The 56595-nt window shown below is 72.1% G+C and carries 44 protein-coding genes (1 of these 44 only partly in view); 22 read left to right on the top strand and 22 right to left on the bottom strand.

The window, feature by feature from the left end; all coding sequences use genetic code 11:
• Positions 1 to 278 carry the 5' portion of a glycosyltransferase gene (locus BUB97_RS18680; RefSeq protein WP_073137560.1) on the bottom strand. The gene continues 763 nt to the left of window position 1, outside the view, so 278 of the gene's 1041 nt are visible here — the first part of the coding sequence; its start codon is at positions 276 to 278; its stop codon lies beyond the left edge, outside the window.
• A gap of 113 nt (positions 279 to 391) precedes the next feature.
• Between BUB97_RS18680 and BUB97_RS18675 the strand changes: the two genes are divergently transcribed.
• Both BUB97_RS18675 and BUB97_RS18670 read left to right on the top strand, forming a co-directional pair.
• Positions 392 to 1372: a glycosyltransferase family 2 protein gene (locus tag BUB97_RS18675; RefSeq protein ID WP_073137558.1), complete on the top strand. Its 981-nt coding sequence runs from the start codon at positions 392 to 394 to the stop codon at positions 1370 to 1372.
• 66 nt (positions 1373 to 1438) lie between these two features.
• A complete protein-coding gene (locus tag BUB97_RS18670) occupies positions 1439 to 2350 on the top strand; it encodes a glycosyltransferase family 2 protein (protein ID WP_073137556.1) in 912 nt (303 codons plus the stop codon).
• Between the two features lie 17 nt (positions 2351 to 2367).
• Here the strand turns inward: BUB97_RS18670 and BUB97_RS18665 are convergent, their stop codons facing one another.
• The 4 genes from BUB97_RS18665 to BUB97_RS18650 form a co-directional block, all read right to left on the bottom strand.
• The gene (locus tag BUB97_RS18665; protein ID WP_073137554.1) at positions 2368 to 3495 is read right to left on the bottom strand and encodes a glycosyltransferase; all 1128 of its coding nucleotides are present in this window, start codon (positions 3493 to 3495) and stop codon (positions 2368 to 2370) included.
• On the bottom strand, positions 3492 to 4652 hold the full coding sequence (locus BUB97_RS18660) for a glycosyltransferase family 4 protein (protein WP_073137552.1): 1161 nt from the start codon (positions 4650 to 4652) through the stop codon (positions 3492 to 3494). Before BUB97_RS18660 ends, BUB97_RS18665 begins: the two co-directional genes overlap by 4 nt.
• A complete protein-coding gene (locus BUB97_RS18655) occupies positions 4649 to 5854 on the bottom strand; it encodes a GNAT family N-acetyltransferase (protein ID WP_073137551.1) in 1206 nt (401 codons plus the stop codon). The genes BUB97_RS18660 and BUB97_RS18655 overlap by 4 nt, the downstream gene beginning before the upstream one ends.
• Before the next feature lie 168 nt (positions 5855 to 6022).
• A complete protein-coding gene (locus BUB97_RS18650) occupies positions 6023 to 6820 on the bottom strand; it encodes a YdcF family protein (RefSeq protein ID WP_086062341.1) in 798 nt (265 codons plus the stop codon).
• Positions 6821 to 6955: 135 nt separating this feature from the next.
• Here BUB97_RS18650 and BUB97_RS18645 point away from each other — a divergent pair, with 135 nt between their 5' ends.
• The 3 genes from BUB97_RS18645 to BUB97_RS18635 all read left to right on the top strand — a co-directional run bounded on the left by BUB97_RS18645 (position 6956) and on the right by BUB97_RS18635 (position 13807).
• A complete protein-coding gene (locus tag BUB97_RS18645) occupies positions 6956 to 8026 on the top strand; it encodes a GNAT family N-acetyltransferase (RefSeq protein WP_139281389.1) in 1071 nt (356 codons plus the stop codon).
• Between the two features lie 316 nt (positions 8027 to 8342).
• Positions 8343 to 13037 carry a beta strand repeat-containing protein gene (locus BUB97_RS26325; protein WP_073137547.1) on the top strand — a complete coding sequence of 1565 codons (4695 nt, stop codon included), beginning with the start codon at positions 8343 to 8345 and terminating at the stop codon, positions 13035 to 13037.
• 194 nt (positions 13038 to 13231) lie between these two features.
• Complete coding sequence (locus BUB97_RS18635) at positions 13232 to 13807, top strand: PEP-CTERM sorting domain-containing protein (protein ID WP_073137545.1); 576 nt, start codon at positions 13232 to 13234, stop codon at positions 13805 to 13807.
• Positions 13808 to 13888: 81 nt separating this feature from the next.
• Here the strand turns inward: BUB97_RS18635 and xrtA are convergent, their stop codons facing one another.
• From xrtA to BUB97_RS18590, 9 genes are read right to left on the bottom strand one after another with little or no spacing between them, the layout of a single operon-like run.
• On the bottom strand, positions 13889 to 15385 hold the full coding sequence (gene xrtA / locus BUB97_RS18630; protein ID WP_073137543.1) for an exosortase A: 1497 nt from the start codon (positions 15383 to 15385) through the stop codon (positions 13889 to 13891).
• A 3-nt stretch (positions 15386 to 15388) separates the two neighbouring features.
• Complete coding sequence (locus BUB97_RS18625) at positions 15389 to 16693, bottom strand: TIGR03087 family PEP-CTERM/XrtA system glycosyltransferase (protein WP_073137541.1); 1305 nt, start codon at positions 16691 to 16693, stop codon at positions 15389 to 15391.
• 5 nt (positions 16694 to 16698) lie between these two features.
• A complete protein-coding gene (locus BUB97_RS18620; protein ID WP_073137539.1) occupies positions 16699 to 17742 on the bottom strand; it encodes a FemAB family XrtA/PEP-CTERM system-associated protein in 1044 nt (347 codons plus the stop codon).
• The gene (locus BUB97_RS18615; RefSeq protein WP_073137537.1) at positions 17739 to 18647 is read right to left on the bottom strand and encodes an XrtA system polysaccharide deacetylase; all 909 of its coding nucleotides are present in this window, start codon (positions 18645 to 18647) and stop codon (positions 17739 to 17741) included. Before BUB97_RS18615 ends, BUB97_RS18620 begins: the two co-directional genes overlap by 4 nt.
• Positions 18647 to 19651: an AAA family ATPase gene (locus tag BUB97_RS18610; protein ID WP_073137535.1), complete on the bottom strand. Its 1005-nt coding sequence runs from the start codon at positions 19649 to 19651 to the stop codon at positions 18647 to 18649. The genes BUB97_RS18615 and BUB97_RS18610 overlap by 1 nt, the downstream gene beginning before the upstream one ends.
• Positions 19652 to 19701: 50 nt before the next feature.
• The gene (locus BUB97_RS18605; protein ID WP_073137533.1) at positions 19702 to 21435 is read right to left on the bottom strand and encodes a TIGR03016 family PEP-CTERM system-associated outer membrane protein; all 1734 of its coding nucleotides are present in this window, start codon (positions 21433 to 21435) and stop codon (positions 19702 to 19704) included.
• Positions 21419 to 22339 carry a P-loop NTPase family protein gene (locus tag BUB97_RS18600; RefSeq protein ID WP_073137531.1) on the bottom strand — a complete coding sequence of 307 codons (921 nt, stop codon included), beginning with the start codon at positions 22337 to 22339 and terminating at the stop codon, positions 21419 to 21421. Before BUB97_RS18600 ends, BUB97_RS18605 begins: the two co-directional genes overlap by 17 nt.
• Positions 22336 to 23853, bottom strand: a complete 1518-nt coding sequence (locus BUB97_RS18595) for an XrtA system polysaccharide chain length determinant (protein WP_073137529.1) — start codon at positions 23851 to 23853, stop codon at positions 22336 to 22338. Before BUB97_RS18595 ends, BUB97_RS18600 begins: the two co-directional genes overlap by 4 nt.
• Positions 23854 to 23857: 4 nt before the next feature.
• Positions 23858 to 24400, bottom strand: coding sequence for an XrtA/PEP-CTERM system exopolysaccharide export protein (locus BUB97_RS18590; protein WP_086062340.1), 543 nt, complete (start codon positions 24398 to 24400; stop codon positions 23858 to 23860).
• Positions 24401 to 24899: 499 nt separating this feature from the next.
• On the opposite strand from BUB97_RS18590, the gene BUB97_RS18585 reads away from it, so the two are divergent.
• The 7 genes from BUB97_RS18585 to BUB97_RS18555 all read left to right on the top strand — a co-directional run bounded on the left by BUB97_RS18585 (position 24900) and on the right by BUB97_RS18555 (position 37555).
• Positions 24900 to 26243, top strand: coding sequence for an exopolysaccharide biosynthesis polyprenyl glycosylphosphotransferase (locus BUB97_RS18585; protein ID WP_086062339.1), 1344 nt, complete (start codon positions 24900 to 24902; stop codon positions 26241 to 26243).
• 34 nt (positions 26244 to 26277) lie between these two features.
• Positions 26278 to 28413, top strand: coding sequence for an XrtA/PEP-CTERM system histidine kinase PrsK (prsK, locus tag BUB97_RS18580; protein ID WP_073137523.1), 2136 nt, complete (start codon positions 26278 to 26280; stop codon positions 28411 to 28413).
• Entirely contained in the window at positions 28410 to 29819 is a 1410-nt protein-coding gene (gene prsR, locus BUB97_RS18575) for a PEP-CTERM-box response regulator transcription factor (RefSeq protein WP_073137521.1), read from the top strand. The genes prsK and prsR overlap by 4 nt, the downstream gene beginning before the upstream one ends.
• Before the next feature lie 5 nt (positions 29820 to 29824).
• Positions 29825 to 32620 (top strand): XrtA/PEP-CTERM system TPR-repeat protein PrsT, encoded by a 2796-nt coding sequence (prsT, locus tag BUB97_RS18570; protein WP_073137519.1) that lies wholly within the window; start codon positions 29825 to 29827, stop codon positions 32618 to 32620.
• Positions 32621 to 32631: 11 nt separating this feature from the next.
• Complete coding sequence (locus BUB97_RS18565; protein ID WP_073137517.1) at positions 32632 to 33978, top strand: putative O-glycosylation ligase, exosortase A system-associated; 1347 nt, start codon at positions 32632 to 32634, stop codon at positions 33976 to 33978.
• 239 nt (positions 33979 to 34217) lie between these two features.
• The gene (locus tag BUB97_RS18560; RefSeq protein WP_073137515.1) at positions 34218 to 35384 is read left to right on the top strand and encodes a glycosyltransferase family 4 protein; all 1167 of its coding nucleotides are present in this window, start codon (positions 34218 to 34220) and stop codon (positions 35382 to 35384) included.
• The gene (locus tag BUB97_RS18555) at positions 35381 to 37555 is read left to right on the top strand and encodes a hypothetical protein (RefSeq protein WP_073137513.1); all 2175 of its coding nucleotides are present in this window, start codon (positions 35381 to 35383) and stop codon (positions 37553 to 37555) included. Before BUB97_RS18560 ends, BUB97_RS18555 begins: the two co-directional genes overlap by 4 nt.
• Before the next feature lie 21 nt (positions 37556 to 37576).
• Here the strand turns inward: BUB97_RS18555 and BUB97_RS18550 are convergent, their stop codons facing one another.
• Positions 37577 to 38446: an FkbM family methyltransferase gene (locus BUB97_RS18550; RefSeq protein ID WP_073137511.1), complete on the bottom strand. Its 870-nt coding sequence runs from the start codon at positions 38444 to 38446 to the stop codon at positions 37577 to 37579.
• 125 nt (positions 38447 to 38571) lie between these two features.
• On the opposite strand from BUB97_RS18550, the gene BUB97_RS18545 reads away from it, so the two are divergent.
• Positions 38572 to 39537: an NAD-dependent epimerase/dehydratase family protein gene (locus tag BUB97_RS18545; protein WP_073137509.1), complete on the top strand. Its 966-nt coding sequence runs from the start codon at positions 38572 to 38574 to the stop codon at positions 39535 to 39537.
• Here BUB97_RS18545 and BUB97_RS26320 read toward each other — a convergent pair.
• Positions 39518 to 39682, bottom strand: coding sequence for a hypothetical protein (locus BUB97_RS26320; RefSeq protein ID WP_175562681.1), 165 nt, complete (start codon positions 39680 to 39682; stop codon positions 39518 to 39520). The genes BUB97_RS18545 and BUB97_RS26320 overlap by 20 nt on opposite strands.
• 276 nt (positions 39683 to 39958) lie before the next feature.
• On the opposite strand from BUB97_RS26320, the gene asnB reads away from it, so the two are divergent.
• From asnB to BUB97_RS18530, 3 genes are read left to right on the top strand one after another with little or no spacing between them, the layout of a single operon-like run.
• Complete coding sequence (asnB, locus tag BUB97_RS18540) at positions 39959 to 41896, top strand: asparagine synthase (glutamine-hydrolyzing) (protein WP_073137507.1); 1938 nt, start codon at positions 39959 to 39961, stop codon at positions 41894 to 41896.
• A 4-nt stretch (positions 41897 to 41900) separates the two neighbouring features.
• Entirely contained in the window at positions 41901 to 43475 is a 1575-nt protein-coding gene (locus BUB97_RS18535; RefSeq protein WP_175562680.1) for an oligosaccharide flippase family protein, read from the top strand.
• A gap of 20 nt (positions 43476 to 43495) precedes the next feature.
• On the top strand, positions 43496 to 44461 hold the full coding sequence (locus tag BUB97_RS18530; RefSeq protein ID WP_139281388.1) for a hypothetical protein: 966 nt from the start codon (positions 43496 to 43498) through the stop codon (positions 44459 to 44461).
• Between the two features lie 40 nt (positions 44462 to 44501).
• Here the strand turns inward: BUB97_RS18530 and BUB97_RS18525 are convergent, their stop codons facing one another.
• The 3 genes from BUB97_RS18525 to BUB97_RS18515 form a co-directional block, all read right to left on the bottom strand.
• Positions 44502 to 44978: a helix-turn-helix domain-containing protein gene (locus BUB97_RS18525; protein WP_073137501.1), complete on the bottom strand. Its 477-nt coding sequence runs from the start codon at positions 44976 to 44978 to the stop codon at positions 44502 to 44504.
• A 286-nt stretch (positions 44979 to 45264) separates the two neighbouring features.
• Complete coding sequence (locus BUB97_RS18520) at positions 45265 to 45909, bottom strand: DNA-3-methyladenine glycosylase family protein (RefSeq protein ID WP_073137499.1); 645 nt, start codon at positions 45907 to 45909, stop codon at positions 45265 to 45267.
• 9 nt (positions 45910 to 45918) lie between these two features.
• Positions 45919 to 47322, bottom strand: coding sequence for an L-lactate permease (locus BUB97_RS18515; protein ID WP_073137497.1), 1404 nt, complete (start codon positions 47320 to 47322; stop codon positions 45919 to 45921).
• Positions 47323 to 47461: 139 nt separating this feature from the next.
• Between BUB97_RS18515 and BUB97_RS18510 the strand changes: the two genes are divergently transcribed.
• The 3 genes from BUB97_RS18510 to BUB97_RS18500 are packed head-to-tail and all read left to right on the top strand — an operon-like array spanning position 47462 to position 51650.
• Complete coding sequence (locus BUB97_RS18510) at positions 47462 to 49006, top strand: OpgD/OpgG family glucan biosynthesis protein (protein WP_073137495.1); 1545 nt, start codon at positions 47462 to 47464, stop codon at positions 49004 to 49006.
• Positions 48982 to 51144 (top strand): glucans biosynthesis glucosyltransferase MdoH, encoded by a 2163-nt coding sequence (mdoH, locus tag BUB97_RS18505; RefSeq protein ID WP_073137493.1) that lies wholly within the window; start codon positions 48982 to 48984, stop codon positions 51142 to 51144. Before BUB97_RS18510 ends, mdoH begins: the two co-directional genes overlap by 25 nt.
• Complete coding sequence (locus BUB97_RS18500) at positions 51141 to 51650, top strand: 2'-5' RNA ligase family protein (RefSeq protein WP_073137491.1); 510 nt, start codon at positions 51141 to 51143, stop codon at positions 51648 to 51650. The genes mdoH and BUB97_RS18500 overlap by 4 nt, the downstream gene beginning before the upstream one ends.
• Before the next feature lie 5 nt (positions 51651 to 51655).
• Here the strand turns inward: BUB97_RS18500 and BUB97_RS18495 are convergent, their stop codons facing one another.
• Together BUB97_RS18495 and BUB97_RS18490 are read right to left on the bottom strand one after the other, a co-directional pair.
• Positions 51656 to 51952 (bottom strand): hypothetical protein, encoded by a 297-nt coding sequence (locus tag BUB97_RS18495; RefSeq protein ID WP_073137490.1) that lies wholly within the window; start codon positions 51950 to 51952, stop codon positions 51656 to 51658.
• Between the two features lie 131 nt (positions 51953 to 52083).
• The gene (locus BUB97_RS18490) at positions 52084 to 53253 is read right to left on the bottom strand and encodes a M20/M25/M40 family metallo-hydrolase (RefSeq protein ID WP_073137488.1); all 1170 of its coding nucleotides are present in this window, start codon (positions 53251 to 53253) and stop codon (positions 52084 to 52086) included.
• Positions 53254 to 53394: 141 nt separating this feature from the next.
• Here BUB97_RS18490 and BUB97_RS18485 point away from each other — a divergent pair, with 141 nt between their 5' ends.
• Together BUB97_RS18485 and BUB97_RS18480 are read left to right on the top strand one after the other, a co-directional pair.
• On the top strand, positions 53395 to 54111 hold the full coding sequence (locus BUB97_RS18485) for a hypothetical protein (protein WP_073137486.1): 717 nt from the start codon (positions 53395 to 53397) through the stop codon (positions 54109 to 54111).
• 3 nt (positions 54112 to 54114) lie between these two features.
• Positions 54115 to 54849, top strand: coding sequence for an aspartate/glutamate racemase family protein (locus BUB97_RS18480; RefSeq protein WP_073137484.1), 735 nt, complete (start codon positions 54115 to 54117; stop codon positions 54847 to 54849).
• Positions 54850 to 54896: 47 nt separating this feature from the next.
• Here the strand turns inward: BUB97_RS18480 and BUB97_RS18475 are convergent, their stop codons facing one another.
• Positions 54897 to 55484, bottom strand: coding sequence for an IS5/IS1182 family transposase (locus BUB97_RS18475; protein ID WP_073137482.1), 588 nt, complete (start codon positions 55482 to 55484; stop codon positions 54897 to 54899).
• Positions 55485 to 55766: 282 nt separating this feature from the next.
• On the opposite strand from BUB97_RS18475, the gene BUB97_RS25915 reads away from it, so the two are divergent.
• Positions 55767 to 56516: a hypothetical protein gene (locus BUB97_RS25915; protein WP_139281387.1), complete on the top strand. Its 750-nt coding sequence runs from the start codon at positions 55767 to 55769 to the stop codon at positions 56514 to 56516.
• The last annotated feature ends 79 nt before the right edge of the window (positions 56517 to 56595 follow it).

Genomic DNA, 56595 nt, shown 5'->3' with positions numbered 1-56595 from the left:
CGGGCGAGGGGAACCCCCAGCAGCAAGGCGTGATCCCGGTTGGCCACGTAGAGATCCGCGCGCCAGGGCAGGCCCTGGCCGATCGGAATCCATTCGACGCCGCGGTGCGTCACGGGCTCGGCGCAACGGTTGTAGACCCGGACCCGGTGCCCCCGTGCCGCCAGCGCCTCGGCAAGGGCGATGAGGGAGCTCTCCACCCCGCCCATCGGCTGCTCCTCCGCGCTGCGGCCATCGAAGGCGAGGCCGAGATTGGCGAAGACGACGGAGCGTGCGCTCATCTGTGCATGTCCCGGAAGGGAGGCGGGCGTGACGCGAAGGAAGGCCTCGCCACGCCGGCCGGTTCTTGTAGGATCGTCGGTAGGAACGCGCGTCGCGCAGAAGGAGGGCCGTGGTGATCGAGGTTGTCATCCCGGCCTATAACGCCGGCCCCTTCCTGCGGGAGACGCTGGAAAGCGTGGCGGCCCAGGCCCTGCGCCCCGCGCGCGTGACGGTGGTGGACGATTCCAGCACGGATGACACCGTCGCGGTCGCCGAGGCCTGCGCGGCCGCGCTGCGCGACCGGATCGCGATCCGCATCCTGCGCAACCCGGGACCGCGCGGCCCATCCGCCGCGCGGAATCTGGCGATCCGCGCGGAAGGTCCGGAATTCGTCGCGCTGCTGGATGCGGACGACCTGCTCGCGCCGTCCCACCACGCCCTGCTGCTGGCCGCGATCTCGGCCGCGCCGGATCTCGTGCTGGCCTATGCGGACCACACGGTGTTCGGGCCTTCCGGCACCATCCAGGAGAGCGGGCTGGCCCATAGCGGCGTGGCGAGTCTGGCGGCGGAAACCATCGCACCAGGCGTCTTCACCCTCGGCGAGGGCAGCTTCCGCGCGCTGCTGCGGACCGGCATCTTCGGCACCTCCGCCTGCCTGTTCCGGCGGAGCGCCGCCCTGGCGGCCGGCCTGTTCGACGAGGCGATGATGCATGGCGAGGACACGGACCTGTTCCTCCGCATGTCGCTCGCGGGCCGCTTCGCCTTCCGGCGGGAGGTGGTGGCGCACAAGCGCGTGCACGGTTCCAATCTCACGCATGAGCGCAACGCGCTCATGTTCTGCCGCGGCACGGTCCGTTCGCTGACTCGCCTGGCGGCGGAGGACAGGGCGGGACGCGCCGCGCTCTCCGCGCCGCAGCGCGCCGCCTTGCTGGAGGCCATCCCGCCCGCCCTGCGCGGCCATCTCTATGCCGCCTCCCGCGCGGGGCTGGGGGCCTATCGCGACGCGGCGGGAATGGCGGCACGGGCCGGGCATGCCCGCCTCGCCGCCGCGCCACGCCATCTCCTGCGGCTCGCGAAGCATTCCCTGCTGCACGCGGCGCGACGAGGTCATTGACCGCGCGCGGCGCCTCCAACAGAGTCGGGCCGGGCCGCGCAGCATGCGGCGCCGGGAGGCCGTCCCATGCCGGTTCCATCCGTTTCCGTCGCCGTCTTCGCCTATAACGAGGAGGCGTCCATCGCATCCGCCCTCGACGCCTTCGGCGCCATGGCGGGCGAGGCGGCGCTGACCGTCCATGTGCTGATCAATGGCTGCACGGACCGGACGGCGGAGGTGGTGCGCGCCTACCGCCCGCAGGGATTCACCCTGCACCCCGTTGAGATCCGGCGCGGTGACAAGGCCAATGCCTGGAACACCTATGTGCAGGAGGTGGCGCCGCTCGCGGCTGAGGCGCATGTCTTCACCGATGGCGACATGCTGGCCGCGCCCGGCTCGGTCGCCGGCTTCCTGGAGCGCTTCGCGGCCGAGCCGGAGGCGAATGGATGCGCGGCCCTGCCCGTCTCCGGCCGCTCCCGCGATGCGTTCCGCGAGAAGCTGGTCGCGCGGCGGGAGATGGCGGGCAACCTCTACGCGCTGCGGGGCCGCACGGTGGAGGCGTTCCGCCGCAAGGGGCTGCGCCTTCCCTTCGGCATGTTCGGCGAGGACGGGCTGGTGACCACCCTCGTGAAATACGACCTCGACACGCGCGGCACGCGCCGTGACGAGCGCGTGACCGCGACGGAGAAGGGCGGCTTCGCCTACCCGCCGCTCTCGCCCTTCTCGCCGCGCGACTGGCGCATCTACCGCAACCGCCGCATGCGCTACGCCGTGCGGCGCCAGCAGGCCAACATGCTCTACCCGCTCCTGTTCGAGCAGGGGGTGGAGGCCATGCCCGCGCATGTCGTGGATCTTTACAGGGCCCGCCACGCCTCGATGGAGCTGCGCTGGAACGGCCTCGACACCTGGTTCGACCGCATCGCCTGCCAGCGCATCCGCCGCGACATCGACGCCGACGACGCCGTGAAGCGCGAGGAGCGCGCCCACCTCTACAGCTAGGGGCGCGCGGGGCCGGCTCATCCGTCGATCAGCCGGGCATAGGTGTCGAACATGCGGATCTCGTCGTATTCCGCCTCCGCCTTCGCGCGGTTGGCGGCGCCCAGTGCCGCGCGCAGCGGCCCATCCTCCACCATGCGCCGCAACGCCGCCGCGAGGGCCGAGGCATCGGGCGGGGTGACGAGCGCCCGGTTCTCGGCGGACAGCATGAGGCGGACATCGCCGACATCGGTGGAGACGACGGGTAGCCCGCTCGCCATGGCCTCCAGCACGGAGAAGGGCATCTGCTCCGTATCGGAGGAGAGGGCGAAGCCATCCAGAGCGCGATAGGCCGCGGCGGGGTCGCGCAGATGGCCGGTGAAGCGGACCCGGTCTTGAATCTCCAGCGAGGCCGCAAGTTCCTCAAGGTCCTGCCGCTCCGGCCCCTCGCCGATCACCGCCAGGCGCATCGCCACGCCCTGCCGCCGCAGCAGCGCCACCGCCTGGAGGAGCCGCCCGATATTCTTCTCCCGCCGCAGCGCCGCCACCGTGCCGATCAGCGGCCCCCGGCCGGGCACCTCGATCGCCGCCGCGGGCCCGTCCCTGCGGAAGCGGCGGAGGTCCAGCCCGTTGGGCACCAGGTGCAGCCGCCGCTCCGGCAGGCGCCACTGCTCCCGGGCCGAGCGCAGCAGCACGGAGGAGGGAAGGGCGATGCTGCTCCAGCGGAGGGTGAGCGCGCGGAAGATGACGCGCCGGCGCTTCTGCCCCTCGGCCTCGTCCGGCCCGAACCCGTCCTCCGTATGGAGGTGCCGGATGCGGGCCGGTCCGAGATTGGCGATGGCCCATTCCACCGAGCCCCAGTTGCTCGTCACCAGCGCATCCGGCCGCAGCGCCCGGATCACCGCGCGGATCCGGCGCAGGCGCAGGGGCAGGGGTTCGCCCGGCGCGGTGCGGAAGGTGATCCGCTCGAAGGGCACGCCGGCGGCCAGCCGCTCCGCGCAGCCGAACTGGCCGTCCAGCGAGACGATGGCATGGCGCCAGCGCGCGCCCTGGCGGTTGGCCAGGGCCGCGAAGCGAACCTGCGCCCCACCCACGGCAAAGGTCGGGAAGACGCTGAGCACCAGCGGCTGGCGCGGCGGCGCCGCGACGGCGATGAAGGGCGCGTTCATGGGCGAGCCCCGCGGCGGGCGGCCTCCTCCCGCGCAATGGCGGCGACGCGGCGCGCATTGCCGCTCCAGGTCAGGTCGCGCCGCTCCACCTCCGCGCGGGCGGCGGTGCCGAGGCTCTCGCGAAGCGCCGGATCGGCGGCCAGCCGCTCCACGGCGCCCCAGAGCGCACCCGGCCTTTCCGGGTCGAAGAGCAGGGCGGTGCGCTCATGCGCCAGCACCTCGCGCAGGTTCGGCTGGTCCGGCGCCACGATGGCCCGCCCGGCGGCCATGTATTCGAAGATCTTCAGCGGCGAGGCATAGGGCACCGCCGCCGGCTGCAGCGCGATGTCGAAGCCGCCGATCAGCCGCGGCACCTCCTCGCGCGGGGCGAGGCCGGTGAAGCGGACCCGGTCCGCGATGCCCAGCTCCGCCGCCAGCGCTTCCAGCCCCGCCCGCGCCGGCCCCTGGCCCGCGATCAGGAGCGAAAGCGGCGGGCCACCCTGCCGCGCGGCGAAGGCCCGCAGCACCGCGTCCAGCCCGTGCCAGTCCCGCACGAAGCCGACGAAGCCGAGCACCAGCGGGCGCCCTTCCCCGGCGGTCCGCGCCGGGGATGCCGCGGCGGGGTAGTCCCGCAGGTCGATGCCATTGGGCACGACGGCGATGCGCGGCTCGGGCACGCCCGCCGCGGCCACATGGCTCGCCAGCACCTCCGTCACCGGCAGCACGCGGTCCGCGCGGCGCCAGACAAAGCTTTCGGCCCAGCGCGCCAGGCGGCGCAGGCGCAGGCTTCCGAAGCGGCTCCGCTCCTCGGCCAGGGGCGCGTTCACCTCCAGCAGCAGCGGCACGCCCCGGCGGCGGGCAACGAGGGCGCCGGAAAGGTGGAAGAGGTTGTAGCGCTCGTAGATCGCATCCGGCGCGAACTCCGCGGCGGCCCGCGCCAGGCGGCGCGTCGCGGGAACGCCATAGGCCAGCTCCGCCAGCTCCGCGGCCGGGCCGGGAAGCAGCCGCCTCAGCCCGGAGAGGACGCGGCTGCCCCCGCCCAGCCCAGCGCGGTCGTAGGAAGGCGGGCCGACGACCCGCACCTCGTGCCCCTCCTCGCGCAGGGCGGCGACGAGGGAGTCGAGATGCACGCCCTGGCCGTCGCGGGACTGGATGCGGTGGGAGTAGAGAATCCTCATGCCGGCGCCGCGCCGCGCCCGGCATTGCGGCGCAGCCTCCCCGCGAGATGCCGCCCGACCGCGAGCAGGCCCGCCGGATGCCGCGGATCGACGAGCAGCATACCGATGCGCTGGCGCCGCCGCCTGACCCAGAGCGCCTTGTAGGGATCGTCGCCGCGGCCGAAATCGAGGTGCCGCACCTCGTCCTCCTCGATGAGATGGGCGATCATCAGGGCGGTGAGCACGGTGCCGGGCGAGGTAGCCCGCTCCGCCTCGTCATGCGCCAGCTTCATCAGCGTGGCCCCGCCGCCCGAGACGATCCAATATTGCGCCGCCGCGGCCGTGCCATCGGCCAGGCGCAGCACGCCCAGCCGCAACCGGCCCGCCCGGGCCGCGGCCCGCATCAGCGCGCCGTCGAAGGCAGGAAAGGGCTCGTCCGGCTTCCAGCTGCGCGCGCGGACGGATTCGTAGGCGGCGATCCCCTCCTCCAGGGCCGGCCCCGGTTCCTGAAGCAGCTCGAAGCCCATGGAGCGGAGCGCGCGCAGCATCTTGCGCAACACGGTGGCGCGCAGCGACGGGGCGCGGCTGGCAAGATATCCGTCCCAGTCCTGCCCGGGCGGGAGCGCCTCGGTCCAGTTGCCGAAATGGTCATGCGGCAGCGCCATGATCCCGGCGGCCCGGATGCCGTCGAGAAGGGGCGCGAGGCCCGGGGCCTCGGCATCCAGCGCGTCCAGCAGCACGGGCGGGCGGTGGCGCAGCGCTTCCCCGAAGGCAAGGCCGGCGGATTGCAGCGCCGGAGGCACGGCCCCGGGCGCCGGCAGGGGGCGCCAGACGATGGTGTAGGGCGTGGTGAGCGCACGGGACCGGCCACCGAGCCTGAGCAAGGGCCAGAGCGCGGCATCGCCGGGCGCCAGGGGAAGCGGCTCCGCGCCCGCCGGCAGCGCGTGCCGCAGGACGGTGTCGTACCAGGCGCGCGAGGCGAAGAAGTCGTCCTCCGGCCGGGCGAGGAAGCGGTTGCACCAGCCCGGCAGGCCCGGCCCCGGCGCGGCCCCCTCCGTCCCCGTGCCGCGGCGCAGGGTGATGGAGAAGCCCGGCCCGAGGCGCGGCAGCGGCGGGATGGCCAGCTCCGGGTCGGGCAGGCCGGCGGGCTGAGGGATGGGGCCCAGCGGCCCTGGCCGCGGGGCGGATCCGGAAGGACGGTCCGTCCAGGCATGGGGGGTCATGGCGGAGTGCCCCTCTAGGCGCGCAGGGGGGTAGGAAAGGGAGGGCTCTCGGACCTGGCCGAACCTGACTCGTCGCGCATCGTTCCGCCCCTGCTGCCGTCCGGGCCGGCCGCCCGGTTGTCGGAGAGGCTTACAAAAAGCGAGCCATTTTCTAAGTCTCTGTTCTTCCTATTCGTTTGTGGATACACTTTCCCCGGCTGTAAGGCTTTCCGACACTCTCTCTCGGCGTGCATCCCGGAAGGCGTAGACGAGGCGCCCGAGCCACTCGCGGAGGGCGAACCAGCTGCCGGCGAGATGATCCGGCCGCGGCACCCAACTCGATGCGACGGGCGTCGGCGGCGGGCTAACCCGGACAGGCTCGCCCTGCACGGAGAAGCCGAGCCGGTCGAAGGCCTCGCGCGCGCGGGCCATATGCCAGGCATGGGTCACCAGAAGGGCGGAGCCGATCCCGTCGGCGCGCAGCAGGGCGACGCTGCCCTGCGCGTTGCCCCGCGTGTCCGGAGCCAGGGGCTCCACCCAGCGGGCCGTGACGCCGAAATCGGATTCCAGGCTGCGGGCCATGAGGCTGGCGATGGGCGGGGCGCCGGGCGAAAGCGGACCGCCCGTGACCAGCAGCGGCAGCCCGGTGCGGCGATGCAGCGCGGCGCCGGCCCGCAGCCGCTCCAGCGTCATCGGGCCGACCTCGGGGCCCCGCTCGCCCCGGGCGCTCTCCGCGCCGAGGATGACGATGGCCCCGGGCGGCGCCGCGCCGGGCATGGGGCGCGTTCGCGCCTCGCGTTCCAGGGACCAGATGAGCCACCCCTCGGCCATCGGGGTGGCCAGCAGCAGCAATCCGGCCGCGGAGAGCGCGGCGAGCGCGCCTGCCCAGCGACGGCCGGCCCAGGCCAGGACCCCGCCCGCCAGGGCGAGCAGCACCAGCAGCAGGGGCGGCAGCAGCAGCGCGGTGAGCATGGACTGGGCGGACACGGCTTCCCTCGTTCCAATGCTCCGGGCGCATGCTCAGGCCATGTCGGACCGCGCCCGGGAGAAGCGTAACATTCCCCAGGCGGGAAATCCGCACTAGCCTGGACGGGAAGCGGAGATTGCGACCTGAGCAGGCCCGTGCCTCACGCCGCGTCGGCGCGGATCGACGCCGTGCCGGTGACCGATTTCCAGCGGCTCGGCCAGGACTGGCGCGCGCTGGAGGCGGAGGCAGCGCCCACCTTCTTCCGTTCCTGGACCTGGGTCGGCACCCTCGCGGAGGAGCGCTTCCCCGACCCGGTGCTGCTCCGCGCGACGCGGGGCGGGAGGGTGATCGGGCTGGCGCTGTTCAACCGCCGCCGCCGCCGGCTCTTCCTGGGTGAGAGCGGAGATCCGGCGCTGGACGCTCCCTTCGTCGAGCACAACGGCCCGCTGGTCGCGGCGGGGGTGGCGATCCCGCCCGCGGAATGGCTGGCGGCGGCCTGGAGGGTGCGCGGGGCAGGGCGGCTGGTGCTGAGCGGCGTCGAGCGGGAGTTGGCCGACCGGGCCGGCGTCGCGCTGCGGCGGCAGGTGCGGCTGGCGCCCTATGTCGATCTGGAGGCGCTGCGGGGTGGGGGCGGGGATTACCTCGCCACGCTCAGCGCCAATGCGCGCCAGCAGATCCGCCGCTCCATGCGGGCCTATGCCGCCGCGGGGCCACTGCGGATTCAGCGCGCGGAGACCGAGGCGGAGGCGCTGGACTGGTTCGAGGCGCTGATGGCGCTGCATCAGGCGGACTGGCAGGCGCGTGGCCGGCCCGGCGCCTTCGCCCATCCCTTCATGCAACGGTTCCACCGGGCGCTGATCCCCGTGGCGCAGGCGCGGGGGGAGCTGGACCTGCTGCGCGTGATCGCAGGAGAGCGGGTCGTCGGTTTCCTTTACAACCTGCGGGCCGGCGGCGTGGTGCATGCCTATCAGAGCGGGCTCGACCGCGCCGGCGCCATGGCGCATGGCAAGCCAGGCCTAACCTGTCACAGCCTGGCGATTCTACGGGCCCTCGCCGCGGGCGACGCGGTCTACGACCTGATGGCGGGGTCGCAGCGCTACAAGACGAGCCTGGCCCGGCAGGAGGCCCGCCTCGTCTGGGTCACGGCTCTGCCAGCCGATTCCCTTACAGGACGCGCTCTCTCAATTTGGCGGTGCATCAGCCCGGGCAAAACCGTCCCGGAATGAGAGACGGGCTCCGGCGATGAAGCCGGTGCATTCAACCCAGCGGTGCATTTCTGTGGCCCAGCGGTCTCACTAGGCCGCCCCGGCCGCTCATTGCGGCCTTGCTCACTTTTCCGCGAGCGCTATCCGAGGTTATTTCCACTCGGCACCGGCAGTTACGGCGAAGTATCCCTCGGCGATTACGCATCATCGCCAGGAAGTGCTGAATACAAGGGCATCAACAACAACGCCGGATGTTCGAATCGTAGAGGAATTGAGCATGACCCAGGCCAGCACTTCTTTGTCTGATCTTGCCCCCGGAGCCATCCTTGGCTTCAATTTGCAGAATGCCGGGAAGGCGGAACTCGCCGGCGGCGTCACGACGCTCGGCCAGGTGTTCCAGGCGGGGCATGTGCCGGCCGGCACCTCCCTCGTGGCCTGGATCGGCGGCGCCGCCGTGCCGGTGCAGATGGATGTGAAGACCACCCATCCCGACGGTTCCGTGAAGATGGCGGTGCTCTCGCTGGAGCGCCCTGACCTGGCGGCGGGGGAGAGCGTCACCGTCTCGCTCGCCAAGACGACCGCCCCGGCCGCCGCGCCCGCGCTGGATCTCGGCAAGGCGCTGGACGGGCATAGCTTCACGGTCGACCTCACCATGGCCGGCGGCACGACGCGGCATGTGGACGTCATCGACGCGCTGCGCGACGCGCTCGCCCAGGGCGATGCCTCGGTCTGGCAGAACGGCCCGCTGGCCGCCCAGGCCCGGGTGGAGATCGCGCTCGAGGGTTCGCAGCGCCTGGTCTTCGACGTCACCGCCTATAAGGACGGCGGCTTCTCGGTGGATGCCGGCTTCAACAACGACGTCGCGATGGGCACCGCCGGCGGCCGCGCCCAGTATGGCGTCGTCGTCCGCATGGATGGCGAGGAGGTCGCGCGGGAGACGGTCAGCCAGGGGCAGTACCAGAACTGGCACCGCGGCTTCTCGAGCGGCACCGATGGCGGGCAGGGGCTGGGTAGCCCCGCCGAGGGCTGGCTGAACGTCCAGCATGATGTCGCCTACCTGCAGGAGACCGGCGCGGTCGCGCGCTACGACCTGAGTGTCGGCGTGGACGCGGGGCTGCTGTCCTCCTGGGAGAAGGCGCAGGCCGCGTCGGGCTGGAACGAGCCGCTCTCGGCCAATGGCGTGACCCAGTACATGCCGATGACCGGCGGGCGCAGCGACCTCGGCATGACGACCGCCGCCAACACTGCCTGGCTGATGACCGGCGATGCGCGCGCCGCCGGCTACGCGATGGGCCAGGCCGAGGCGGCCGGCGCCGTGCCCTGGAACTTCTACGACGAGGCCAACGGCACCTGGCTGAACACCGACAACTACGCCAAGCTCTGGACCGACGTGCGCGGCGGCAACGGGAAGGCCGGCGTCGGCACCTCCACCGGCCTCACGCAGCAGGTTCCCACCGATACGGGCTGGGCGCCCGACCGCGCGCACCAGCCCGAGCTGTCCTTCGTGCCCTATGTTCTGACGGGCGAGCGCTGGATCCTCGACAATCTCCAGGCCCAGGCCTCCTTCAACGTCATGACCACCTGGCCCGCGGTGCGCGGCAATGGCGACGACATCCTGGTGCGCGACAGCCAGATCCGCAGCGCCGCCTGGTCGCTGCGCGAGATCGAGAACGCCGCCTGGGCCGCGCCCGACGGCAGCGCGGAGAAGGCGTATTTCACGAGCGTCTCCGACGCCAACTGGAAGTGGCTCGTCTCTCAGATCCCCGCATGGACGAAGATGCAGGGCGAGGCCCATGGCTGGGTGCCCGGCGTCGCGGGCTCGCTGGGTGACCTTTCGCCCTGGCAGCAGGACTACTTCGCCTCCACCACCATCGCCGCCGCCAGCCGCGGCAATGCCGATGCGCTGACCTTCCTGCAGTGGCAGTCCAACTTCCTCGTCGGCCGCTTCTTCGCGGAGGACAAGGGCTTCGAGATGCGCGACGGCGCGGCCTATATCATCGCCATCCGCGACACGGCGACGAGCGCACCCTATACCAGCTGGGCGAAGATCGCCGCCGAGACGGAGAGGCGCGGCTGGTCGAACGGCGAGGACACCTGGGCGCATAGCCAGGGCGAGTATCCACGCCTCGCCATGGCGACCCTGGCGGGCATCTATCACCTCACCGGCTCCGAGAAGGCGGCGGAAGCCTATCGCGCGATGGCCGAGCAGAGCCCCCCGGGCACCACGCAGGATGTGTACACCAAGTCCCCGAACTATGCCGTGACGCTGCCGGGCGTCTATGGCGGCACCGTGCTCGGCACGGCCGGGAATGACGACAAGGTGCTGGGCAGCGCCACCCAGGACCTCAACGCCGATCTCGGCGCGGGCAAGGACCGGCTGGTGCTCGCCGATGGCGGCAACCGCGGCAAGGTCGCCCAGGTCGAGACCCTGGTCGGCGGCTCGGGCAAGGACTTCATCACCCTCTCGGCGCCCGTCTCCGGCACCACCATCGATCTGCGCGGCGGAGAGGACCAGCTGACCCTGTCCTCGGCCGGGCCGAACAGCCTGACCGTCCTGAACACCGAGATGGTGATCGGCGGCGAGGCCCGGGACGAGGTGGTGCTCGGCGCCGCCACCTCCGGCATGACGCTCCAGCTCGGCGGCGGCAAGGACAAGGTGACGCTGTCCTCCGCCGGCCCGAACAAGGTGACGCTCGCCGGGGTGGAAGCCGTGCAGGGCGGTGCGGCCGCCGACGATGTCGCCTTCACCGCCGCGGCGGAGGCGCTGATCGATCTCGGCGGCGGACAGGACCGCCTGACCCTCTCCTCGGTCGGGCCAAACCGGATCGGCGTGGCGAATGTCGAGACGGTGATCGGCGGCCTGAACGCGGATGACGTGACGATCGGCGCCGCGCCGGACGGCATGGTGGTGGACCTCAGCGGCGGGGCCGACCGGCTGACCCTTTCCGCCGGCGGCAAGGTCACCGTCCTCAACACGGAGACCATCATCGGCGAGGCGGGGGCCGACCGGGTGACCCTCGGCAGCTTCGCCAACGGGCTGGTCGTCGACCTCGGCGCCGGACAGGACGAGCTGACCCTCTTCCAGACCAACATGAACCGCCTCACCGTCTCGAATGTCGAGGTGCTGCGGGGTGGGAATGGCGGGGATACCGTCACCTTCGCCAGCGCGATCCAGGGCGCCAGCGTCGATCTCGGCACGGGCCTGGACCGGCTGACCCTGGCGGAGGGCAGCAACCGCCTGACCCTCACTTCGGTGGAGACGGTGATCGGCGCCGGGGGTGCGGATGATATCACCTTCGGCGGCGTCGCCTCGGGCGGCACGGTCCAGCTCGGCGGCGGGAACGACCGGCTGACGCTCAGCCAGGCCGTGAGCGGGCTGGTGGTCGATATGGGCGAGGGGAAGGACCAGCTCCTGCTCGCCGCCTCCGGCGCCAGCCGCGTGACGGCCTCCAACACGGAGACGGTCTCCGGCGGCAACGGCGCGGAGGACGTGACGCTGACCACCGGCGGCACCGGCATCGCCGTGGATCTCGGCGGCGGAACGGACCGGCTGGTCCTGTCCAACGCCGGCAGCGTCGCCCTGATCTCGAACGTCGAGACCCTTGTCGGCGGGACGGGGCTGGATGACGTGACCCTCGGGGCGGCCATCACGGGCGCCGCGATCGACCTCGGCGCCGGCAACGACCGGCTGACCCTCTCCTCGGCCGGGGTGAATGCGGTCACGCTGCGCAACGTCGAGACGGTCATCGGCGGCTCGAAGGCAGATACCGTGACCCTCGGTCTGGCTGTCTCCAACATCTCGGTCGATCTCGGGGCCGGCACGGACCGGCTGGTGCTGTCCTCCGCGGGTGCCAACCGCGTCACGGTGGACCGTGCCGAGTTCATCACGGGCGGCAGCGGCATGGACACGGTGACGCTCGCCCATGCCGCCACCGGCACCACGGTGGATCTCGGCGGCAATGCGGACCGGCTGCTTCTCGCCAGCGATGGGCCGAATGTCGTGACGGCGACGGATGTGGAAACCATCCTCGGCGGCGCGGCCGCGGACACGGTGACGCTGGGCAAGGCGGTCATGGGCGCCTCGGTGGATCTCGGGGGCGGTGCGGACAAGCTGATCCTGTCCAACGCTGGCCCGAACCGGCTCACCGTCGCCAATACGGAGACGGTGATCGGCGGCTCCGGCACGGACGAGGTGACGCTCGGCGTCGCCGCCGGCGTGACGGTGGACCTCGGCGGCGGGGCCGACCGGCTCACCCTGTTCGGCGGCGCGGCCAACAAGGTGACGGTGCTGAACACCGAGTTCATCCAGGGCGGCTACGCGGCCGACGAGGTGACGCTGGGGCATGCGGTCAAGGGCCTCTTCTTCGACCTCAGCGGCAGCACGGACCGGCTGATCCTCTCCTCCGCCGGCGCCAACACGCTCACCCTCGCGAACACGGAGATCGTGACCGGTGGATCGGCCGCGGATGCCGTGACGTTCTCGACGGTGATCGCGAACGGGGTGGTCGATCTCGGCGGCGGCGTGGACCGGCTCGTGCTCGCCAATGGCGGCATGAACGGCATCACTGCCTCCGGCGTCGAGCATATCCTCGGCGGCACGGGAAGCGACCGGGTGACCGTGACCGGCAACCAGGGCGCTCGCATCGAGGGCGGCGCCGGCACGGACACGCTGACCGGCGGCGGCGGCAACGACACGCTGGTCGGCGGCGCGGGCGGGGACATCCTGAGCGGCGGCGCGGGGGCGGACCACTTCGTCTTCACCGCCGGTACGTCCAGCGCGGGAGCGCCCGACCGCGTCCTGGACTTCGACGCCCAGGGCGACCGCCTCGTCTTCGACGGCATGCTCAAGGGCGGCTTCACCTTCCTCGGCGCCGGCAGCTTCACCGCGCAGCACCATAGCGAGGCGCGCTTCGTCCAGGGCACGCAGCAGCTGCAGGTCGATGCGAATGGCGACGGGCAGGTCGATGTCGCGGTGACGCTCAACGGCGTCTCGCTGCAGGCCCTCTCCGCCAGCGACTTCATCTGGAGCTGACCGGGCGGGCCGGGCGCCATCCGGCGCCCGGCTCGCTTTCCACCCTGTCGCCGGGCCTTACACCCACCGGCCGCAGCGCGCGGAAAAACTTACAGACGCTTGTAATAGAACGCAGAAATAGCTTGGCACATGGCTTGCGCTCAGAGGTCACCGGGGGCCGGCAGACGGCGCCCATCAAGACAGAGGAGAGTGCAATGAATCGTCTGGCAGGTCTGGCGCTGGCGGGCGTCATGGTTGTGGGAGGGGCCGGTCTCGCCTCCGCTGCGCCGATCACCGGATCGCTGCAGATGGCGGGCGCCGTCGGCCTGGAAGATGCGATGGGGAACTCCGCCACGCCGGCGACGGCGGAGGCGCTGGACTTCGGCAATAACGGCGCCGCCCCGGGCAACTTCTTTGTCATCGCGGCCGACGGGCTGTTCGTGGGGCAGGGCGCCTTCGGCGAGATCTACGACTTCGCCTTCAACCCCCTGAACCCGGCGCCGGTCTCGCCGCTCTACACGCTGGGCGGGATCAGCTTCGAGCTGGCGACGATCATGATCGACGTCCAGAACGCGAATGGGCTCGTCCTCTCGGGCACCGGCACGCTGAGCCTCGCGGGCTATGACGACACCGCTGGTGTCTTCAGCTTCAGCACGCAGGACGGGAACACCGGCGGGACCTTCTCCTTCTCCGCCAGCTCGGCGGCGGTGCCGGAGCCGGCTTCGCTCGCGCTGCTCGGCGCGGGGCTGCTCGGAATGGGCTTCCTGCGGCGCGCCCGCAAGGACGCCTGAGCCGCGCAAGCGGAGACGGAAAGGGGGCGGCGCCCGGTGCGCCGCCCCCTTTTCCGTGCCTGGGGCCCTGCTTGGCCTCTCCTATTCCCTACCGAGGGAGACCGTGGCGGCCTGCCTCGCAAGGGCCGCGCCCTGGCTCTCCAGCACCGCCCGCAGAAGCGCCCGCTGCTCCGCCGCATCCCGCGGGCCATCGCGCCTCAGCGTCACCACCGCCAGGACCGGCCGCTCCGCCCCCCCGCGCAGCGCATGCAGCGCCTGGGCCGCGCGGCTGCGAAGGCCGTCCCCGGCGGGGCGGCCCTGGAGCCAGGCGGCGGTGGCCACCGTCTCCTCGCCATCCCCGGCCTGCCGCGCCCGCCAGGCCCCGCCGGGCATCCGGATGTCGAAGGTGATGTCCTCGTCATGCGCCGCACCATAGGCACGGCGCCGCTCCGCGGCGACGAGCCCCCAGTTCGCCCGCGGCGGGAAGGCGAGCAGGCGGGCGGAGAGGACGCCACCCGGGCAGCGCAGGCCTGAGCCTTCGGCCATGCGCTCGCAGCCCGGCGCGTCGGCAAGGATCATCGGATACGCCTGCGGAGGCGCCGCGCCCATCTGCTCCAGGGCCCCGGCCGCCGCGGGCGCAGCGATCGCAAGCGCGAGGACGGGCAGGGCCGCGGCGAGCAGGGCGGTGGCGGGCATGGGTGCTGCCGGCGGCGCGGGCGCCGCCGCCGCGAGCGGCTTCGAATCCTCGCGGAAGGGAAGGCCGGCCAGGATGAGAAGGAGAAGGACGATGCTGAAGAAGACCCAGCCATAGAGGACATGGTCGGCCTCGATCGCGGCGGCATTGCCCTGCCAGTGCCCGAGCATGACGAGGCCGAAGGTGCGGATCCCGTTGGCGATGAGCGGAACCCCGACCGCGAGCGCCATCACGGCGAGGCGCCGGCCGGGCGAGCGGAACATCACCAGCGCATAGAGCGCGCCGAAGGCGAGGGAGGCGATGATGAAGCGCAGCCCCGCGCAGGCCTCGGCGACATAGAAGCTGCCCTCCGGGATCTCGATCACGAGGTCGTCCACGTAATGCGGGATGTTCGTGAGCCCCAGCCCGAAGCCGATCATCCGCGCGGTCAGGGATTGCAGCATCGGCACGGCGAAGCCGCCGAAGGGGATGAGGAAGACGAGATAGGCCAGCGGCGCGGCCATGGCGCGGATCACCCGCCAGCCCAGCACGGCCAGCAGCAGCGCATACAGCAGGCCGAGCGCGGCGAACTGCCTCCCCTCCATGATCCCCATCCGCTCCGCGGCCAGCCAGGCCAGGGCGGCGGGCACGGCCAGCAAAGCGCCCGCCCAGGGTGCCGCCGCCGGCAGCATCTCCGCGAGGCGATGGCGGCGTGCCCAGGCCAGCCAGAGGGCAATGGGCAGGACGAGCGGGCCGTGATTATAGGCGGTTGAGGTCATCCAGATGCGCCAGGCCGCCGCCGCCTCGGCGCGGAACAGCACCAGCAGCGCGGCCACGCCGGCGAGGAGCAGGATGGCCGCCGCCCGCCAGGCACGGCGATGGGCGAGGTCGCGGGGCGGGAGCGCCGTGGCGGGGATGGCGCGCATGGCTCAGGCGCCCCCGCCAGCCAGCCGGGCCGTCGCCCGTTGCGCCGCCCCTTCCGCCGCGGGCCCGAGCAGCGGGTCAATCCGGCGCAGCGTCGCGCTCCAGTCATGCGCCGCCATCACCGCCCGCCGTCCCGCCTCGCCAAGGCCGGGGTGGCGGCCGTCGAGCACCTCCAGGATGCGCGCAGCCATCGCCTCCGCATCCCCGGCGACGAGCAGGTCGCGGCCGGGCGTCGCGCGGACGCCCTCATAGGCCTCCGGGCTGGCGATGACGGGGCGTGCCATGGCCATCGCCTCCAGCACCTTGTTCTGGATCCCGCGCGCGATCCGCAGCGGGGCGACCGAGACGGCCGCATGGGCGATGTAGGGCCGCACATCCGGCACCGGGCCCGTGACATGCACGCCCGGCAACGCGGCCAGGGCCTGCACGGGGGGCGAGGGGCTCGCGCCGACGATGTGGAAGGCCGGCCCGCCCCCGCGCCGGCGGAGGAGGGGCATCACCGCCTCGGCGAACCAGCGCACCGCATCCACGTTCGGGCGGTAATCCATCGTGCCCGTGAACACGATGGCGGGCGGACCGCCGGCGAAGGGATCGGGATAGGCGCGCGCGGGGTCGAAGCGCGAGAGATCCACGCCGTTATCCACATGGTCCAGGCGGGAAGCGCATTCCGGCGCCAGTTCGGCGAAGCGCCTGGCCTCCTCGGCCGAGACGAGGATCGTCCGGTCGAAGGCCATCGCCGCGCGGCGCTCGAAGGCCAGGAGGGTGCTGGCTTCGCGCCTCCAGACATGCCGCATGGCACCGCCGGCATCGGCGGCATAGGCACGCCACTTCTCCGAATCCACATCTACCATGTCGAGCACGCGGTGCAGCGCGCCGGCCCCGGGCTGCATGAGGTAGGGCGCCATGGCGGAGGAATAGACGAAGGCGCCGTCCCACCGCCCCTCCGCCAGCCCGTCGCGCACCCAGGCCGCGAGCGTGTTGTCGTGGAACCAGCCGAGGGTGAGCGGCAGGCCCGGCCGCACCCGCATCAGCGCGCGCATGGCCGCACGGGTGCGTGTGCCGGTCGCGATGCAGCGGACCGAGGCGCAGCGCGCGCGCAGCACGGGGAGGTGCCGGAGATCGGCCGGGTCGTCCACCAGGCAGCCGAGATCGACATCCCAGTTCCCCGCCAGGTGGTCGAGGATGTGCCAGGCACGGATCTTCTCGCCCTTCTCGGGCGGATAGGGAATGCGATGCGCAAGGAAGAGAAGGCGCAGCCGCGCGCGCGGCGGGGGTGCCACGCGCGGGGGGAGGGTGGCGGCTTCTTGCATGGCGATCATCCCAGCCCCCGCACGAGCGGCGGTCCCAGCAGGTTGGCGACAGGCAGCGGCAGGCGCTTCCATGCGGCGATGAGCAGGCGGTAGCGCGGGTTGTTCGGGTTGTTCTCGGGCAGGCGCGCGCCCGGCATCAGCTGGTAGCAATAATGCAGCGGCTGCGGCTCGAAGCCCCAGTTGCGCTTGTAGTCGAAGGCGCCCGTGCCGGATTTGCTGCGGCCGAAGTCGAACAGCGTCGCGCCGCGCTCCGCCCCCGCGCGGCGCATCACCTCCCAGTACATGAACTCGTTCGCGGAGACGGCGCGGGCCTGGCGCGTGCCGCCGCCGTAATAGGGAAGCACCTCGTCTCGGAAATGGAAGTTGAGGACGGCCGAAAGGGGCGTGCCGTCCTGCCGCACCGTGGTGACGTCATGCTCGCCCGGAAAGGCGGCGGCCAGCAGGCGGAAGTAGCGGCGCGGGAAGACCGGCGAGCCGAGGTTGCGCACGCTCTCGGCATAGAGGCGGTGCAGCCCGTCCACATCGGAATCCGAGGTGGAGGACAGGCCCAGGCGTATCGCCTTCCGCACCTCGGCCCGCTGCTTGCGCGGGATGTTCGCCGCCTGGTCCTTCGCATCGTCGCCCGTGGTGGTGAAGGGCTTGCGGAAGGTGAAATAGAGCGAAGGTCTCGGCTGCCAGCCCGGGTCCACCCCATCCCGCCGGCGGAACTCGAGCGCGGGCACGCCGAGGCGCCGCTGCAGGTCCAGCGCATGCCGCTCCAGCGCCACCGCCGCCTCGGGCGTCGCGGCGACAGGGCCGCCATAGACGCAGAAGGGCGTGGAGGAGAGCAGGTCCCCGAAGAGCCGCGTGCGCATGCGGGCGAGCGGCAGCACCCCGACCACCGCCCCGTCCTGCTCCGCCAGCGCATGGAAGGTGGAGTGGCCGAAGGCCTCGCGGATCACCCCGGCCCAGGCGGAAAGATGGAAGAAGGTCGCCTCCGGCGTGGCGCGCACAAAGCGGTCCCAGGCGGGGGCGTTGCTCTCGTCGAGCGGCCGGATGCGCAGGCTCATGCGGGCCTCCCCGGGGCGGGCAGGGCCCGCGCCTCGCCGATCGCCTCCGCGAAGACCTCGTCCATCCGGCCCCAGCGGAAGTCCCGCAGCAGCTGCTCCAGCCGGCCGGACATGCGGGACAGGCCGGTATAGTGCCGGAAGCGGGAAAGCCGGCCCGCATTCGCGACCCTGGGCTGCCCCGGGTCGATCTCCCAGGGGTGGAAGTAGAAGATCCCCGGGCGCCGCTCGGTCCCGTTCACCCGGCGCAGGGCCATGCGGAAAAGCGGGTAGGGAAGGAGGCGGAACCAGCCGCCGCCCGCGCAGGGCAGGTTGCGGCCGCGCGCGGCGCCGCCGACGCGCAAGGTCGTCATCGGCAGTTCCATCACCCCGTCCGGATGCGGGCGATGCGGCCCGCGCGGCGCATCGGGCGTGCCATAGAGGTCGTGCCGGACGGGGAAGACCGAGGAGGAATAGCGATGCCCCTCCTCCGCCAGCACCGCATGCGCCCAGGGCGTGCGCGGGCCGATGGAGAAGGTGGGCGCGCGATAGCCCAGAACGGCGACGCCGCCGGCATCCTCCAGCACCCCGCGCGCGCGGCGGATATCCGCCCGGAAAGCCGCCTCGCCAATCCGGTCCACCTGCTCATGCCCGTAGCCATGGCTCGCGAGCTCATGCCCCTCGGCAACGATGCGGCGGATGAGCGCCGGATGGCGCTCGGCCACCCAGCCCAGGGTGAAGAAGGTGGCGCGGATGCCGGCCGCCCCGAAGGCGTCCAGCACGCGGCCGGTATTCGCCTCGACCCGGCGGGAGAAGCCGTCCCAGTCCTCCCGGCGGATGCAGCCGGCGAAGGCCTGGACCTGGAACCAGTCCTCGACATCCACGCTCATCGCGTTGCGCGGCGCCTCGCCGGGCGCGGGGCGGATCATCACCGGCGCCGCCCTCCGGTCTCCGCGAAGAGATCCATCAGCCGGTTGAAGACGCGCTCCCGCCGCCAGGCGAGGTTCTCCAGCGCGTCGATCCGGGCCACCAGATCGTCCAGCGAGCGGTCGAAGCCGTCGTAGCCGCGCTCATGTTCCATCCCGCCGCGGGGCGGCAGGCGCTCCCGCATCTCGCCCGCGCCCAGATCCGTCTCCAGCTCCAGCGCCGTCGCCTCGACCATCGGCGCCGTGAGCACGTCGCTCCCCTCCAGCGAGCCGCTGAGCAGGACACGCGAGCACAGCCGGTTGATGCGGCGCGGGATGCCGTCGGAATGCCGGTGCACGAGGTCCAGCGCCCCGCTTTCCCAGCGCGGCTGCCCCTCCCACCCGACGGCGCGGAGCCGGTGCTCGACATAGGCGCGCGTCTCGTCGGCGGAGAGGCCGGAGAGGTGATAGGAGGCGAGGACCCGCTGGCGAAGCTGGTCGAGATCGGCGCTGGCCAGCATCCGCCGAAGCTGCGGCTGGCCCAGCAGCATGGTCTGGAGCGGCGCGACATGTCCCTCCACCACGTTGGAGAGCATCCGCAGCTCCTCCAGCGCGGCCGGCGGAAGGGCCTGCGCCTCGTCTACGATCAGCAGATGGCGGCGGCCGCCCGGCATCGCCGCCGCGCGCAGCGTCTCCGTCAGCCCCCGCAGGATCGCGGCCTTGTTGCCGTCCGAAGCTACGCCGAAGGCATCGGCCACCAGGCGCAGCAGGTCGTCGCCCGCCACCTGGGTCGTGGCAATGCGCGCCACCGCGAAGCCGGCGGGATCCAACTCGCCGCAGAGTCGCTCGATCAGCGTGGTCTTGCCCGCGCCCACCTCCCCGGTGACGACGATGAAGCCCTCGCGCTGCGCGAGCCCGTAGGTAAGATGGGCATAGGCGCGGGCATGGCCCGCGCTGGGATAGAAGAGGCGCGCATCCGGCGTCATCAGGAAGGGATGCTCGCGGAAGCCGTAGGGCGTGATGTGCATGGGCTGGCGTCCTTTGGGGCGGGTCCGTCGCCCGGATGAGCGGACCGAGGTCAGAAGGACTTTCGGAGGGTGACGATCACCGCGTGCTGGAGGCGGTTCCTCTCCCCGAAGTTGGGAGAGTCCCGGTCGGCCAGGTCAGTGAAGCGGTCACCCACCTGGTATTGGAGGGAGGCTGTCAGGGTCTCGCTGAGCTGGTGAACCGCCGTGGCGCGCAGCAGGTAGGAATTGCCGCTGTTGCGCAGCGTGCGGGATTCGAAGCGCCCGTACTGCACCGAGCCGATCAGCGTGGTGACCGGCGAGACCGAATGCGCCCAGGTCAGCGCGACGGATTCGCTCTTCTGCTGGAAGGAGACGGCATTGGCCGCGGTGGAGATCGGGATGCGCTCCTCCCGCGTGAAGCTCAGCGTGACCGTGTCGCGGTCCCAGACCTGGGTGATGGCGGCCGTCGCCATCTTCACGCGGATCAGCGCGCTCTGCTGCGCGAGGCCCGAGCCGCTGACCGAGGCGAGGGAAGGGCTGCCCGTCGCGGTGTCGACGGCGTTGCCGAGCTCGTCGACCGAGGTGGTCGAGAGGAGATCGACCGCGCGCCGGGCCGTGGTGGTCAGCCGGTCGCTGTAGCTGCCGGAAAGGATGGTGCGCGGCCCGATGGCAACCCGGCCGAGGGCGGAAGGGGAATTGAAGCCGTCGCGCCGCTGGTAGCGCAGGATGAGGAAGCTGTCCGGCCCCGGATCGAGGCGGATGCCGAAGCCCCAGATCGGCTCGCTGATCTCGAAGGGCGGCGTCCCGTTGTAGGACTGGTCCTCGTAGCCCAGCTCGCCCAGCACCGCGATCTCGCGCGTGATGGCGTAGCGCGCCTCCACCGATCCGATGGCACGATGCGCGCCGTCCAGCACGCCATCCCCGGTATAGGTGGTCCCGCTGACCCGGGCCTCGAGCGCGAGGCGGCCGAAATCCTCGCCCGTCCGGATGGCGGCGAAGCCGGTATGGCCGGTGAATTCCTGGGGCGTGTAGAAGGGCGTCCCGCCCGGCGTCAGCGAACGCGCGGTCCCGCCCTGGCTGCCATATTGCAGCGTGTAGCCGACGATCGCAGTGGCGAGGCCGCCGAAGCGATGGATGCCATAGGGCGTGGCGGAGAAGGCGACGGTCTGTGCGCGGTCGCGCCGGGGCAGGCTGGATTCATCGCTGCCCGCGAAGCCGCCGGTGATGGACTGCACGGAGGTCTGGCCGTGCAGGTCCAGGAAGACGGAACCAGGGACGATGGTGGCGAGCAGCGAGCCGTTCAGCCGGTGGTCCAGCCGGTTCTGGTCAGAGTCGGAGGCATAGGCCTGGTAGCTCGGCGCGTAGAAGATCCGCCCCTGCAGCCGCACCGTGTCCAGCGTGACAAGCAGATCCGGCGTGATGGTCGTGACCAGGTCCGCCTGCTTCTCCGCCGAACCGGGGAAGACATTGTCCGTCGCGCGGAGCTGGCCCGTGAGACCCCCCCGGATGTCGATCGCCCGCCCGGGCTCCCCCTCCGGGGCCGGGGGCGGCGGAGTGACATAGGGAAAGCCGAAGAAGCCGCCGAGATGCGGCGCCAGCTCGCGCGGCATCTGGCCCGGCAGCGCGACCAGGCCACCCGGCGTGGCCAGCGCAACGGCGGACGGGTCCGTCGCGGGCGCCCAGCCCTCCAACGCCCCGCCCGGCGCGTCCTCCGCGACGAAGGGCTGCGCCAGTGCCGGACTGCCGAGGCCGATCAGAAGCAACCCGGCGGCGGCGCCGCCACGGGCCCTAGCGGCGTTGCGCATCGGTGGATCCGTAGGCGCCGTAATCCTGCGACGCGAAGGTGTCGCTGCTTGCCATCTGCAGGCGGTTCAGCAGAAGCTGCAGCGCGGGGCAGGTCTCGAGCATGTCCAGGGCCGCCTCCACCTCGCCGCGCTGCGCCCGCTCGGCCTGGATGACCATCACCACCTGGCCGACGACGGGAGCGAGAAGGCTCGCCTCGCTGGTGGAAAGGCAGGGCGGCGTGTCGAGCACGATCAACCGATCCGGCATCGCCGCCGCCAGCCGCAGCAGCGCCGTGGCGATGGCGGCGCCCGAAGGCACCGCCGGCGCGCCCGGCACCGGGACGCCGTAGGGCAGGAAGGAGAGCCCCGATATCGCGGTGGGCAGCACGAGCGGTGCCGGCGGGGTGGCGGGCGAGGCCGCGAGGCCGCGAACACCCGGAGACGTGTCGCAGCCGAGAAGCTCCGTGAGCGAGCCGCGCTTGCCATCCAGATCCGCCAGCAGCGCGGGCCGGCCGCTCGCGCGGGCGATGCCGGCCGCGATGTTCAACGCGCTGAAGGACTTCCCCTCGCCGGGCAGAGCGCTGGTGACGAGGATCAGGCGGGGGTTCCGCGTCGCGCTCGGCGGCGTGTCCTGCACGGTCCGGAGGATCTGGTGCTGCACCAGCATCACCTCCTCCAGCAGCCGGGAGCGCTGCTCGACAGTATCGGCGAGGCCCGCGCGGGCCAGCATCTCCAGCCCGATCGGCGGGCTGGCCGCCGGCGTGCCCGGGGCGGTGACGGGCGCTGAGACCTGAGGGATGGCCTGGGGCGGGGCCGCGTGTGGAAGCGGGGGGGACGCCACGGGCGAGGCAAAACCAGCCGGCGTGCCGAGCGCGGCCGCCGCGCGCTCGACCAGATGCGTGCGGGGGTTGCTGATCACCGTCATACGAAAGTCCTCGAGACCAGGGCGGGAATCCTCGCCATCAGCGCCGGCCCACCGGCCAGCAGGATGCCGAAGGCGAAGAGCAGCATCGAAAGGCCGCAGGCGAAGACGATGCCTGCCCCGAGCCGTGGCCGCAGGCGCGGGCCTGAGAAGGCGCCGAGCACGGGAAGGCCGAGCGCCCGCAGGTCCGACACGCTGGCGAAGCTGCGATCCAGCATCGCGAGCAGCACGACGAGGAACAGCCCGGCGCCCAGCCCCGCGGCCAGCACGCCGCTGGCGAGCAGCAGGCGATTGGGGCTGACCGGCAGCGTCGGGATGGTGGGCGGCTCGATCACCTCCAGGCGCACCTGGTCCGCCCCGCTCCGCGCCGCACCCGCGATCTGGAGGGATTCACGCCGCTCCAGCAGCTCCTCGTAGCTCTTGCGCAGCACGTTGTAGTCGCGGTCGAGATTGGTGAACTCAGCCTGGAGCTGCGGCGCGCCGCGCGCCAGCGCCTCGAGGCGTTCCACATCCTCGATCGCGTCACGCACCTGCCGCTCGAGCGAGGCGATGTTCCCCTCGGTCTCGGTCAGGCGCAGCCGGGCCTGCTCATGGGCCGGGTTGGGGCGGGACGTGGCGCGCGGGGCACTCCCGCCGCCGCCACCGCTCGCCCGCAGGTCGGCCAGCGCGCGCCGCGCGGCCACGACCTCGGGATGCGCGTCGGTGTAGCGCAGGCGAAGGCTGCGCAGCTGCCGCTCCATCTCCGCCGCCGGGCCGCCACCGCCGCCGCCGGTCGATTCCCCGACCAGCGTCGTGGGGGTCGATTCGAGCTGCTGCCGCATCAGGTCGCGGCGCAGCTTCTCATCCGTCAGCTCGCCCCGAAGCGTGGCAAGCCGGCCGCGCGCGGCCTCGTAGCGCGTCGCGCCGCCGAGGGAGTCGTTCGGCAGGAGGTCGAGATAGCGCGCGCGGAACTCGGCGCGGCGCCGCTCCGCCTCCCGCAGCTGCGTCTCGTAGGTGGCGATCTGCTGGCCGATGAAGGCGCGGGCATTCTCCATCTGCTGACGGTCGTTGCCGGTCGCGCGCTCGACGAAGAGGTCGAGCGTGGCCTGCACCACGTCGCGCGCCAGGCGCGCATTCGGGTCGCGGAACTCGATCCGGAAGAGATTGCGGGCCTGCGGCGTCAACCGGATGTCGCGAGCAAGGGAGCTGAGCATCGCCTCGCGGTCCGCCTCGCGCGTGATGCGCATGGAGAGGTCGGTACGGGCGATGATCCGCTCCAGGTTCGGGCGGCTGAGCAGGGTTCGCTGCAGCGTGTCCACCTGGCTCGCCGTCGCGCCGTCCACAGCCAGGCCGCGCAGCGTCTGGCCCAGGACCGCATCCGCATCCGCATAGACGCGGGCGCTGGACTGGAACTGGTCGGGAAGCGAGTAGACGGCGCTCCAGCCCGCGATGCACACCACCCAGGCCAGCAGCAACGCCTTCCAGCGATGCCGCCAGCCGAGGCCAAGGAGACGCCGCGCCTTCGCTGTCTGGGACATGGGGTCAGAACCAGCTCTGGGGGATGACCAGCGTGTCGCCGGGCCGCATCGGGATGTCCTGCGAGATGTCACCGTCGCGCAGAAGGGCCGAGAGCCTGACCGGGATGACGCGCGGGGCCGCATCAGGGCCCTCCCGCCGGAGGATCTCCGCGCGGTTGCCGGCGGCGTAGCGCGTCAGCCCCCTCGCGCCGATCAGCACGTCGAGCAGCGTCATGCCCTCGCGGTAGGGCAGGGCGAGAGGCTGCGCCGCCTCGCCGATGACCCGCACCATGCGCGCGGAAGGACCGACGAAGGAGCGGACCATCACCGTCACGTTCGGGTCGCGCACATATTCGCGCAGGCGATCCTGGAGCGCGCCGGCGAGCTGCGTCGGCGTACGCCCCGCCGCGTCGATGTCCGGCACCAGCGGCATGGAGATGCGGCCGTCCGGGCGAACCGGGAGTTCGACGCTCAGCTCCGGCGCGCGATAGACGAAGATGCCGAGCGTGTCGCCGGGCCCGATGACATAGCTCGCATCCTCCGTGGCGGCGGGGCGCTGCGCCGTCATGGGCGGCTGCGCGGCGGGCGCGCATGCGGCCAGGCACAACAGCAGGGCGAGTGCGGAGCCAGGCGCCCGGAACCGGGCAGCTCGCCCTGCGGACCGGCTCTTCGAAAGGGGGGAAGGCGCGTCGGCTCGGAAGAGATCCGGCATGCGAGTGTTCTCCGTCGGAGGCCGTTACGCTAAGGGCGATCAAGCCACTTTGGCAAATCTTTCTGAAAAATTGACCCATATCAAAACTGTACTCACCGGCCACTGTAAGGAACATTTACATTGATATTTCGCAAAACCTTGCCGTGCACAAATACGAAGGCGTGAAAAACCAGCGACTTAGTGGATTTCGTTCTTGTCGGAGAACCTTATATTTCCGTAAGACTGTCCATTCTGGAGGATACAAAGCTTTTTTTACTGGACGCGCCCCGGCAGTTCTCCTGTTATGCCGACGGTTGAGCAGACGCCGTCGAGCCCCCCTCAGGATGGCCCTGCGACGACTTTCTGGAGTCGTGCCATGAAAATTTTGTTCGGCCACAGTATCCGTCCCGAGATACTCGGCCTTTATGCTGCGGACTCGTTCATCATCTTCTCCGTCTTCTACTTCCTGTTGATTTCAGGCACTCCCCCCAGTGCCGTCTCCTACGAGATCAGCCCTCTCATCGTGGCCGCGCTACTTGCGGTCTGCACGGGGCTGGCGGCCGGCGTGACCGGCCTCTACCAGCCGGGCAACTGGCTCCGCGCCGGGCGGATCCTGAGCGGAACGGTAATCGCCGCGCTGCTCGTCACCGTCGTCGGAGACCTGCTCGCCCCCGACCTGCTCTTCCCCCATTCCGGGGACGTCTGGGCTGGCGCGCTGCGGCTCGTCGCGGTCTTCGTCTGCGCGGTCGTGATCACGCGCGTGATCCTTCTGGCCGCCACGCGCCTCGGCCTCTTCCGCCGCCGCATCGTGCTGCTGGGCGCAAATGGCGCGGGCCCCTTGCCTCTCTCCTGGCCCGCCGGCGATCCGTTCTTCGAGGTGGTCGCGACGCTGCCGGCCACCGCTGCGGCGCTGGAGCGGCAGCTTCCTGCCTCGATCGGCACGCACCGGCCATGGGCCGTGGTGGCGGATGACCTCCACGGTGTTCCGGCCGCGGTCCGGCAGCGCCTCCAGGCGCGCGGCGTGCGCGTGTTCGAGGAGGCGGAGTTCTGGGAACGGCGCTTCGGGCGGATCGATCTGCAGCGCCTGCGCGAAGGCTGGCTCGCCGGGAGTTCCGGTCTGCGGGAAACCGCGGTCGAACGCGTGCTGCGGCGCGGCATCGACATCGGGATCGGCGTCCTGCTCCTCACCTTCGCCGCACCGCTGCTGCTGCTGGCGGCCATCGCGATACGGCTGGAGAGCTCAGGCCCGATTTTCTACCGGCAGGAGCGCGTCGGGCTGAACGGCCGCACCTTCACCCTGTTCAAGCTCCGCAGCATGGTCGCCGATGCCGAGGTGAGCGGGCAGGCGCGCTGGGCGGTCCAGGGCGACCCGCGCGTCACCCGCGTCGGGCGGTTCCTCAGGCTCACCCGCATCGACGAGATCCCGCAGGTGCTGAACGTGCTGCGTGGCGACATGGCCTTCGTCGGGCCGCGGCCGGAGCGGCCGGTCTTCGTCACGCAGCTCAGCGCGCTCATTCCCCACTATGCCGACCGCGCGGTGGTGAAGCCGGGCATCACCGGGTGGGCGCAGGTGAACTACCCCTACGGCGCCTCGGTCGAGGACGCGCGGCAGAAGCTGTCCTACGACCTCTACTACGTGAAGCGTCGGTCGCTCTTCCTCGACCTTCTCATCCTGGTCGCGACCGTCCGCGTCGTCCTTTTCCAGGAGGGCTCGCGGTGAACGACGCGGCGCGCCAGCACGCGGGAGCCCGGCCATGAGCCCGATGGCACTGGCCTGGCCCCACGCGCTCGCCGCCCTGGCCTGCTTCTGCTGGGCCGCGCTCACGCTGTGGATTGGCCGCGGCAGGACCGGGCTGCCCACCGCCCTGGCTTGCGCGGCGACCGGCCTCTGGGCGCTGGCCGTCGCGGCCTCCCCGCAGGCGCCGCTGGATGGCGCCGCCGGCGCCATGGAGGTGGTGCGGACCTGTTCCTGGATCGCGATCCTCGCTGTCCTCTGCGCGCGGCTTGGCCTGGCCCGTGCCCGGGTCTTCGCCATCCGCTTCGCTCTTCTCGGCGCGGTGCTCGGCGCGGTGTCGCTGCTCCTGGCATGGCCGGGAGCCGTCCCGCCGCCGCTCCTTGCCGCAACGCCCTTCCTGCGGCTCGCGCTCTCACTCACGACCGTGCTGCTGGCCGAGAACACCTGGCGCAACGCCGACGAGGCCACGCGCTGGCATGTGAAGCTGCCCTGCATCGTGCTCGGCGGGCTCGCCGGCTTCGACATGGTGATCTACGCCGATGCCGCGCTGTCCGGCGCGTTCTCCGCCATCCTGCTGGATGCCCGCCCGCCCCTGGCCGCGGTGATGCTGCCGCTCCTCGCGGCGGCGGTCGGCCGGGACCGCCGCTGGCGGGCGCGCCCCGCGCTCTCGCGCGAAGTGGTGCTGCACGGGGCGACGCTCATCGCCTCGGGCGGATACCTCCTGGTGATCGGCGCCTTCGGCGAGGGCGTTCGTCACCTCGACCCGCGATGGGGCGGTGCGGCTGAGGCCGGGCTGCTCGCCGCGGCGCTGATGATCCTCGTCACGGCGCTGAGCGCCCGCTCGGTCCGTTCGCGGCTGCGCCGCCTGCTCGTTGAGCACTTCTTCGCTGCGCGCTACGACTACCGCCGGGAATGGCTGCGCTGCATCGAGCTGCTCTCCGCGCCGGAAGGCGACAGCCCGACGCGCGCCGTGCGCGCCATGGCCGATGCGGTGGATTCACCAGCCGGCGTGCTCCTGCTCCTCGATACCCGGCCGGGCCAGGCGCCGAGGCTGGAATGGGCCGGTTCCTGGAACCGCGCCGCGCTGCCCCACGCCCTTCCGGAACAGGATGGGCTGCTCGCCGCGCTCGGCAGCGGCGAGCACGTCCTGCGGTTCGGCGCGGCGGAGGGAACGGGATTGGCCGGGGAGCAGGTGCTCCGCCAGGGCCCCGCGCTTCTCGCCGCCTTCGGGCCGCTCTGGCTCGCCGTTCCTCTCCTCCACCATCGCCAGGGCCTGTCGGGGGTTATCCTCCTCGCCCACCCGCGCGCCGCCTTCTCGCTGGATATGGAAACCCTCGACCTGCTGCGCATGGTCGGGCGCGAGGTCGCGATGTTCCTCGCGGAGATCACGGCGGCGGAGCGTCTCGCGGAGGGCAAGCGCCTGGCTGACTATGCGAAGCGCTTCGCCTTCGTCGCGCACGACCTTAAGACCGCCTCGAGCCAACTCGGGCTCGTCCTCTCCAACGCCGAGGCGAACCTGCAGGATCCCGAGTTCCAGCAGGACATGCTCCTGACCATCCGCCGCTCGGCCGAGCGCATCGACTCCCTCATCGCGCGGCTTCGCCCCGGGGAAAACTCCGCGGAGAGCTCGGCGGAGACCACTGGGGGAAGCCCCGGCGAGGCCACCGCGCCCGGCCGGACCGACCCGCTGGCACGGCTGCGCGCGATCGCGGCCGGGCGGACGCATCCGCTTCGCCTCCTGGCGGAGGTCGGCGAGGTGCAGACCGTCAGCATGGCGCCGGATGCCTTCGATTCCGCCGTCGTGCATCTGCTGGACAACGCGGCGGAGGCCTCTCCGCCCGGCGCGGCCGTGGTGCTGCGCCTCTGGCACCGCGGCGATGCGCTGCTGCTCGACATCGCGGATTCCGGGCCGGGGCTGAGCGCCGATTTCGTGCGCGACGAGCTATTCCGCCCGTTCCGGACCACCAAGCGCCATGGCAGCGGGATCGGGGCCTGGCAGGCGCGCGAGCTGCTGCGCGCGGCAGGCGGCGACATCACGGTGATCAGCTGGCCCGGCGCCGGCACCACCATGCGCCTGACCCTTCCCCAGACTCGCCAGGCGCCGCTGCCGCGCCCGGCACGGGCCTTCATCGGATCGGAGATCACAGCCAAATGAGCCGGCCGAAGCTGTTGGTCGTCGAGGACGAGCCAGGTCTGGCTGCCCAGTACCGCTGGGCCCTTCCGGATTATCGCGTGATCTATGCCACCGACCGGGCCTCGGCCGAGACGGTCGCGCGGCGGGAGCGTCCGTCGGTCGTGCTGCTGGACCTCGGCCTCCCGCCCGATGCGGAGGGCGCGACCGAAGGCTTCGCGACTCTGGAGGCGCTGAAGCGCGCCTGGCCGCGCCTTCCCGTCGTGGTGGTCACAGGGCAGGGCCAGCGGGAGAACGCCCTGCGCGCCGTCTCGCTCGGCGCCGCGGACTTCCACGAGAAGCCGGTGGATGTCGCCGTGCTGCGCACCGTGCTGGATCGCGCGCTGCGGATGCACGAGCTGGAGGAGGAGAACCTCCGCTACGCGCTGACCGTGCGCCCCTCGCCCATCAACGGCATCGTCACCGGCGACGAGTCGATGCTGAAGGTGTGCCAGATGGTCGAGCGCCTCAGCAGCGTCTCGGTCCCGGTCCTCCTCCTCGGCGAGAGCGGGACGGGGAAGGAGGCCCTGGCGCGCGCGCTGCACGACATGGGCCCGCGCGCGAGCCGCCCCTTCGTCGCGATCAACTGCGCCGCCATCCCCGAAGCCCTGATGGAGGGCGAGCTCTTCGGGCATGAGCGCGGCGCCTTCACCGGCGCCATCCGCCAGATGCCGGGCAAGTTCGAGAACGCGAATGGGGGCACCCTCTTCCTCGACGAGATCGGGGAGATGCCGGCGGTGCTGCAGGCGAAGCTGCTGCGCTTCCTGCAGGACGGCGTGATCGAGCGCGTGGGCGGGCGGACGCCCATCCGCGTCGATGCCCGCATCGTCTCGGCCACCAACCAGCCGCTCGAGAACCAGGCCGCGGAGGGCAAGTTCCGCGGCGACCTGCTCTACCGCCTCAACGCCGTCACGGTGCGCATCCCGCCCCTGCGGGACCGTGGGGAGGATGTGGCGCTCCTGGCCCGCTTCTTCCTGGCGCGCCACGCCGAGGCCTTCAACAAGCGGCTGCGCGGCTTCGACCCCGGGGCGCTCTCGGCCATGTCCCATTACGCCTGGCCCGGCAATGTGCGCGAGCTGGAGAACCGGATCCGCCGCGCGGCCCTGCTCTCCGACGGCCCGGCCATCACCGCCGCCGCGCTGGAACTGGCGGAATCCGACCCGGACCCGGCGGTGAGCCTCGACCTGCGCGCGGCGCGGCTGAGGGTGGAACGCGTGATGGTCGAGCGCGCGCTCGCCCGGAGCAGCGGCAGCCTGTCCGCGGCCGCCAGGCTGCTCGGGATCAGCCGGCCCACCCTCTACAGCCTGCTCGATACGCATGGGCTGACCTCGATGCGCGGCGCCAGCGAGGCGGCGAGCGAAGCGAGCGTCGACAGTTCCGGCACGGGATGATGCGCATGTCTCCGATCCGACACCTGATCCTGCCCTTCGCCTGCGCGGTGCTTGCCTGGCCGGCACCGGCTTCCGCCTCGCTGGAGAAGGCGCGGGCCGCCCAGTCCCGCGGCGAGCTGCGCGCCGCGCAGATCGAGCTACGCAACGCCGTGCGGGCGGACCCCAACTCCGCCGCGCTGCGCGCCGCGCTTGCCCAGGCCAGCCTGGACCTCGGGGAGGCGGATGCCGCGGAGCGGGATGCGCGCCTGGCGCTCGAGCATGGGCTGGACCCGGCGGCCGGAACGGCACTGCTGATGCGCGCCTATCTCGCCGGCAACCGGTCCGACGCGCTGCTGCGCGACTTTCCGGCGCCGTCGCCGGGCACCCCGCCGGCCCAGGCCGGGCAGGTCATGGCGGGGCGGTCCATGGCGCAGCTCTCACTCGGCCGGCCGGAGGAGGCGCGGCAATCCGCCGAGGAGGCGTTGCGCCTCGCCCCCGATGCGCCGGAGCCGCATCTGGCGGCGATGGGCGCTGCCCTGGCGCGCCGCGACTTCGCGGCGGCGGAGGCGGAGGCCGATGCGGCGCTGCGCGCCGACCCGGCTTCGGCCGAGGCGCTGCTGCGCAAGGCGGCGCTCCAGCAGCGCCGGGGCGCCCTGCCCGAAGCGCTCGAGACGATCGGGCGGGTCATCGCCGCCACCCCCGGCCATGTGCAGGCGCGGCTGCGGCGGGCGGAGCTGCTGATTGCCCAGGGCAGGGGCGCGGAGGCGCGCGGCGACCTGGATGTCGCGCTGCGCAATGCCCCGGGCAGCGCCGCCGGCATCTACCTGCGCGCCGTCATCCGGGCCAGCGCGGAGGATTGGCGCGGCGCGGATGAGGACCTCCAGCGGCTCGGACCGGCCATGGCGAGCCTGCCCAACGCGCTCCTGCTGCAGGCGCGGGTGAAGCAGGCGCTCGGGCAGAAGGAACAGGCGGAGGATGCGGCCCGCCGCTACGCCGCACGCCATCCGACGGACCCGCGCGGCGCCAAGCTGCTGGCGATGATGGAGATGGAGGCCGGCCGCCCGGATGCGGCCGCCGGCACGCTCTCGCGGCTCGCCTCGCGCGGCGCTGCCGATGCCGCCGCCTACGACCTGCTGGCCCGCGCCCATGCCGCCGCCGAGCGTCCGCGGGAGGCCGCGCAGGCCCTCGCCCGGGCGGTGGAGCTGGCGCCCGGCAACGGGGAGCTGCTCGCACGCCTGGCCGCCGCGCAATTCGCGGCCGGGGATCTCGGCGCGGTCGGGCGCAGCACGGCCGAGGCGCAGCGCATCGCGCCGGCATCGCGCTCCGTGCGGCAGATGGTGACTCTCGAGGCGCTGCTCCGCGGGGACCTCGCGGCCGCGGAGCGGGAACTGGCGCAGCTCGACCCCGCCGAGCGCGACCAGGAAAGCGCGCTCATGCTGCAGGGCACGCTGCACGCCCTCCGGCTGCAGCGTGACGAGGCTGCCACCGCCTTCCGGGCGGCGCTGGCGCGGAACCCGGAATCGATCCATGCCCGGCTGGGGCTCGCCCGGCTCGCCCTGGCCGCCGGCAATCCCGCGGAATCCGAGCGCCTGGACGGCGAGGTCCTGGCCCGGGATCCGGACAATGCGGATGCCATCGGGCGCCTCGCACGCGCCGCGATGGGCGGCGGACCCCGCGCGGCCTCCGCGCGCGCCGCGCTCACCGCCGCGCAGGCGGCCCGGCCCGGGGAGGAAGCCCTGGCCGTCGCGCTCGCGCGCGTCCTCATCCAGGCGGGAGACCCCGCCGGCGCGGCGGCGCTGCTGGACGCGGCGCCGCTGCGCGCGACCCGGCGCGGTCCCAACCCGCTCCTTCTCCTCACCGAGGCGCGGGCGGCCGCCGGGCAATGGGCCGAGGCCGAGGCAGCAAGCCGCATGGCGCTGGCCGAGGATCCCAACTCCTCCACCGCGCGCCGCCTGCTCGCGCTGCTGCTCGCGCGGCAGGGCGACCCGCGTCCGGCCGAGGCGCTGCTGGAGGAGGGACTCCGCAGCCGGCCGAACGATCCGGAGCTGCTCGGCACGCTCGTCGGCCTCACCCGCTCGCGCGAAGGGATCGACGCGGCGCTCGCCCAGGCCGATCGCCTGGCCGAGCGCCCGGCCTCGCGTCCCGCCTCCGCGATGCTGCGCGGCGATCTGCTCCTGGCCGCCCGGCGCGGTGAAGAGGCGGCCAAGGCCTTCGCCGCCGCCTATGCGCGCGAACCCTCCATGGCCCTGGCCCTGCGCCAATCCTCGGCCTGGCGCATGGCCGGAAAGCCGGCGGAGGCGGAAGCCGCGCTGAAGGCATGGCTGACGCAGGATGCCGAGAGCGCGCCGGTCCTGTCCGCCCTGGCGCAGCTCGAAATGCTGGGAGGACGGGACGCGGAGGCCATGCAGCACCTCGCGCGCGCCCTGAAGCATGCGCCCGCCGACCCCGTCCTGCTCAACAACCTGGCCTGGCTCACGCAGAAGCGCGAAGGCGCCCCGGCGCTCGCCGAGGCCTCCGGCTATGCCGAGCTGGCCTACTATCTCGCGCCCAGCGCCGAGATCGCGGACACGCTGGGATGGATCCGCCTGCGCAGCGGAAGGGCGGCGGAAGCCGTGCCGCTGCTGCGCCAGGCGGTGGCGGCCAGCGCGGCGCGCGGCGCGGCCGATCCCGGCATGTCCTACCGCCTCGCCCTGGCGCTGCGGCAAACCGGCGCGCGCGACGAGGCGCTCCGCACGCTCGAACCGGCCCTGGCCCGTGGCGGCACCTTCGCCGATCGCGCCTCCGCGGAACGTCTGCTCACCGAACTTCGCGCGGGCGGCTGAGGCGCCCCGCGATGCGCAACCTCCTCTTCTTCGCCACCATGGCCACGCTGTTGCCGATGGCGGTGGTGCGTCCCTTCGCCGGGGTGCTGCTGTGGTCCTGGATCTCCTTCATGAACCCGCATCGGGAGATCTGGGGTTCGGCGGCGAACCTGCCCTGGGCCGCGATGGTGCTGGGCGGCACGCTGCTGGGCTGCGTCCTGGCGCAGGAGCCGCGCCGGTTGCCGATCAACGCGGTCACACTCCTGCTCCTCCTCCTGGTGGCGATCTTCACGATCACCACCCTCGTCGGGCTCGGCGAGCCGGTGGATGCCTGGGCGAAATGGGACCGCACGGCGAAGATGATCCTCGCGCTGCTGCTCACCGCGGCGCTGCTGACGGACCGGCACCGGCTGGATGCGCTGATCTGGCTGATGGTGATCGCCATCGGCTACTACGGGGTGCGGGGCGGCGCCTTCACCATCCTCACCGGCGGCTCCTTCCGCGTGCTGGGCCCCGAGGCCACCACCATCGCCGACAACAACCACATCGGCACCGCGATGCTCGTCGCGATCCCGCTGATGAACTACCTCCGCATGCACGCCCGCCATCGCATCGTGCAGATCGGCCTCATGGCGGCGATGGTGCTGACGCTCTTCGCCGTGGTGGGCACCTATTCGCGCGGCGCCTTCATCGCGCTGGGCGCGGTGACGCTGCTGCTCTGGTGGCGCAGCCGGCGCAAGCTGATCGGCGGCCTCGTCATCGCCGCCTGCGTCGCCGGCGCCATGGCCTTCATGCCGCAGGCCTGGGTGGCGCGCATGAACTCCATCGAGACCTATGAGGAGGATGCCTCCGCCACCACGCGCCTGAAGCTGTGGGAAGCCTCCTTCCGCCTCGCCATGGACCGTCCGCTGGTCGGCTCCGGCTTCCGCGGCCCCTATTCCCAGGCGGCGGTGGACCGTGTGATGCCTGGCGGCCCGGCGCGCGCCGTGCACAGCATCTGGTTCGAGGTCCTGGGCGAGCACGGCTTCCCCGGCTTCCTCGCCTGGCTCGGCCTGACGGTCTCAGGAATCTGGTACTCGCTGCGGCTCTCGCGCCTCGGGCGCGATCATCCCGGCCTGCAATGGGCGGGTGACCTCGGGCGCATGGTGGGGATCTCCATCCTCGCCTACTGCATCGGCGGCACCTTCCTCTCCCTCGGCTACTGGGACTTCTACTGGACGCTGCTGGTGGTGGCCGCCGCCGCGCATGCGCTCGCCCTGGCCGAGCTTCGCAACGAGCTGCCCGCCGCGCCGGCGGCGCGCGGCTGGCGGGCGGAACCGCTGCCCGGCGCCGCACGCGCACGCGCCGCCGCACCCCGGGCCGGGACGGCGCGCGCATGAGCGGGCTCCTCACCCCCGGCCTTTCCCCTGACGACCGGGAGGCCGTCCCATGCAGGGACTCTATTTCCTCGCGATGCTCCTCGGCATGGTCTGGCTCTGCGCCTGGGCCATCCTCCCCGAGGAGCTCCGCCGAGGCGCCTGGTGGCCCTTCGACATGCGGGACAGCGGCGACGGAACCCGCGCCCCCCCCGCGCCCCGCGCGCGGGCCGCGCCCGGCCGCACCGCTCCGCCTTCTCACCGTGACCACGCTCTATCCCAGCGCGGCTCGCCCCAATCATGGCGTCTTCGTGGAAAACCGGCTGCGCCATCTGCTCGCCGGCGGTGAGGCGACGAGCACGGTCCTCGCGCCCGTTCCCTGGTTCCCCTCCCGCTCGCCGCGCTTCGGCGCCTGGGCCGCCTTCGCCAGTGTTCCCGAGGTCGAGGAACGGCACGGCATCGCGGTGCATCATCCGCGCTACCTCGCCCTGCCGGGGGTGGGCATGCTCACCAACCCGCCGGCGCTCCATCACGCGCTGCATGCGGCGGCGCTCGGCCTGATGCGAAGCGGCCGCACCTTCGACGCGGTGGACGGCCACTACCTCTTCCCCGACGGCGTCGCGGCGGTATGGCTCGCGCGCCGCCTGGGCCTACCCGTGGTGCTCACCGCGCGCGGTTCGGATGTCAGCCTCTGGCCACACCGGCCCCTGGCGCGTCGGCTGATCCAGGGTGCCATGGCGCGGGCGGACGCGCTCATCGCCGTCTCCGCCGGGCTGCGCGACGGGCTGCTCGAGCTCGGCGCGCCGCCGGGCAAGGTGACCGTGTTGCGCAACGGCGTGGATCTCGGCCTGTTCCGCCCGCCGCTGCAGCGGGAGAGCGCGCGGGCCGCGCTCGGCCTGGGCGAGGAGCCCGTGCTGCTCTCCGTGGGGCTGCTGATCGAGCGCAAGGGGCACCACCACGTCATCCGCGCCCTGGCCGACCTGCCCGGGCACCGCCTGCTCATCCTTGGCGACGGACCCGACCGCGCCTCGCTCGCCAGTCTCGCCGAACGCTGCGGCGTGGCCGGGCGCGTCCGGTTCGAGGGCGCCGTGCCCCATGCGGCGCTGCCCCGCTATTACGGCGCGGCCGATGCGATGGTGCTCGCCTCCAGCCGCGAGGGCTGGGCGAATGTGCTGCTGGAATCCATGGCCTGCGGCACGCCCGTCGTGGCCAGCCCGGCCTGGGGATCGCGCGAGGCCGTCGCGGCGCCCGAAGCCGGGATCGTGCTCGATGCCGCCGATCCCGCGCGGATCGCGGAGGGCGTGAGGCGCCTACTGGCCGCTCCGCCCGACCGCGCCGCCACGCGGGCCTATGCCGAGCGCTTCGGATGGGAGCAGACGACGGAGGGGCAGCTCGCGCTGTTCCGCCGCGTGCTGCGCTGGGCGGCATGATCCCGCGCCGGGAGGCGCTGCTCCTGGGCGCCGGGGCGCTCATGGGCCTTCCCGCCCAGGCCCAGCCGCGCGCGCCCGCCGCCGCGCTGCCGACCGGCGTCGTCCTGGCCCAACCGCTGCCCTGCGCCGACCGGCCGGAGAGCATCACCGGCCTCCTGTTCGAGGGGTTGGGCGCGGGGGAGGGCGGTGTGGTCGTGCTGGGCCAGGCCTTCCGCATGGGGGACCTGCCGCGCGGCGCATCCCTGGGGGCTCGCCTTCCCGATGCCCGCCGCATTGCCGCACAGGCCGATATCATGTCCCGGCATCCCGACGGCTCCGCGCGTTTCGCGGTGGTCGCCCTCGCCCTGCCGATGCCGGGACGTGGGGAACGCATCGGAGTGGTGCTGTCGCGTGAGGAGGGGGCGGCAGCGCCGCCGCTCGACGCCAAGGCCGCCCTGGCCGGGCGGCGCGCCACGGTGACCGTGACGCCCGCCGGCGGCACGCCCTGGGTCGCGGACCTGATGGAGATGCTGCGCGCGGGCATGGCGGCCGGCCTGCAGCCCTGGCAATCCGGCCCGCTCGCCCTGCAATGGCGGCTCGCGCGGCCGGTGCCGCCGGAAGTCGTTGGCGCCAGCTCGATGCGTCTGGTCGTGGACCTGTCGCTGCGCGCGGATGGAACGATGTGGGCCGATGTCTGGCTCCGCAACGACCTGGCCATGCGCCCGGGCGGCGGCACCGCCGACTACGCCCTGACCGTGACGCTGGACGGGCGGGAGGCGCTGCGCAGCGGCCCGGTGCGGCACGGCCACTACCAGGCCTGGGGCCGGCTGCTCGGCGCCGGGCGAGAGGGGCGCCCCGCCGCACCGCCGCCCGCGCTGCGGCCCGATACCGCCTATCTCGCCGAGGCCGGCGTGGTGGCGCGCTACGACCTTTCAACCGGCGTCGAGGAACGCTTCCTCGACTCCCTGTCGCGCCTCCGGGCGGACCCGGGCTGGGATGCGCCGCTCGCGCCGCGGAGCATCGTGAAATCCATGGGCGCCGGCGGCGGCCGCCCCGATCTCGGCCCCGCGACCGCTTGGCAGACGGCCTGGCTGATGACCGGCGACCCACGGGCCGCCGCCTTCGTGCTCGACCAGGCCGAGGCCGCCGGCGCGGTGCCCTGGCACTACTGGGATGCCGCCGGGGGCGCGGACGGGAAGGGCGGCTGGATGGATGAGCGCCGCTGGCCGCGCTTCTGGTCCGACCCGCGCGGCGGCCGGCCGCCGCTCAGCCTGCTGCAACCCATCCCGCGCGACACGGGCTGGGGCGAGGACCCGGCGCACCAGCCGGACCTGTCCTATGTCCCCTATCTCCTCACCGGCCGTCGCGCCTTCCTCGACAACCTCCAGGCCCAGGCCGCCTGGAACATTACGTCGAACTGGCCGGCGAACCGCTACGACCGCAGCTGGTCCGGCCCGATCAACGGCCTGAACATCGTGAAGAACCGCCAGGTCCGCAGCGCGGCCTGGGGGCTGCGCACGCTGGGCGCCGCGGCCTGGATCAGCGGCGATGCCGACCCGATGGCGCCCTATCTGCGCGAAGCCGTCGCCGCGAACTGGGCCTGGATGCGCGAGCAGATCCCCGCGCTGAACGCGATGCAGGGCGAGGCGCATGGCTGGTGGCCGCCGACCTCCTTCGGCCCGCGCGGCGATGCCTCGCCCTGGCAGCAGGACTACCTCGCCTCCGCCGTCGCCTCCGCCGCGCGCATGGGCAATGCCGATGCGCGCGCCTTCCTGGCCTGGATGACCAACTTCCTCGTCGGCCGGTTCGAGGCGGAAGCGAAGGGCTTCGCGCGGCATGACGGCGCCGCCTACACGCTGGCGATGGTGCCGGCGGGCGTCCCGGGCGCGGCGCCCTATCGCAGCTGGGCCGAGATCGGCGAGCAGACCCGCCTGCGCGGCCTCTCCAATGGCGATGGCTGGCGTACCAGCGGCGGCGAATATGGCCGGCTCGCGCTGCAATCCCTCGCCCAGATCTCGGACGTGCTGGATCACGCCGCGGCGCGCCGCGTCTATGGCTGGCTGAGCGAGGCGGGCGCGCCCTTCACCGACGCCCAGTCCCATGCGCGCAGCCCCACGCTGAACATCGTGCCGCGCGGGGTGGTGCGGGTGCCCGCCCGTGCCCCGCGCTGCACCACCACGCGCCGGGGCTGAGGCATGACCCGCCCCGTCTGCCTAGCCCCGCATCCAGATCACGTCGCCCACCAGCCTGCCGGTGAGCGGACGCAGCGTTCCCCCCGCGGGTTCATGGGGATGGAAACCCAAGCCCCCGAGCAGCGCGCCGATCTCCTCGATGCGGTAGCCGTACCGGGCAGCGTGTCGCTCCTGCAGCTCCGTCTGGATGGCAGCACCGGCGCTCGCTGCCAGCACCCCGCGCGCCCCACGCAGGACCGGAAGCTCGAAGCCCTCCACGTCGATCTTCAGGTAGTCCAGCCGGGTCAGTCCCAGCTCCGCCATCGCGTCGTCCAGCGTCGTCATGGGCACGCGCGTGCCGCCACCGCCGGCCTCGCCCGGCGCACGCACATGCGTCTCCCCCGGATTGGCGGCCTGGAACTCCATCTCGATCTCGCCGGCCTCCTCGCCGAGCGCGCGGTTCAGCCCCGTGACCCAGGGCAGCTCGTTGGCGGCCACGTTGCGCGCCAGGTAGCCGAAGGTGCGCGGATGCGCCTCGAAGGCCACCACGCGCCCGCCCGGCCCGACCAGCCGCGCCGCCGGCAGGGCGTAGGTGCCGATATTCGCGCCTGCATCGACGAAGACCGAGCCGGGCTTCAGCCGCGCGCGGATGAGCTCCCAGATCTCCGGATCCCGCGCTCCGCCGACGCAGAGCGCGAAGGAGGAGAAGTTGTTGGGCATGGTCGTGAAGGCCTGCCCGTCCGGACTGCGGAAGTCGATGTCGCCGCCCCGGAGTTCCGCCGCGGTGAATCGCAGCGCACGCGCGGCGGTGCGCAGCGGCGCCGCGCGGAAGCGGTCCGTGGCGTACATCCATGGCAGGCGCCAGCGCAGCGCGCGGAGCGGGGGCGGAACCATCCTCGTCAGCGTCGTCATTCGTCTTCCTTCCCCGAGCGGGACGGCATGACGAAGGCACGCCGCGCGCGCCGCGTCCAGCATCTTGTTGCGGCCAACACGCCGCCACGCACCGACATCAAACACAGAGTGGAGGGCTTCGGGCCATGTCACGCGTCCTCGTGACCGGCGGCTGCGGATTCATCGGCTCGCATCTCTGCCTCGCCCTGCGATCGGCGGGACATGCGGTGCGCGTGCTCGACGATCTCTCCAGCGGATCGGAAGAAAATCTCGCGCCAGGCGCGGAGCTGATCCTGGGCGACGTCGCGGATCCCGCGACGGCAAGCCTCGTCATGGAAGGGGTGGACCTCTGCTTCCACCTCGCCGCCATCGCATCGGTCGAGCGCGGCGCGCTCGACTGGCTGGGCACGCATCGGGCGAACCTGACGGGTGCGATCACGGTGATGGACGCGGCGAGGGCGCGGCGCATCCCCGTCATCTACGCCTCATCCGCCGCCATCTATGGCGATGCGGCGACATTGCCGATCACCGAGGATACCCCGCCGCGCCCGCTCTCCGCCTATGGCGCGGACAAGCTGGGTTGCGAGCTGCATGCGCGTGCCGCGGGCGTGGTGCATGGAATCCCGACACTCGGCCTGCGCTTCTTCAACGTCTTCGGCCCGCGCCAGGATCCCCGCTCACCCTATTCCGGCGTGATCTCGATCTTCTGCGACCGGCTGAGCCGGGGCGAGGCCGTGACGATCCATGGCGACGGAAGCCAGACCCGCGACTTCGTGCCGGTGGCGCAGGTGGTGGCGGCGCTGCTGGCCGCGCCGCGCGCTGCCTCGGTCATGGCGCCGGTGGTGAATGTCTGCACCGGCCAGGCGACCTCGGTGCGCATGCTGGCGGAAATGCTGGAGCAGGCCTGCGGCGCGCGGGGCGCCATCCGCCACGGGCCGCCCCGCTCCGGCGAGATCCGCCACTCCATCGGCTCGCCCGCGCGCGCCGGCGAGCTTCTCGGCCTTGGCGCGCCGCCCGATTTGCGCGACGGCCTGGGGGAGGTGCTGGCCTGGCTGAAAGCCGGCCGCCCCGGTCTCTCGCCGCGCCCCGTGCTTACGCCAGCCACCGGATGAGGGCGAGAATGCCGATCCAGAGAAGCGTCCCGGCGCCGAGGATGACGAGCGCCGCCGCAGGCCAGGGAAGGCGCCGCGCGCGCAGCGCGGGCACCCGCTCCATCGGGCGGTCATGGGCCAGTCCAGGGATGTCTTCGCGGATCATCAAGGCGCCGGTTCCGTATCCATGCGGATCGCACTCGTCCCATCAAGGGTCGGGAGGCAGGCCATTCCTTGAGATGCGCTTCCTCCGCATGAAGGCAACGCTGGTCTCCGGGCTCGGCTCGCGCGGATGCAATAACATGAACGTGATCTCTGGGACAGCTTCTCTGAAAAACGGAATGCAACTGTTGCGGCCGTCCCACACCGCGGCCGCCGTCGCACGCCACGGGACACGTCGCGCGGAAGAAGGCGCTGAAGGAATCGCGGAAGGGATCATGTCATGTGCGGCATCCTAGGGGTCTTCCATCCCACCCGGCCGAGGGCTCCGGCCTTCAGCCACCTGCGGGACATGGCCGCGGCGCTCCGCCATCGCGGGCCCGACGGCGCCGGGTTCCACTGCGAGCCGAATCTCGCGCTCGGACATCGGCGGCTGGCCATCGTCGATCTCGAAGGCGGCGTGCAGCCGATGTCCACCGACGACGCGGGGCTGACGGTCTCCTTCAACGGCGAGATCTACAACCACGCGACGCTGCGGACGCAGCTCGAGGCTGCGGGGCACCGCTTCCGCACCCGCTCGGACACCGAGGTCATCCTGCATGGCTGGCGCGAATGGGGGCTGGGCGTGCTCGACCGCCTGGGCGGCATGTTCGCCTTCGCCCTGTGGGACCGCCAGCGCGGAGAGCTGCTGCTCGCGCGGGACCGCCTCGGTGAGAAGCCGCTGCACCATGCCATGCTGCGGGACGGCACCTTCGCCTTCGCCTCCGAGATCGCGGGCCTTCTCGCTCAGCCGGAGCTGTCGCGGCAGCTCGACCCGGCCTCGGTCAACGACTATCTCGCGCTCGGCTACATCCCCGACCCCGCGACGATCTATGCCGGCATCCGGCGCCTCCCAGCCGGGCATTTCCTTCTCCTGCGACGCGGCGAGGATCGCATTCCCGCGCCGCAGCGCTACTGGGCGCCGCCCAGCCGCGTCTCCGCCCCGGCGGAAGCGCCGGCCGGAGGTCTCGAGACGCGTCTCCGCCGCGCCGTGCGGGACCAGATGATGTCCGACGTGCCGCTCGGCGCCTTCCTCTCCGGCGGGATGGATTCCGCATCCGTCGTGGCCTTCGCGGCCGCGGCGCGGGCCGAAGCGCATGGCCCGCCGCTCCGCACCTTCACCATCGGCTTCGACGGGGCCGAGGATGAGCGCCCGATGGCCGCCCGCGCGGCCCGGCATTTCGGCACCGCGCATCACGACGCCTCCGGCGACGCCGACTACCTCGCCGCCTCGCGCGAGGTGGCGCGCATCTTCGGGGAGCCCTTCGGCGACCATTCCGCCGTGCCCACCATGGCGGTCTGCGCCTTCGCGCGGCAACAGGTCACGGTCGCGCTCTCGGGCGACGGCGGGGACGAGATCCTCGGCGGCTACCGCCGCCACCGTTGGCACGCCCTGGCCGAGGCCGTGCGCGGCCATGTGCCGGGCCCGTTGCGCCGCCAGGTGCTCGGCCGCCTCGCACGGGCCTATCCGAAGCTCGACCGCGCGCCGCGCTGGCTCCGCGCCAAGCACACGCTGACCGAACTCTCGCTCGACAGCGCGCTGGGCTATTACCGCATGGTCTGCAAGCTTCAGGACGAGCGGCGCCTCGGCCTCTTCGCGCCCGCCATGCGCGCATCCCTCCAGGGGCACGACCCCGCCGCGCGCTTCGTATCGCTCATGGAGGCCTGCGACCCGGACGACCCCTTGCTGGCCGCCGGCTATGTCGACCTGCAGACCTATCTTCCGGGCGACATCCTGGCGAAGACCGACCGGGCGAGCATGGCGGTCTCGCTCGAATTGCGGGCGCCGATGCTCGACCACCGCTTCGTCGAATGGGGCCTGGCCCTGCCGGGCTCCGAGAAGCTGCGCGGCGGCGTCGGCAAATGGGTGCTGCGCGAGGGCATGGCGCCGCATCTGCCGCCCGAGCTGCCGGCCGGCCCGAAGCGCGGCTTCGCGGCCTCCATCGCCGGCCAGCTCCGTGCCCGCGCGCCGGAGCTGCGCGCCCGTCTGAGCGGGATGGCGATGATGGACAGCGGCATCTTTGACCGCGGGGCGGTCCTGCGCCTTGTGGACGAGCATGTCTCCGGCACGGCCGACCACGCCCAGGCCCTGTGGCAGCTCCTCGTCTTCGAGGCCTTCCTCGACGGGGAGGATGGTCCGCTCGATGCCGGGCTCGCGCTTTCCGACCCGGTGGGTGCCTGAGCCGATGAGCACCACGCGCTCGGTGGGCACCCTCGTCGCCGCTGGCGCCATGGTCATGGTGCTGGGCCGGGTGGCGATGCGCAGCGTCAGCGTGGTCAGCACGCTGCTGCTCGTCCGCCTGCTGCAGCCGGCCGATTTCGGGCTGGTTGCCCTGGCCGCGGCCGCCTTCGTCATCGCGGACCAGCTCACCACCACCAACTACGCCGTCGCGCTGGTGCGCCGCCCGGAGGTGGACCGCGACCTCTACGACACGGCCTGGACGATGAACGTCATCCGCTGCCTGATCCTCGGCGGCCTCGTGGCCGCCACGGCGGACCTCCAGGCAGGGATGCTTGGCGATTCACGGCTCGCACCGGTGCTGATGGTCGTCGCGCTGACCGTCTCGCTCGATGGGCTGGTGAGCATCGGGATGGTGCGGCTGCAGCGGGAGTTCCAGTTCGGAAAGGTCTTCCGCTACCAGATCGCGGGGAAGATCCTCTCCTTCCTCCTCACCATCGCGCTCGCCTTCATCATGCAGAGCTACTGGTGCCTCGTCCTCGGCAATCTCGGCGCCAAGCTGTTGCTCATCCCCTATTCCTATTTCCTTGCGCCGCACCGGCCCCGCTTCTCCCTGGCCCATTGGCGGGAGCTGCTGCATTTCTCCAAATGGATGATGGCGCTGAACCTCTGCCTCGCGGCGGACGGGCAGGGGCCGAACCTCGTCCTCGGGCGGCTGATCGGCGTCGAGGCGGTCGGGCGCTACAACATCTCCTACCAGATCGCGGCGACGCCGGTCACGGAGCTCGCCGCGCCGATCCGCGCCCCGATCTATTCGGGCTATGCCCGGGTCCTCCACGACCTCCAGGCGCTGCGCCGCCAGTTCCTGGAGGGCTTTGCCCTCATCTGCACGCTGACCGTGCCGCTCTCCGTCGGCATCGCGCTGACAGCCCCGGAGGTGCAGCACCTCGCCCTCGGCCCGCGCTGGACAGGAACGGAGACGCTGATCGTCCTCTGCGCGCTCTATGCGCTGGTCGACAGCCTGTCGCACTTCACCTTCAACATCTTCTCGGTGCTCGACCGGCAGCGGCGCTTCGCCGGAATCTACGCGCTGCTCGTGCTCGTCCGGCTCCCCTGCATCATCCTCGCCGCCCTCTGGGCCGGGGCCGAGGGCGTCCTCGCCGGAATGCTGGCGACCGGTCTCATCAACGGCCTCGTCTGGCACTGGCAGGCGGGGCTGCTGCTGGGCCACGGGCTGGCCGATGTGGGCCGGCGGGTCTGGCGCGCCTTTGTCGCGGCCGGCGCCATGGCAGCCATGGTCCTCCTCGCGCGCGACCTGCTGCCGGCCCCTACGGCGGACACGCTCCAGGCAGGCCTGCGCCTGGTGGCGCTCGCCATGCTCGGCGCGGGCACGCATGTCGCGGCGCAGCTCGCCCTATGGCGCCTCTCGGGCGCGCCGGCCGGGGCGGAGCGCCGCATCCTCGATCTCTCGGCCTCCGGCCTGGCACGTCTCCGCGGGGCATGGTCCCGCCGCGGCGTCGGCCGGAAGGCCCCAACACCCCCGGGCACGGCGCAGCCAGGCGCCGGTGTCCCGACAATCTGACCAGGAGGAGGACGCGTCCCATGTACTTTTACCGCCACCGTCGCATGGTCGCCTATTGGTGGTTCGACCGGGCCATCCGGGGAATCCACGACACGCCACCCATCCGCGTGGTCGATGCGCCCTGGACCATCGTCAGCATGGTCGCACCCAAGCACATCGCCATGTATCTGCTGAGCATCAAGGCCTTCTACCGCCGGGTCGGGCGCGGCAAGGTCGTCGCCATCATCGACCGCGACATGCCGCAGGAAACCCGCGACACGCTGCGCCGCCACGTGCAGGGCATCGAGTTCCAGGTGCTGGAGGACATCGATGTCGGCCCGTGCCAGCGGGGCGGCACCTGGGAGCGGATCCTGTGGATCCTCGACCGGGCGCGCGACGAGTATGTCGTGCAGATCGACGCCGACGTGCTGGCCGTGGCGCCGGACGTGAACGAGGTCCTGCGCTGCATGGAGGAGGGCACCGCCTTCACCATGGCCGACGCGCACCAGATCATGTCCATGCGCGAGGCCGCGCTCTACGCGCGCAGCATCGACGGCGACTATATCGGCGAGGTGTCCGAGCGCATGTTCGACCGCTACCCCGGCCATGAAGCGCTTCGCTACGTGCGCGGCTCCTCGGGCCTGGCCGGCTTCGCCCCGGGCGGCTTCTCCAGGGAGGGGCTCTACCGCTTCCATGAGAAGATGGAGGCGCTGGTCGGGCCGAAGCGCTGGCGCGAATGGGGCACGGAGCAGTGCGCCTCCAACTTCGCCGTCGCCAACACCGCCGGCGCGGTGGTCCTGCCCTATCCCGCCTATGCCAGCTTTCATCCGCATGGCCCGCGCGGGGAGACCAAGTGCTTCCATTTCATCGGCAGCTACCGCTTCGATGAGGGCTTCTTCGCGGCGCATGGCCGGCGCGAGATCGCGGCGCTGAACGCCCGCCCCACCCCGCCGCGGCCGGGCTTGGCCGGGCGGCGGCTGGAGGAGCCGGGCACCGCCGCCCCGTGACGCGGCAGGGGCGGAGGCCGAAGGTCCCCCGCCCCGCCGATCAGTTCCGATGCCCCTGGGGCTCACCCAGCCCCAGGGCCGGCGGCTCTCCCGGCCGGGAGAAGCTCTCGATGAAGGAGAGGATGCGGGAGCGGAGCCGCACGTCCTTGATGCTGTAATAAGCGTCGACGAGTTCCATCGTCTCCCGCTGCCCCATATGCCGCTCCAGCGCCCGCGAGGCGGGATCCGGCTCCGCATCGGCACCCGGCCCGCCCAGGGCTTCCGGCAGCTCCTCGAAGAAATAGGTGATGGGGACCTGCAGGATCTGCGACAGCCGGAACAGCCGGGCGGCGCCGATGCGGCTGAGTCCGCGCTCGTATTTCTGCACCTGCTGGAAGGAACAGCCGAGCGCGGCGCCCAGCCGCTCCTGGGTCATGAACATCATCGTGCGGCGCAGGCGCACCCGGCTGCCGATGTGCGCGTCCAGCGCGCAGGGGCGCCGGCTGCTGCCGTCCAGGTCGATCCCGATGGCGTTCATGGCGCGGCCACCCTGCGTGGCGCCGCCGCCGGGTTCGGGTGCTCCGCAAAGCCCGGCCAGGCGGAGGCGCTTGGCCCGTTTCGGACGGGCGAGCGGGACAGGAAGAGCGATTTGGTTCTCATGGAACGTTCCCCAGCTAAACCGCTCAACGGCAAGGGACGCGCCAACGAAAAACATCCGATGGAATCAGCAACTTGTGAGCGAGTTGCCCGGGCGGGACGGCCGGCCTGTCAAGCCGGTCGACACGAAAGCCACGACGCCGCGGGCACCCCTCCGGCCAGGGGGCCTAGATCGCGACAGGCGCCTTGAAGCGCCCCTCCTTGTTCAGGTCCGCCGCGCGCCAGAGATACCAGGCCGCCGCCGTGCGGAACGGCGCCCAGGCCTGGCCGATCGCGGCCAGCTCCTTCGGCTTCGGCTGGGTCTCCAGCCCGGCCGCGAGGCGGTAGCCCTCGCGCACGCCGAAATCGTCCACGGGCAGGATGTCGGGCCGGCCGAGGGTGAACATCAGCAGCATCTCCACCGTCCAGCGCCCGACACCCCGCAGCGCGACCAGCCGCTCGATCAGCGCCTCGTCGGAAAGCCGGGCGGCGGCGCGGCGCGTGGGCACCCATCCCGCGGCGGATTTATGCGCGATGTCGAGGATCGCCGCCTGCTTCGCCCCGGAGAAGCCGCAGGCGCGCAACGCCCCCTCGGGCAGGGCCAGCACCTGTTGCGGCGAGGGAAAGGGCGCGTGCGGCACGAGGGCGATCAGCCGGTTCAGCATCGCCTCCGCCGCGCGTCCATGCACCTGCTGGTGCGCAATGGCGCGCACCAGCGCCTCATAGGGCTCCCGGCCCTTCACCGGCTTCAGCCGCATGGCCCCGACCTGGGCGATGACGGGACCGAGCACGGGGTCGGCGGCGAGGTGCAGGCGGGCGGCGCGGGCGCTCATCCCACCCGCTTACGCCAGAGCGCGCAGGATCGCCACGGCCGCCCAGCCGATGACGGGCACGGCGAGGATCAGCGGCATCAGCCCGCGCCAGAGCGCGGGCGGCCGCGTCCCATCCGCCAGCAACCCGCAGATCATCGCCGTCATCGCGAAGGAGAAGGCGGCGCCCGCGCCGCCGGCGAAGTTCTGGATGCCCGGGGCCAGCCAGGGCGGCAGCCCCGCCGCGAGGCCGAGATCCGCCTGCACCGGCATCATGGCCGAAGCGGCGCCGACATTGCTGCCCGTGAGCAGGCCGCCCAGCATGCCCAGCGGCGGGATGGCATAGGGGGCGAGCGGCCCGAGCCCGGCCGCGATCGAATGCGCCAGGGCGGTGGCCGCGCCGGAGCCCGCCAGCCAGCGTCCGAGCACCACATACAGGATCATGGCCAGGGCCGGCCGCCGCATCCGCCCCATCGCTTCCCGCAGCCGGTGCAGCCCATCCCGCCGCGCGGCCAGGAAGCCGAGCGACATGGCCCAGAGCACCACCGCGACATGGGTGAGGGGCAGGGCCGGCAGATCCGCATAGGGCTGCCAGGCCGGGGCGCTGTGCCAGGCGTGGGCCAGCAGGAGGCAGGCCGTGAGCAGCGCCCAGGGCCCCGCGGCGGCCAGCGCGGCGCGCCGGGCGGCCGCGTCGCGCGGGGGCGAAAAGTGCCAGAGCGCCGGCAGCAGCACGAGCCCGGAGGTGAGGAGCCCCACGGTCTCGGGTGGCATGGAATAGGCGGAGAGGAGCAGGAGCGCGGCCATCGAGGCCTGCAACCCAAGCTGCGCCAGCCGCTCGCGGCGTGGCACTTGCAGCCCGGCATGGGCAAGCAGGGACCACAGCACCGGCGGCGCCACCATCAGCCAGGCCGCATGCGGCAGCGCGCTGACCATCGACACCTCGGCCATCGGCCGCTGCGCCAGGGCCGCGCCCAGCGCCAGCCCGGGCCCCAGCGCTCCCCAGGGCGCCAGCCAGCAGGAGAGCACCGCCATCCCGCCGGCCGCCACGCCGCGGATCCCCATGGCCCGGCACGCGCCAAGGGTGAACACCGCCCCCACGCCGAAGCCCGTCGCGCTTTCCACGAAGGAGCCGGCAAGGACCATGAGATAGGCCCGGCGCGGGGAGGGCGGCACCGCCCCGGTCGCGCGCGGCGCGGCCACGAGGCTGAAGAGCAGCCCGCCCGAAAGCGTGGCGACCGGCATGGCGCCCAGGAACAGCGCCCGCAGCGTCTCGCTGCCCAGGAACCGTGCCAGGCCCAGGCCAGGCGGAAGGGCATGGGCGATGGCCGGGAGCGAGGCGGCAAGGGCCATGAGGCAGGCCGGCACCGGCGCCACGCGGCCGGAGCCGAGGAGGCCGAGCAGCAGGAGAAGCGGCAAGGCCTGGAACAGGATATCCATACGCGGTAGGCAAACCCCCATACGCGTGCCCACCGGGACACGGCCTATGCATTTCGCAGTGCAGCAGGAAACCATCCTGCCCCCGCCCGTTCTAGGGCGGACGCCTTGCATAGGTTAATCCCGTTTCACGAGGTTTGATTTGCACCGCCGCGCCCTGATCGCCGGATTGAGCCTGGCCGGGTTGCTCCCCAGCATCCCCGGTACCCTGATGGACCGCGCCGAGGCCGCGGACGATCCGGTGCGCCCCTTCGACGACACGACCGTGCGCCAGATCGCGCGTGACCTCGCGACCAAGCCCTATGCCGCGCCGGAGGAGCGCCTGCCGGGCCGGCTGGGCGATATCGGCTACGACGAGTACCGCGACATCCGCTACGACCCGCGCCGCGCGCTCTGGCGGGCGGACAACCTGCCCATCCAGATGCAGCCCTTCCACCGCGGCTTCCTATTCAAGCAGAAGGTCTCGCTCTTCGAGGTCGCGGACGGACGCGCCACCCCCATCCCCTACGACGCCTCGGCCTTCACCCTGGGCGCGCTGAACATCGCCCCGCCCACCGAGGATATCGGCTTCGCCGGCTTCCGGCTGACCAACCCGATGAACCGGCCCGACCATTTCGACGAGGTCGCGGCCTTCGTCGGCGCCTCCTATTTCCGGGCCATCGGCAAGGGCCACACCTACGGCCTCTCCGCGCGCGGCCTGGCCATCGCCACGGCCGAGCGCTCGGGCGAGGAATTCCCGGTCTTCCGCGCCTTCTGGCTCCAGAAGCCGCAGGCGCAGGGGAATTCCATGGTGGTGCATGCGCTGCTCGACAGCCCGAGCACCACCGGCGCCTTCCGCTTCACCATCCGCCCGGGCGAGGAGACGGTCTTCGACGTCGAATCCCGCCTCTATCCCCGCGTGGAGATGGCGACCGCCGGCATCGCGCCGCTCACGAGCATGTTCCTGCTCTCCCCGCTCGACCGCGCGGGAATGGATGACTATCGGACGGCGGTGCATGATTCGGATGGGCTGATGCTCTCGACCGGCCGCGGCGAGGCGATCTGGCGCCCTCTGGCCAACCCGCGCGAGCTGCAGATCAGCGTCTTCACCGACGCCAATCCGCGCGGCTTCGGCCTGATGCAGCGCCGCCGCTCCTTTGACGACTACAACGACCTGGAAGCGCGCTACGAGCGCCGCCCCGGCTGCTGGGTGGAGCCCATCGGCGACTGGGGCGAGGGCGCCGTCCACCTGGTGGAAATCCCGACCACGGAGGAGATCCACGACAACATCGCCGCCTTCTGGCGGCCCAGGGCGCCGCTGCGGCCGGGGCAGGAATACAGCTACGTGTACCGCCTGCACTGGGCGAGCGGCGCGGCCTTCTCTGCCGGCGGCCGCCAGCCGCCCGCGCAGTTCGGGGAATCGCGCCAGGGTGCCAAGCCCTCCGTCCAGGGCACCCGGCTCTTCGTGCTGGAGGCGAAGGGCGGCCGGCTCGCCGATCTGCCACAGGGCGCGCAGCCCGTGCTGGACGTGACCGCCAGCACCGGCCGGATCGAGAGCGCGGTGCTCCAGCGCAACCCCGAGACCGGCGGCTGGCGCGCGACCTTCGAGCTGATCCCGGGCAACCAGAGACTGGTGGAACTGCGGGCCCTGCTCAAGGATGAACAGGGCCCGCTGACCGAAACATGGCTCTTCCGCTGGACACCCTGACAACACCGCCGCCGGCCGCCGCCGCGCGCCTCCCGGCCATGCCGGAGGAGGCGCCGCTGGCCATGCCGGTGCAGGATCTCCGCGCGAAGCCCGGCCGGGTGCCGGCACCGGAGACCGGGCCGCGCGGCATCTGGTGGCGCCGCGCCCTCGTCTTCGGGGCCGCGCTGGTGCTGACGATGTTCGGCGCGCGGGAGATGGCGCTCGTTCTGGACATCGACGCGCCGCTGCGGCCGGGCAGCATCGTCCTCGCGCTCTTCGTCCCGCTCTTTGCCTGGATCGCGCTCTCCTTCGTCAGCAGCCTGTGCGGCGTCGTCAGCGTGATCGCGCGGCGCGGCTGGGGGCTCGGCATCGACCCCCATGCACCGCTGCCCGCCCTCGCCACCCGCACCGCCCTGCTCATGCCCGTCTACAACGAGGATCCGCGCCGCGTGCTCGCGGGGCTGGAGGCGATCCACGCGGCGCTGCGCGAGGCCGGCGCGGCGGATTCCTTCGACCTCTTCATCCTCAGCGACACGACCGACCCCGATGCCTGGGCGCGCGAGGAGGAAGCCTTCCTCGCGTTGCGCGCGCGGGCGGGGAACGGCGCGCGCATCTTCTACCGGCGCCGCCCGAAGAACATCGACCGCAAGGCCGGCAACATCGCCGACTGGGTGCGCCGCTTCGGCGGCGCCTATCCGCAGTTCCTGATCCTCGACGCCGACAGCGTGATGTCGGCCGAGGCACTGATCCGCATGGCCGCCGCCATGGAGGCGCATCCGCGCGTCGGGCTGATCCAGAGCCTGCCGGTCATCGCCAACGGCCGCTCGCTCTTCGCCCGCATGCAGCAGTTCGCCGGCCGCCTCTACGGCCCCGTCATCGCGCATGGTATCGCGTTCTGGCATGGCGCGGAGGGCAATTACTGGGGCCACAACGCGATGATCCGCACGGAGGCCTTCGCCTCCGCCGCGGGCCTGCCGCACCTGCCCGGGCGCAAGCCCTTCGGCGGCACCATCATGAGCCACGACTTCGTCGAGGCCGCGCTGATGCGCCGCCAGGGCTGGGCCATCCATTTCATTCCCGCCCTGCCGGGCAGCTACGAGGAAAGCCCGCCCGCCCTGTCCGATCTCGCGATCCGGGACCGGCGCTGGTGCCAGGGCAACCTGCAGCACCTGGCCGTGCTGCCCACGCGCGGGCTGCACCCGATCAGCCGCAGCCACCTGCTCGTCGGCATCGGCTCCTACATCACCGCGCCGATGTGGCTCGCCTTCCTCATCTGCGGCGTGCTGCTGGCGTTGCAGGCGCGCTTCGTGCTGCCCGTCTATTTCCCCCAGGGGCCCGCCCTCTTCCCGCACTGGCCGGTGGTGGATCCAGTGCGCGCGAAATGGGTCTTCATCGCCACCATGGGCCTGCTGCTCGTGCCCAAGCTCCTGGCCTGGGGCGCGATGCTGACAGACCCCGCCTGGCGGCGCGGGCATGGCGGCGCCATCCGGTCCCTCGTCAGCGTGGTGGTGGAAACCGTGGTGGCCGGCATGCTCGCCCCCGTGACGATGCTCACGCAATCCGTGGACGTGGTGTCCATCCTGCGCGGGCGCGATTCCGGCTGGTCGGCCCAGACCCGCGACGACGGCAGCCTGCCGCTCCGCCAGGTGGCACGGCTCTACTGGCGCCACACCGTCTTCGGCATCGCCTTCGGCGTCGCCGCCTTCCTCGTCTCCCCCTATCTGGCGGCCTGGATGTCGCCCGTGGTCATCGGCCTCGCCCTGGCCATCCCGCTCGCGGCCTGGACGGCGCGGCGGGATGCCGGCCAGGCGCTGCGCCGCGCCGGGCTGCTGCTCATCCCGGAGGAACGCGACCCACCCTCCATCCTCCGCCGCACCCTGGCGCTGCGCGAGGAATGGGAGGCGATCGCGCCGGAAGGCGAAGCCCTGGCGCGGCTGCGTTCCGACCGGGCGCTGCTGGCCGCCCACCGCGCCATGCTGCCCGAACCAGGGCCGGCGCGGCCGGATGCGCTGGATGCGAACCTCGTCATGGGCCTGGCGCGCGTCGCCGCCTCCGCCGACGAGGCCGAGGCGCTGGCCGTGCTGACCCGCGGCGAGAAGGCGGCCCTGCTGGGCGACCCCCGCGGGCTGGAGGCGTTGCTGGCCCTGCCGGCGCGGTGACCGCGGCTCCGCTAATCCTTACCCTGGCCTTCGACCGCGCCGCCTTTCAGCGGCTGGACGCCCTGCGCCGCGCCCATTTCCCGCCTGAGCGGAACTGGATCCCGGCGCATCTGACGCTGTTCCACGCCCTTCCCGGGGAGGAACTGTCCGAGGTGGTGGCGCATCTGGGGGCAGTCTGCGCCCGGCAGGCGCCTCTTCCCCTGCGCTTCACCGGCCTGCGCTCCCTCGGCCGGGGCGTGGCGCTGGAGGTTGAGGCGCCCGGGCTCCTCGCTCTGCGGCAGCAGCTCGCCCGGAATTGGGCGCCCTGGCTCATGCGGCAGGATGCCCAGGGCTGGCGGCCGCACGTCACCATCCAGAACAAGGCCGCACCCGAAGCTGTGCGGGCGCTGCTGCAGGAGCTGTCGGCCGGCTTCATCCCCTGGGAGGCGCAGGGGGAGGGGCTCCTGCTCTGGCATTATCGCGGCGGCCCGTGGGAGGGAGCGGCGAGCCTTTCTTTTGAGGGCTGAGACCGTCAGCGCGCGCTGGTGGCGGGGCGACGCCGCGCCGGTTGGCGGGGCTGGGCGGAAGCCTGGCCGGCTTGGGCGCGGGCGGCGGCGGAGCGACGCCGGATGGCTTCGCTTCGCGTCATGGGCCGGCCCATGCTGTTGAACTCGGAATTCGTCGCCTGGCCTGCCGACCAGCCCGGCCGGGAGACGGAGCCCGACGTGCCTCCGACCGGCGCCGCGCTCACCGCCGCCTGGGCAAGGACAGAGCCGGAGCCGAGAAGGCCGCCCAGCAGGATGACGGCGGGCGCAAGGAGGCGAGGCATGGCACGTTCCCATTCGTGAGACGATGCGCATGAATCGGTCCTCCCGCCGGCTGCCGCAAGGCCTGGGCGGCGTTTTCTGGGAAGGGATCATCCTGCGGGCGGAACGGCGGGGCTCCGCCCCCGAACGACCTTCAGACCTGGGCGAGGAGGCCGGCCAGCAGCTTCGCCCGGGGCACCAGGGAGTCCTCCCGGATGTATTCGCCGAGGGTGTGATAGCCGGCGCCGAGCACGCCGAGCCCGTCCAGCGTCGGGATGCCCATGGCGCCGGTGAAGTTGCCGTCCGATCCGCCGCCCGCGCTTTCATGGCCCATGGAGAAGCCGAGCCGGGCGCCGAGGGTGCGGGCCTGTTCGTAGAGCGCCATCACCGCCGCGTCGGGTTCCCAGACCGGGCGGGTGACGCCGCGCCGGACCTCCAGCGCTACGTCCGGGGCGGAGGCGGCGAGGGCGAGCATCTTCGTCACGGCGTCGTCGAGATCGGCCTGTCGCTTGGCCATGCTCAGCGCCTCGGCGTCGCAATGGGTGGCGACGCAGTTCACCCACTGGCCGCCATGGATGACGCCGACGGAATAGGTGGCGGCCTCGGTGGTCATGGACTCGATGGCCAGGATCTGGCGGCACATCTCGCGGATGGCGGAGCGGCCGTCGGAGAGCTTGGCGCCGGCGTGGCTGGGGCGCCCTGTCGTGCGGAGGTTGAAGCGGGCGATGGCGTAGCGGCCGGTGACGAGGCCGCCCATGGGGCTGTCGCCTTCGGGGCGGCCGGGCTCGGGGACGAGGACGACGGCGTGGCGGGCGGCCTCGGCCTCGATCAGGTCCCGGGTGGAGGGGGTGCCCACCTCCTCGTCCGGGGTGAGGAGGACGGTGACGGGGCGGGAGGTGGGGATGCCGGCGCGGGCGAGCTCGCGGATGGCCTCGACGGCGAGGAGGGTGCCGCCCTTCATGTCGCAGATGCCGGGGCCGTAGCAGCGGCCGTCCTCCCGGCGGAAGGGGAGGACCTTCAGCGTGCCGACGGGGTGGACCGTGTCGAGATGGGCGAGGATGAGGATGCCGGGGGCATCGCCGGCCGGGTGGGGGAAGCGGGCGCGGACGCAGCCGCCGAAGCCCATGCGGCCGGGGATGCGCTCGATGCGGGCGCCGAGCATGGCGAGGTCGCGCGCGGCGAGGTCCATCATGCGGTCCACGGCGGCGGCGTCGAAGGTCGGGCTTTCGCATTCCACCCAGGGGCGGAGGCGGGAGAGGATGGTGTCCGTCTCGAAGGGCAGGTCCAGGGCGGGCAGGGCGGCGTTGGCGGGCAGGGCGTCCATGGTTGCTGTTCCTCCGAGGGGCTTGCCCGCGCAGCCTGCGCGATCAGCGCGCGCGGGTGAAGGCCGGGCCGGCGCGTGGGGCGGCATGATGGCGGGGTTGCGCTTTGCTGTGGCGCCTCCGGCTGGGCTATGCGGAAGGCGATGAGTGACCCGCTGAACATCGCCCCGCTCCGCCTCACGCCGTTGCTGGGCCCGATTCTCTGGGCGGCAGGGGACCTGGCGCCGAATGAGCAGATGATTCCGCTGGGGGCCGAGCATGCCGCGGAGCTGGAGGCCGGCACGGGCCCGACGCCGCGGCTGGACGTGCTGGCGGAGGAGTTGCGGAGCCGGCTGGACCATGGGCGCGGCTTTGCGCTGCTGCGCGGCCTGCCGGCGGCGGCGGAGCCTGAGGCGGCGCTGCGGGTGATCGGGGCGCGGCTGGGCGAGGTGGTGCCGGCCTTGCCAAGTGGCGGGAGCCGGCATGTGGAGGCCTGCGATGCGCTGCTGCTGCGGGCCACGGCGCCGGGAACGGCCCGGCTGCGCTCGGCGGCGGCCATCCATAACGTGTTGCTCAAGGCGGACCGGGCGGGCCTGGCGGCGCTGTGCCAGCCGCGCGGGGAGCCGGCGGTTCCCATCTTCTCCCACGAAGGGGGGGCGTTCGCGGCGCGCTGGGACGATGCCGCGCTGCCGCCGGACCGGCTGCCGGCGGCGCTGGAGGAGGCGCTGGGCGAGCCGCTGACGCTGAGCCTGCGGACGGGAGATATCCTGGCGCTGAACCCCTTTCTTGTCTGGGCGGACCGCGTGCCGGGGGCGGCGGTGCTGGCGCTGCGCGAGAACCCGTCGCGGCTGGACACGGCGGCCTTCGCGGCGCTTCGCTAGCGCATGCGGATTCTCGTCGCGAATGCGAACACCACCGAGGCGATCACCCTGCGCTGCGCCGAGGCGGCGCGGGGGGCGGCCTCGGCGGGGGTGGAGATCGTGCCGGGGACGCCGCGCTTCGGGCCGGCGGTGATATCCTCGGGCCTCGAGAACGCGATCGCGGCGCATGGGGTGCTGGACCTGCTGGCGGCGCATGCCGGGCGGGTGGATGCGGTGGTGCTGGCCGTTTCCCTGGACACGGCGCTGGATGCGGCGCGGCAGATGATGCCCTGCCCGGTGGTGGGGATGACGGAGGCGGCCTGCCTGGCGGCCTGCATGCTGGGGCCGCGCTTCGGGCTGGTGACCTTCGGGGGGACGGAGAGCTACCGGCAGCTGATCCGCCATTACGGGCTGGGGGAGCGGTGTTCCGGGCTGGTGGGCGTGGATTTCACGCCGCAGCGGGCGCTGGTGGACCCGGAGGGCGCGGTGCGGGCGGTGGCCGAGGGGGTGGCGGGGCTGGTGGCCGGGGGGGCGGATTCCATCGTGCTCGGCGGGGCGGCGCTGGCGGGGATGGAGCCGGCGCTGCGCGAGGCCGCGCCCGTGCCGCTGCTGGACGGGATGGCCTGCGGGGTGCGGATGGCGGAGGCGCTGGTGGCGCTGCGGCCGGCCCGGGCGCAAGGCGGGCCGATGGCGCCGGTGCGCGGGCGGGATTCGGTGGGGCTTTCGGACGCGCTGGCGGGATTGTTGCGGGGCGGGTGAGGGGGCTTCGGGCGCGGCCGGCCGGGGGGTGAGGCGGGGCGCGGGCTTCATGGCCAGGCCAGGCGGACGGTGCGGGGGATGCGTCGGCGGCCCTGCGCGGCCTTTTGCAGCCAGGCGAGGGATTTCAGGCGGGTTTTGAGGGTTTTCAGCGCTTCCCGCGTGGTGGGGAGGGTGCGCGGGGCGAGGCGCGCGCAGGTTTCGGACAAAAGCGGGTCGGGCAGGAGCCAGGGCGGGCCGTTCAGGGCGGTGCGGAGGTCCAGCCGGCGGATGAGCAGGAGGAGGGGCATGCCGCCGATGCGGGCGGCGCGGCGGGTGGCGCGGAGGATGGCGTATTCGATTTCACGGAGGGGGTGGTTGGGAGCGGATTCCTTCAGGGCGTGGAGGAGGCGGTGCCAGAGGCCGGCATGGGTGAGGCGGCGGAAGTAGCGGGAGACGGTATCGGGTTTGCCGAAGCGCTCGGGGAGGGATTTCCAGGCGTGGGCGGGGGTTTGGGCGATGTGGAAGATGGCGTCCATGCGGGCGCGGAGGTCCGCGATGGGGCGGCCGCGCGGGGAGCGGGGGAGGAGGTGGGGGAGGAGGGCGTGCCACTGGGGGTCGGTGAGGGGGGACCAGGGGCGGGGTGGGGTGAGGGACATGGGACGCACCTTCGTCAGACCAGTGTCCTTGTATAGGATCTTAATCCTTTAGGCAAGCCGGTTCTTCGGCCAGTTGTAGTGAGTGCCAGGTAAGACGTTTGCACCCATGCTCTTCACCATACATCATCGTTTCGCAAGAGAACGGGGGTGCGAGTGGCGCGAGATCGCAGAAGGGTGTCTATCCAATATCGCCGGTTAGATGATCCTCAGACCTACTTCGGTCAAATGAGTTTGCAGGCCGCTATAACCCAAGCCCTGTCGGTCGAGAGAAATGGCGGGCCCATGCGGGATTTGGCCGAGCGACGATCTCAGGGCGAAGATCCAACCTACGGAACCGTTTTGCTGAATGAACTTGTAGAAGCTGAAGACTATTTTTTCGGTGAACTTGTAAGGTTTGAGCAAGGGGCCCAGCTGACCATGCTCAGCATGACAGGCGGCGGTCGTTCCTATAACTTGGTGCAGGCACGCGCTCCAGACGGTCACGAACCGCTTAAAGGCACACTTTACTTCATGGTGTTCGGAAATCACGTAACGCTTCTTCAAAACGACATAGGCGCAGGACGGCTGGAGAAATATCTCCGCTGGTTGTTAACTGTCGCGGCTCCCATCGTAACCCCCTCCGCGAATATTGTTCTTGCAGCTGAGATTGAAGTAGTGGATGGAACGTCCACACTGCCCTTGATCGAAAAAATTGCAATTAGTCCAACTCCGCTGCGGTCAGCTGATTTCGACCAAGCAGTCATTGCCACAGGTACGGACGGACCCAGAGGCGTGTCTAGGCAGTCGGTTTCTGCTCAAAGAACACTGAGTGTGCTACAGGCGGCCGGTGTAGATGATGCAGATATTCATCGCTTCCTGGAACAGAAAACCGAAATTCGGGTGACGGTTGAGATTGATTTCAAAGATGGGCGCAAAAACAAGCCCATCGGTATGGAGACAATTGGCAGAGTTTTCCGGAATATCGATCCGGATGATCTGGTGTTGAGGGGGCCTAAAGGGGCTCAGATAAAGGGTGACTTAACAGGTCGCTGAATTACTCGGCGTTCTGGAGCGTTTTCCCGTCGGAGGGACCAGCGGCTTTGCGCGTCCGGCCCGTTCCTACGAGCGGCAT

This window comes from Muricoccus roseus (assembly GCF_900141905.1).
GTDB classification, from domain to species: Bacteria; Pseudomonadota; Alphaproteobacteria; order Acetobacterales; family Acetobacteraceae; genus Roseomonas; species Roseomonas rosea.
This window is presented reverse-complemented; position numbering and strand designations above follow the sequence as displayed.

What these genes read in the sequence shown, in the direction of transcription:
- BUB97_RS26320 (WP_175562681.1), bottom strand. Translation starts at nt 39,682, where the DNA reads ATGATCCGCGAAGACATCCCTGGACTGGCCCATGACCGCCCGATGGAG.
- BUB97_RS18600 (WP_073137531.1), bottom strand. Translation starts at nt 22,339, where the DNA reads ATGACGGTGATCAGCAACCCCCGCACGCATCTGGTCGAGCGCGCGGCG.
- BUB97_RS18555 (WP_073137513.1), top strand. Translation starts at nt 35,381, where the DNA reads ATGATCCCGCGCCGGGAGGCGCTGCTCCTGGGCGCCGGGGCGCTCATG.
- BUB97_RS18565 (WP_073137517.1), top strand. Translation starts at nt 32,632, where the DNA reads ATGCGCAACCTCCTCTTCTTCGCCACCATGGCCACGCTGTTGCCGATG.
- BUB97_RS18590 (WP_086062340.1), bottom strand. Translation starts at nt 24,400, where the DNA reads ATGACGGCGCAGCGCCCCGCCGCCACGGAGGATGCGAGCTATGTCATC.
- BUB97_RS18545 (WP_073137509.1), top strand. Translation starts at nt 38,572, where the DNA reads ATGTCACGCGTCCTCGTGACCGGCGGCTGCGGATTCATCGGCTCGCAT.
- prsR (WP_073137521.1), top strand. Translation starts at nt 28,410, where the DNA reads ATGAGCCGGCCGAAGCTGTTGGTCGTCGAGGACGAGCCAGGTCTGGCT.
- BUB97_RS18665 (WP_073137554.1), bottom strand. Translation starts at nt 3,495, where the DNA reads ATGAACGCGCCCTTCATCGCCGTCGCGGCGCCGCCGCGCCAGCCGCTG.
- mdoH (WP_073137493.1), top strand. Translation starts at nt 48,982, where the DNA reads ATGGCTCTTCCGCTGGACACCCTGACAACACCGCCGCCGGCCGCCGCC.
- BUB97_RS18605 (WP_073137533.1), bottom strand. Translation starts at nt 21,435, where the DNA reads ATGCGCAACGCCGCTAGGGCCCGTGGCGGCGCCGCCGCCGGGTTGCTT.
- asnB (WP_073137507.1), top strand. Translation starts at nt 39,959, where the DNA reads ATGTGCGGCATCCTAGGGGTCTTCCATCCCACCCGGCCGAGGGCTCCG.
- BUB97_RS18660 (WP_073137552.1), bottom strand. Translation starts at nt 4,652, where the DNA reads ATGAGGATTCTCTACTCCCACCGCATCCAGTCCCGCGACGGCCAGGGC.
- BUB97_RS18670 (WP_073137556.1), top strand. Translation starts at nt 1,439, where the DNA reads ATGCCGGTTCCATCCGTTTCCGTCGCCGTCTTCGCCTATAACGAGGAG.
- BUB97_RS18625 (WP_073137541.1), bottom strand. Translation starts at nt 16,693, where the DNA reads ATGCAAGAAGCCGCCACCCTCCCCCCGCGCGTGGCACCCCCGCCGCGC.
- BUB97_RS18550 (WP_073137511.1), bottom strand. Translation starts at nt 38,446, where the DNA reads ATGACGACGCTGACGAGGATGGTTCCGCCCCCGCTCCGCGCGCTGCGC.
- BUB97_RS18475 (WP_073137482.1), bottom strand. Translation starts at nt 55,484, where the DNA reads ATGTCCCTCACCCCACCCCGCCCCTGGTCCCCCCTCACCGACCCCCAG.
- BUB97_RS18585 (WP_086062339.1), top strand. Translation starts at nt 24,900, where the DNA reads ATGAAAATTTTGTTCGGCCACAGTATCCGTCCCGAGATACTCGGCCTT.
- BUB97_RS18495 (WP_073137490.1), bottom strand. Translation starts at nt 51,952, where the DNA reads ATGCCTCGCCTCCTTGCGCCCGCCGTCATCCTGCTGGGCGGCCTTCTC.
- BUB97_RS18615 (WP_073137537.1), bottom strand. Translation starts at nt 18,647, where the DNA reads ATGATCCGCCCCGCGCCCGGCGAGGCGCCGCGCAACGCGATGAGCGTG.
- BUB97_RS18515 (WP_073137497.1), bottom strand. Translation starts at nt 47,322, where the DNA reads ATGGATATCCTGTTCCAGGCCTTGCCGCTTCTCCTGCTGCTCGGCCTC.
- BUB97_RS18655 (WP_073137551.1), bottom strand. Translation starts at nt 5,854, where the DNA reads ATGACCCCCCATGCCTGGACGGACCGTCCTTCCGGATCCGCCCCGCGG.
- xrtA (WP_073137543.1), bottom strand. Translation starts at nt 15,385, where the DNA reads ATGCGCGCCATCCCCGCCACGGCGCTCCCGCCCCGCGACCTCGCCCAT.
- BUB97_RS18525 (WP_073137501.1), bottom strand. Translation starts at nt 44,978, where the DNA reads ATGAACGCCATCGGGATCGACCTGGACGGCAGCAGCCGGCGCCCCTGC.
- prsK (WP_073137523.1), top strand. Translation starts at nt 26,278, where the DNA reads ATGAGCCCGATGGCACTGGCCTGGCCCCACGCGCTCGCCGCCCTGGCC.
- BUB97_RS18490 (WP_073137488.1), bottom strand. Translation starts at nt 53,253, where the DNA reads ATGGACGCCCTGCCCGCCAACGCCGCCCTGCCCGCCCTGGACCTGCCC.
- BUB97_RS18535 (WP_175562680.1), top strand. Translation starts at nt 41,901, where the DNA reads ATGAGCACCACGCGCTCGGTGGGCACCCTCGTCGCCGCTGGCGCCATG.
- BUB97_RS18480 (WP_073137484.1), top strand. Translation starts at nt 54,115, where the DNA reads ATGCGGATTCTCGTCGCGAATGCGAACACCACCGAGGCGATCACCCTG.
- BUB97_RS25915 (WP_139281387.1), top strand. Translation starts at nt 55,767, where the DNA reads ATGCGGGATTTGGCCGAGCGACGATCTCAGGGCGAAGATCCAACCTAC.
- BUB97_RS18530 (WP_139281388.1), top strand. Translation starts at nt 43,496, where the DNA reads ATGTACTTTTACCGCCACCGTCGCATGGTCGCCTATTGGTGGTTCGAC.
- BUB97_RS18620 (WP_073137539.1), bottom strand. Translation starts at nt 17,742, where the DNA reads ATGAGCCTGCGCATCCGGCCGCTCGACGAGAGCAACGCCCCCGCCTGG.
- BUB97_RS18595 (WP_073137529.1), bottom strand. Translation starts at nt 23,853, where the DNA reads ATGTCCCAGACAGCGAAGGCGCGGCGTCTCCTTGGCCTCGGCTGGCGG.
- BUB97_RS18610 (WP_073137535.1), bottom strand. Translation starts at nt 19,651, where the DNA reads ATGCACATCACGCCCTACGGCTTCCGCGAGCATCCCTTCCTGATGACG.
- prsT (WP_073137519.1), top strand. Translation starts at nt 29,825, where the DNA reads ATGTCTCCGATCCGACACCTGATCCTGCCCTTCGCCTGCGCGGTGCTT.
- BUB97_RS18485 (WP_073137486.1), top strand. Translation starts at nt 53,395, where the DNA reads ATGAGTGACCCGCTGAACATCGCCCCGCTCCGCCTCACGCCGTTGCTG.
- BUB97_RS18635 (WP_073137545.1), top strand. Translation starts at nt 13,232, where the DNA reads ATGAATCGTCTGGCAGGTCTGGCGCTGGCGGGCGTCATGGTTGTGGGA.
- BUB97_RS18520 (WP_073137499.1), bottom strand. Translation starts at nt 45,909, where the DNA reads ATGAGCGCCCGCGCCGCCCGCCTGCACCTCGCCGCCGACCCCGTGCTC.